We start from the raw sequence: 57,671 nt of genomic DNA, 5'->3' as shown, positions 1-57,671 counted from the left end.
CCGTGAAGAAAAAAGAGCTCGCCAGTTTTCTGGGCATCACGCCAGAAACGTTGAGTCGCCAGCTGGGGCAGTTGGTGGCGGACGGCCTGTTGGAGATTGTCGGGAAGCGTGTGACTTTGTTGGCAGAGTGAAGATGACTGGGGGACCATGTTGGCTGAGCGTATATGTTCGGCTGGCGTGGTCCTTTTGCGTTATACTGGGGATGATTGTTCTAAGGGTGTAAAGTCATTGGTGATAATTATTTTTATAAAACGTCGTGACTTGACCTAATCAATTTGGCATAGGAAGTGGGAGTCGTGAAGACTGGAATTAAGGGAATTCTGGTTAGTGTTTTAGTGGGAGTCGCTTTGTTGATGGTAGTGGGGAAACCAGTTGTCGTACTGGGCGAAGCCGTCACTGGGGAGGACCCATCGGATCAGCCCCAAGAAACGACATCCGGCAGTCAGGTGGTCGTTGAGGATGCGACTGGCGGGTACGTCACGACGCCAGTGATTGAGATGGGAAATACGACATACGTGACTCATCTTTATAACGATGAAGATGAACTGATTGCGGGACGCGCCTTAGCGCAGGGAACAGATTGGTTCGTGAATTCAGAAAAACTGAATCTCATGGATGGTTCCCAAAGCTGGCGAGTTAGTGCGCATGATTGGGTTAGAGATAGTGATGTTAAATTCCATTTTTCTATGGATCCTAATCAGGTTGTACCCGATATGCAGAAGTTAACCATTAATTTTGTGGATACCGCTGGGAATGTTTTACGGGCGCCAGAGAACGTGACGGTGGCCTTCGATTTTACTTCTGAGCTGAAAAAGGCAGTCTTGCCTATTACTGGTTACGATTTAGCGCGAACGGATGCCACCAAGCCTGGCGAATTCACCTACATTTACCAGAAGAAGGCGCCAGCGGAAAACGGTGGTGGAACGGCGGTTACCACGCCACCAACGACAGTCACACCCACACCATCGATCTCGGAGCCGACTGATCCGGTCAAGGTTGTGCCCAAAGGTCAGGCTGTATCGGCGTTTAAGAGGATTGGCCTTTATCGCACGGTCAACTTTAATCGGCAAACCCGCCTGCACTGGTATGCCAAACGCCCACGGAATCAGTGGCCACAGTTTGTGGTAACGGGGTACCGGCGGAACACTGCTGGTGTCATGCGGTATCGGGTTCGCGATGTGAATCACCAGTCCAAGACGGACGGTCTGACGGGTTACGTGACGGCAAGCGATAATGATGTAACGAGTACCTATTTCCGCGTTACCCCGCGGCACGTTCGGGTGCTGAATCCGTTGGGAATCAACGCGTATCGCCAGGCTGATCTGAGTGGTCGGCGTCTTCAGCATTTCAAACGGGGAACGGTACTGAAGGTAAAAGCCATTCGGCATTATCATTTGACGACGCGGTTGGTCTTAACCGGCGGGCGTTACATGACGGCAAATAAGACGTTAGTTGTTAAAAAATAAATTGTATGCAAAAACGAGATGATTGGTCTGAAGCGACCGGTCATCTCGTTTTTAGTTAATTGATTGTTTTGGTGTAGTGGCGGTTGGCCGTCACATACCCATGCGCCACGCGATAACGTTTAGTCCCATGAGCACTGAAGTCCCAGCCTTTAACGGTGAGGGTAGTGTCTTTGCGGTAATGTTTTTGCCGATGCTGAAAGTTCACATCGCGGTACCGGTTGATAGCGGTCTTAGCTTTGAGCTTCTTTGGCATAGCTACTCGTCCATTCTGCACCAGCTTCTTGTTGGCGGTGATGTAGTGGCCATTGGTGAGCACGTATCGGGTGGTCAGGTTGTGTTTGACCAGCTTCTTCACCCGCAGTGTCTGACCCTGACGGTAGTGCGTCGCCTTACCCGTCAGCGATTTGCTCCGGTAGGCATTCACGCCATTAGGATTGATCACCGTCACCCGCTTAGCCGCCTGTCGGTAGTAGGTCGGCGTCACAAATTTGCGATTGACCGTGATGTAACCGGTCTTGCCCGCCGTTTTCGAGTGGTGGTTGACGTCCTTGACCAGGTACCGCGGCGTGCCGTGGACCGAGCGCGCGTGGCCGGTGACTTTGAACATCGGCCGGTAGACGCGGGGCTGGCGGCGGTAGTAGTGTTGGCGGGTGGTCCGTTTGAAAGCCGTATCCGTGTACAGCCCAATCTTTCGGGTGGCCGTGACCACCGTTCCCTCAGGCACCCCACCGTCGCCATCGCCGCCCGAGCTGAGGGATGGGCGACTGGAACTCGTACTGCCGCCGCTATTGGACCCACCACTGGAACTACTGGACGTCGAGGTGTCGGGCCAGGTCAGGGGAATGGTGTAATCCTGCGTGAAGCCGCGGAACGTTTCGCTGTAGAAGTAACGAAAGGCCGCGCGGACCTGAATGAACGGCGTGCCAGAGGGGATGTTGGTGATCTGCGGGTCGGCGCGAAAACTGTCGGTGGCCGAGTAACCATCAGCTGCCAGACTGCTGAGACGGCTGGCTTGTTCTGCCGGGGACAGCCACTGCCGGTAAGCTAAGGGGGTGGTGTTTTGATAGTCGAGCACGCCAAAATTAGCTAAGCCGCTCACTGTTTTCGTCCCTTCATCAATCGTCAGCTTGGGTTCCGGCTGGGTCATGGGGATGTCGCGGTATTGCAGGACGGGCTGGCCCATTTCCTGAGCCGTCAGCGCATTTGGCACAAACGAATCCGTCGTTAGTGCGTGGAGGCCGTCCGCGTTCAGCTCCGGGTGAACGCGAAACACAGCCATTTGGAATCTAGGATCGTCAAAAGGCTCCGCCGGTGTGTGGTGGTAAAGCCGTAGCGGTAATAGGTCATTGGCTTTTAGTGTGATTTGGTTGTGAACAACGCGTTGTGCCGGGAGTGGGTTCAAGTGGCGGGATTGCCCCCAAGCCACCAGCGTTCGGATGACCCGACCACCGGGGCGCGTGCTGTCGGCGAGGTCGGCTACGGGAGTCAGGTCGTTGATTTGATTTTCGCTCAGGTTGAGTCTGTGAACGGGTAGGGTGTCATCGTCTGAAGGCAGTGTTTTCAAATAGTCAACGAGCACGCTGAGATCCGCGTCCGTCAGCTGGTTGCGATAGAGTAAAAACGAGCCATCGGCCTCAGCTGGCAACTGGTTGAGGGCCGCAATCACCTGACGAAAGCCGGCACCGGCAAGATGTGTTTGGTTAGAAATTCGCAGGGACCGCGGGTAGGCGACGAGGTGGCGGAGGTCCTGATAGTCACGGATGCGGGGATCACTGAGGATTAGGGGTGTGGCGCCGCCAAAGGCTTGGGTCGCGTTCACGGGGGAGTCGGCCGTGACCTCGTAGCCGTATCGTTGGAGGGTGTGGACGATATCTGCCTGGAGGTAGGTGTCATGGCTGAAGGCCTCCCGAATGGTCAGGGTGTCAGCCGCGGGAATCTCACGGGTCTGCGTCGCACTGGAGGTCGATCGGGCGTGAATGGGTGGCAGCACGACTGTGGCGGTGCCGAGCAAACAGCCAGTAAGAATTAAGAGGAGGGGACGGAAGGAATTTGGCATGGGAAACGCCGCCTTTCTGGATAGTAGTGTAAGCGCTTTATTCAGAAATATCATATCATGGCGACCAGCGCTATCGATACCGTTAGGGCTCCAGTGAGACCGATTTTCGTTTTACCCTAGTGGATGGTTAAAAGATAAATTGATTAATCTGGATAACTAATCGCCAAAAAAGCCAGCTCACAGTGTGTGGGCTGACTTGGTCGGCACTATTTGACTTGCATAACCAGGCGCTTATTAGCCGAAACATACCGGCCATTGGGCAACTGGTACCGCGTAGTCAGGTTGTGGGTGACGAGCTTTTTCACGCGGATGACTTGGTGCTTGCGGTAGTGGACTTTCTTGCCGGTGAGAGCTTGAGTCTTATAGCTGTTGAGACCGCGAAGTACCTTGATCTTCTTAGCCTTTGTCTGGTAGTAGGCGTGGCTGACAAAACTGTCCTTGGCTGTGATGTAGCCGGTTTGACCATGTGTTTTGGCGTTCGGGGTCACGTCCTTGACCTTGTAGCGGAGCACACCGTTCTTGGAGCGAGCGTAACCAGTGACCTTGAACATCGGCCGGTTGGTCCGAGTTGCTTTGTTGTACCAGTGGCTGCGGGCCTTATTGGTGAAGGTTGGGGAGGTGTAGAGACCAATTTTCTTGGTGGCGTAGACGATTTTGTTTTCTGGCTTGGCCTTGTCGGCAGCTGGGGTGTCGACTGTTGTAGATTCATTGGATTTGTCGGACTCGACACTGGTGGCAGTATTACTTGTCGTAGGTGATTTCAACGGGATGGTGTAATTCTGAACATAGGTGGTCCACTTCATGTTGGAGTCGGAAATAAGTCTTGCAATCTTAAGGGTGAGTTGACGGCTGCCTGCTGGAATATTATTGATTGTGAGGTGAGTCGTATCGGCTGGCAAAGTATATTCCTGTATATCGCCATCAGTCAGCATGCCCTGTAGTGATGATTGACTTAACATTGCTGTGTAGGTATCTGGACTTAAGGCAATAGTGTACATATCTGAAAAGTCTGTTTTAGGAGGATCTAGGTACAGATAAAAATTGATTGCGGGGTTGTTTATATCGTTTAGATAGGGGACTGACTCAGGAGAAAGTCTGTCTTGATCATCAAAATTATCAGTCTTATCAAAGTAGTCTTTATTAGACGTGAGCGATGCGCGAACTAGAGTGTATGCACTATCATAAAAATCATTGGATGTCAGTTCTGGAAGATTTGTGAAGGGAATCTTAATGCTGGTGCCAGTTAAGTCCTGTGCAGGTAGGGTAGTCGTGGATTCGGGATCTTGCATGGGTGCGTTTAACCCGCTGATGACTTGACTGGCGTCTGAATTTTTGAAATCTGACCAGGAAGTAAAATTACTAATTTTGTTATGGCTTAGGTCAAGCAAGAAAATGAAATGACTCGTTTGGGTGGGGGCCTGCTTCTTTGCAAGACTTAGAAGTAGCTCTAGGTCCGCGCTAGTTAGGTCGTCATTGGGAAGTTCCAAGTTGCCAATACCATTTTGATGATTACGATCAGTCATGAAGGCCTGAGCGATGGAGGAGAGGTTTTTTGACAACTGTGGCTGGTTGGCTAGGTGCAGAGAGCGAGCAAGGCCGACCACTTTAATAAGGGGCGCATAGTCTGTCATTGGTTCGGTGATGATGACACGGGGAACGCATTTTTGTACATCCTCCAAGGTACTGGTTCTGTCGATTTGACCCGTATATGGGTACGGATATTCCGCTTTAAGTAGAGCTTCTCGGACGATAGCTTCATTTGGATCTGTTAGGTAGTTGGGAAAGGCTTGGTCAATAGTCTGGTTCAAATCAAGGCTAGTGGCGGCATCGGTCGGGGGTGTGGCGGCATGTGCCGAGGCAGGGCTAACCAATACCAGGCTGGTTAACAGGACGATAGTGCTAAGTATACTGAAGCAAAGCGTTCTAAACAGTTTTCCTTTCATTGGAATTCACTCCTTATCATGTGCAGTTAACTACAAGCTAAGCATACCAGGTAAGTGTGAGGGATAGTGAGACTAGTGAATGGATTGTGGACATGAAAAATCACCCACCAAAATGATGCGTGGTAAGTGATTATGAAAGCTTGATGTCATAAGGACTTGTTGATGTTCAGACAAAGCAAATTAGGCAACTCGGTTAGTTAGGTGAAATGACTATTTAACCTGCATGACCAATCGCTTGTTAGCTGAAACATAGCGGTCATTGGGCAACTGGTACCGCGTGGTCAGGTTGTGAGTGACCAGCTTCTTCACCCGAATGACTTGGTTCTTGCGGTAGTGGAGTTTCTTGCCGGTGAGGGCTTTGGTTTTATAGCTGTTGAGGCCGCGGAGAACCTTGATCTTCTTTGTCTGAGTTTGGTAGTAGGCGTGGCTGACAAAACTGTCCTTGGCTGTGATGTAGCCGGTTTGACCGTTCGTCTTGGCGTTCGGCGTCACGTCCTTGACCTTGTAGCGGAGTAGGCCGTTCTTGGAGCGAGCGTAACCAGTGACCTTGAACATCGGCCGGTTGGTCCGTTTAGCCTTGGTGTACCAGTGAATGCGGGCCTTATTGGTAAAGGTTGGGGAGTTGTAGAGACCAATTTTCTTGGTGGCGTAAACGATTTTGTTCTCTGGTTTAGCCTTGTCTGCCTGTGAGACAACGGTATTAGAGCTGCTAGACGTGTTAGACGAAGAGCCTAAATTATTGGTGGGCACAGCGGTTTTCGGAGCCGGATAGAGCTTGATCGTGTAATTTTGAATGTAGGTAACTGTTTTGAATGGACAAACTAGGACGCGGAGGTGAAGGGCGGTGCTATGGGCTGGGACGTTGGTGATGGTCAGGTAATCTGGGTCGTTTGGCGGAAGAATTGTGTAGGTTTGGGCGGGAAAGTATGCGCTAACGGAATCTATTTGTTTCTGCGGCAGGGGCTGATAATAGGTGTTACTTTGCGCATCAATCCGATCAGTCTGTCTGAAATCAAGCGTTGTGGGGAAATCGCGATACTGATCACGGTACGTCGTTAATGGGATAACTTTCCCAGCGCCGAGGGCACCATTTGGGATGAAATTGGTCGGATCATCAAAGAAGTCGGGACTGTTAAACACTTTAAAGGCAATTTGGCCCTGACGTGAAAATGGGTCGCCAATTAGGTCTGGAGAAAAAGGTGTTGTGAGTTCATCAAATTTGGTGAAAGGAATTTTCGCGGTGGTTCCATTGAGCACGACATCTGTGAGCAGGGGAGCGTCCGAAGAGGTTGAACTTGGGGCATATAAGTTGCCAATCGGACTAGTAGCGCCTTGCGCATTTTTGTAGTCCATCCAGGGAGAAAAATCGCTAATATCATTTTGATTGAGATAGAGATTCGAAAGCACCGTGGTTGAGTGAACGTGTTCGGCAGCGCTCAGCAAGGTCGTGAGATCAGCGTTTGTTAACTGATCATTGCTCAAATCTAAAGAGTTCACGTTCTTATATTTGTCGGGACGAGTGGCTAGTAGGGTAGACATGATAGCAGGAAGACTGGCTTCAATTTGACTAGTTTGATGGGTTAGAGATAACTCGTGAAGTACGGGCGTGATTCGGGTGAGGGGTTCATAACTAGTTAGTGGCTGATCAATTGTAATGGCGGGGTACTCGGCTTGGACCTCGGCTAGGGTGCTATCGCCGGAAATGCCGTAACCCTCAGTGTGGTAGTTTTGATGGTCTAGCATGGCAGCCTTGACGACAGCAGCAGCGCTATTTGTGTCGGCGTCAGGAAAGGTTTCATCAATTGTTTTCGATAAATCAGTCGTCACCACCGGCGTCGTTTCCGCGTGAACAGAACGCACATTAACTAGTAATAGGCCAGTCAGCAGGGCAACGAAACTAAGTATACTGAGACAAAATGTTCTAAAGACTTTTCCTTTCATCAGAGTTCACTCCTTATCAAGTGCGATAATCTACAAGCTAAGCATAGCACCTAGTTAGTTGGACAGTAATCGATTGGCGGTATGAAAAATCACCCATCGCAATGACTCGCGGTGGGTGATAATGAAAGCTTGGTAGGATAGGATTTGTCGGCTAAAACGATGGCTAGTTAACTGCACTAAATCGTTAGGTAAACTTGCTTACTTAACGACGTGAATAAAATTAAAAGGGCCAGCCAACTGGCTACCCCTTAGGTTCGTGCAAAATATTTCCCAGTGAAATGCCCAACGAGGCCAGCGTTAACGGCCAGCTCATGGTCAGGGTATACAGCCAGAAATGACTGGCATCACTGGGTTTGAAGAATGACAGAATTGATAAATGGGCGCCCGCACTCACGGCCACCAGTAGGCCAAACATGACCAGCTGGCACAACAGGCCGCCATACGTGGAGAACCGGTATTTGTGAACGATGGCCATATCGTGGTCAATCTCCGGCGCCCCGTACAGCGTGGCGTTGATGGTCGGGTTGTCGTAACCGACGTACAGGGTAATCAGCAGAATCCCCACCACGTAGGACCAGCGCCACGGAATCAGCAGGAGCACATGCCCCGCCAGCAAACTCCCCTGGCTGAGCCGTAGCGCCCGTTTGGTCGACCCGCGTCCCAGTTTATTAAAGAGGGGATAGCCGGTCTCAAACCCGACCAAGTACAGCGCAAAGACCACGTACATCCCCGCATGCCCAAAGTAGAAGTAGGCGAAGAAACCGCTGAACAGCAGGACCAGACTCATCAGGAAGCCCCGGTTTAACAGGCGAATCTTGTAATTAGGTAGCACGTGGCGGTCACCGTACAGCTCGATGGCGAGAATCACCAGCGCCACGCCGATAATGGCGAGCACTAACCCGTTTGGTAGGTTCAGCGCGGCCTTCCGCAACGTCGTCAGTAAGGCGATAGCCGCAAAGCCAATCAGGGACAACGCCCAGCGCCAGCCCTGTTGGAGACCGTGGGGATGCGTTGGTCGATTCTGGTAGAAGTCGTTGGTAAAGTTGTCCAGCAAAATGCCGCCGGGCAGCGCACCCAAGTACAGCAGCGCCAGCACGCTAAAGGTCAGCGTATAGCTCCATCCAGCCGCCAGATCGATGGCCAGCATGACGCCAAGGCCCAGGAAGATGAGCCAGTACAGCCGCTTCATTTTAAATTCGCTCGACTGACTAAGATGTAACTTGAGGGTCAAAAAGTACGGCCAAATCGTGGCGGCACTGTACCCCCACAACAGACTGCCAACAACGAGCCAGCCCACGGCGTTTGTCAGGGCAAAGATAAAGCTCCCCAGCGCGCCCAGCACCAGGCTCACGATGAGGTAGGTGCTCGACCGCAGATTTAAGCGTTTGGTATAAAAAATACTAGCCGCTCGCGAAATGTAGAAGGCCACCAGGGCAATCAAATACGTCTCGCTCTGCGTTTCCTGGTACTTCAACAGCATTAAAATGTAGGGCAACATGAGACCAATATTTGCTAGAAAGTTTAGGGTGCCGACGGAAAAGTCGATACCCGCTTGCCGTAACCGCTCCACCCAATCATCTCCTTGATTTTCTTTTTTTGTGTTTGGTTCTAACTTTGCCGCCTGCGTCAGCTAGGTGCTCTCGTCCCATGAGGCACGCCCGAAGCCTGAGAAGCGGTCTTCGGACTTGTGGTCAAGCCTTACTGAAACCCGTAAGTCTCGACCACAGCCTGTGCTGTAAGGCCGAGAAGACCACTCGCCCTAACAACCACCGACACGGGACTTCGCACCTAGCTGACTCCGGCTAAGAGTTGTGCACCACCCCTAAAAGAAATTCAAGGGGTGATTGGTGGTTTGGCCGGGTGTGATTGTGGTTGTTTGACTTGAGCTAGGTGCTCTGTCCCATGAGGCGCGCCCGAAGCCGAAAGGCGGTCTTCGGACTTGCGGCCAAGCCTTACCAAGCCCGTAAGTCTTGCCCACAGCCCGTGCTGTAAGGCCGAGAAGACCACTCGCCCTAACAACCACCGACACGGGACTTCGCACCTAGCTGACTCCGGCTAAGAGTTGTGCACCAACCCCAAAAGAAATTCAAGGGATGGTTGGTGGTTTTGCCGGTTGTGGTCATGGTGTTTGTTCAGGCGGCATACCTAAAATTCAGTGTCGTAGTAGTTAACGCCTACGAATATTACTTTACACAGTATAACATTAATTATCCGCAAAGGTGGTTGGGGAGCAAGGCCAATTCACGGGCAACAAAAAAGCGTCATCCACCTCGTTCAAACGAAGCAGGTGACGCTTAAATTATCGAAAATTAACAACTAGCGCGACAGCCGTCTAGCCAACCACACTAGCGAGCAAATGGACCACGACCACGGCTGCCGTCTAAGACTTCGCCAAACCAACATCGGATTGGTGTCGCAATCTGAGCCGGAGGAAGCCAGGACGGAGACGGCTGTGTCGATTCTGTTAGTCGGCGTTTTTGAGCCGGCTTACAGAATGGGACAACCTTTGAGACTTGCAGGGTTCTCGCAAGGCTCAAAGTTGAGGTGGGAGCCCGCACCACAGGCGGAAACCGGCCCCACAGCAGGCGTAGTCCTGGAAGCCGCAGGCGGCCAAGTTTACACGCACTTGACCCAAACCAATATTACCGTTCAGAAGAAGTCTTAGGCGTTAGGCGCTTTTCGATGAAGGAGAGGACCAGGTCCGTAATAATCGCCATCAAAGCCGTTGGCAACGCCCCAGCCAGGATAATGGCCCCGCCATCCGTGGCGTTGGTCCCGCGGACGATGATGTCCCCGAGCCCACCGGAACCGATGAACGAGCCGATAACGGTGATCCCGATACCGATGACTAAGGCGTTTCGAATCCCGGCGATAATCACCGATAGCGACAGGGGAATCCGGATGGTCATCATGACCTGAAAGCGGGTCATCCCCATGCCTTTCCCGGCGTCCAGCACGTCGGCGTCGACGCTCAGCATGCCGGTGTAGGTGTTTTTAATGATTGGCAGCAGGGAGTAGAGGAAGACGGTCACGATGACCGTGGTCTGGCCCAAGCCTAATCCCAGCATCAAAATGGACAGCATCGCTAGTGACGGAATCGTTTGGATCACGTTGGCAATGCCAATGATGACGGGCGAGAGGCGCCGGTACTGAGAAATCCAAATGCCCAGCGGGATCCCGACGATGGCGCCCAGTAGCACGCCGTAGATGGAAACGAGGAACGTTTGGTTAAATTGACTGAGGACGTACATCCCGTTGTGGCTAAAGTAGTAAACCAGCTGACTGAATAAACCCATGTCTTTCATAACTAGTCGTTCCCCCCTTCAAAGTAGTGGTGTTCTTTCAAGAAATTGTTGGCAACCGTCTGGGGTTCTTCCAATTGGTCGTCGACTTGGTAATTCAATTGTTGCATGGTCTTCAGTGAAATCTTGCCGACCAAGCGGTTCAACACGCTGCGTAGTTCCGGATGCTGTTTCAAAATGGCATCGGTGGCAACGGCGCTCCCATCGTAGGGTGGGAAGAAATTCTTGTCGTCCTTTAACAATTTTAAATGGTAGCTGTTGACCCGGCCATCGGTGGAGTAGCCCAGAATGGCGTCCATCTTGTCGGCGGATAACGCGTCGTAGAGTAGCCCGGTCTGCATGGGCAGCACCGTGCCGAAGCTGTAGCCGTACATCTTCTGGAAGGCGGGGTAACCGTCGCCTTGACGGTTTTGCCAAATTTGGTCAATCCCGACTTTCATAGTGGGGGCCAGCTTCTTCAGGTCACTGACGGTCTTCAGGTGGTGTTTCTTCGCGAAGGCCGGCTTGACCATCCAGGCGTAGGTATCGGCGAAACCGTATGATTTGAAATAAGTCATCTGGTAACGTTGCTGAAATTCACGGGTGACGGTCGTGTTGACCTTGGCGGGGTCCCGCTCAAATTTTTCATTCAAGATGGTCGTCAGATCGGTCCCGTTGAAGCGGATGGACGAGATGTCCGCCTGCTTGTTCTTCAAGGCATTGAAGCTGACGTTGCCGGACCCCAAGTTATTGATGATCGTGGTGTTTAAATTTGTATAGTGCCCAATCATGCCCGCAATGACGTAGGCCATGATCTGTTGTTCCGTGGTGTTCTGTGACGCGATTCGTACGGTGTTATTGCCCGAGCCAGACAGTCCCGGTAGCGCGCACCCGCCCAAAGGCAGGAGGACGACCGCAACCAGAAAGGCAGCGAGCCATTGACGTAAATGTTTTCGCATAGCGGCCTCCTATCGTAATTGGCGTGGCGTGACGGCCACTTCCACTTTACCCAATAAATAGTCGACGAGAAGCGCCAACAGGATAACGGGAATCGAGCCGCCAAGAATCAGGTCAGAGCGGTACAGGTTCAGTCCGTTGAAAATGAAATCCCCCAGACCACCGGCACCGATGTAGGACGCCAGGGTGGCCCACGCAATCACGTAGGTCGCGGACAGCCGGATACCGGCCATGATGACCGGTGCGGCTAAGGGAATCTCGGCCTGAATCATCATTTGCCACCAGGTCATGCCCATGCCTTTGGCCGCGTCACGCACGGTCGGGGAGACGCCTTGCATGCCCAAATAGGTGTTGCGCAAAATGGGCAGCAGGGAGTAGATGAACAGGGCGACGATGGCGGGCGTTGAACCGATTCCGAAGATGGGAATCATCATGGCTAACAGTGCCATGGCCGGAATCGTTTGGAGCACCCCGGCCAGGGTGATGACAAAGTTGGCGCCGTGTTTCATCCGCGTCAACAGGATGCCCAGTGGCACGGCCACGATGACCCCGAGGGCCAGGGCGGCCGCCGAGATGTACAGGTGTTGGCCGGTCTTGGCAATCAGTTGGGTCCCATAAGTTGCTAGAAAATGCATCATTGTGGGATTTCGCCCCCTTCATCGTGGGTCGCAGCGGCATGGATATCCGCGTTGATCGGGGAAGCGGGTTCTTCATTGGCTTCCGGTGCGCCACGCAGGGCATCGTAGACGATGTCGACCAGCGCCGTCCGGGTAACGATGCCGACCAGGTGCTTGTCCTTGTCGACCACGGGCACGTTTTTAACCCCCTGTTTCAGAATCCGGTCGACGGTATCGCCAATCAGCGAGTCGGCCTTCACGAAGAAGACTTGACGGTTGGTGAAATCGCCCACGGCCGTGTGGGGGTCGGTGATTCGGTTGATGTCTTCCAGGTCAACGTAGCCTTGGAGTACGCCGGCGTCGTCGGTAACCAGCAGCGTATCAACTCGCCGGTCATGCATCAGCTCGATGGCATCGTCGACGGTCTTGTCGGGCGTGATGGAAACGGGGTTCTTTAACATGATTTGGCTAACGGATAAAATGTTGGGTTGCGCCCGGATCAATCGTTCCTCACCAATCAGGTTGGTGACGAAGTCGTTGGCCGGGTGGCGTAGAATGTTTTCGGGCGTGTCGACTTGGACCTGCTTGCCTTGACTCATGATGACGACCTTGGTGGCCAGGTGTAGCGCTTCGTCCATGTCGTGGGTCACGAAGATGAAGGTCTTGCCCAGGTCTTCTTGTAAATGCTTGACCAGATCCTGCAGCGATTCCCGCGTGATGGGGTCCAAGGCACCGAAGGGTTCATCCATTAAAATGATCTCTTGGTCGGCGGCCAGGGCCCGCACAACACCGATTCGTTGCTGTTGCCCACCGGAAAGTTCGCCGGGATAGCGTTGCAGCATGTCGTCGGGGAGTTGGGCCAGCTCGATCATCTTGTGCGCTTGTTCGGCCCGCTTCTCCTTGGACCAGCCGAGGAGCTTGGGCACCATTTCGATGTTTTCCTGAATGGTCATGTGGGGCATCAGGCCAATGTTTTGGATGACATAGCCGATGGACCGCCGGAGCTTGACCGGATCCATTTTAGAAATATCCTTGTCGTTGATCTTGATGGTGCCAGATGTTTGTTTCAGCATGCGGTTAATCATCCGCATGGTCGTGGTCTTCCCCGAGCCGGACGTCCCGATGAACGCAATAAATTCACCGCGGCCGACTTGCAAATTGAAGTCGTCGACGGCAATCTTGCCATTGGGATATTCCTTACGTAGATGTTCCATTGAAAGTAGCATAGATTAACCTCCTGTATGATGGTGTCGCGTATTAAATGGTACGTTGTCAGTGCCTCCGGGAGAATGAAAATAGGCCGTGACGCTGTGGGCGCCCGTCTGGAGCCAAAGGGCGGTCTCCAGACTTACTTTGAGCCGCTAAGAACGCGTCTCAAAGATAGCAATTATCTAAGCAGCAAAAACCGCCGCTAAGATAATTCCCACGGCTGAGCCTATTTTCATTCTCCCTGCGGCTCACACTAGTTTAATGCGCCGGCGGAAGTGTCGGTGGTTAAACTAGTGAGGCCATGGTAATGCGGTTGTTCTTGAGAGTGATGATGAACTGTAACGAGTAAGCCAGTGCTGTTGTTCTGCGGTCTAAATCCGTGTTGGCCGCAGGGCGAGGGAAAATGAGCTTAGCCGTGGGAGTTCCCTTGGTGGCTCGGCCACTTAGGGAACTGCTAGTTCGAGACTCGGTTTGTGAGGCTCAAACTAAGCCCGGAGACCGTTCTTTGGCTCCGGGCGGGTGCCCACAGCGGACCGGTCTCGTTTTCCCTCGCCCGGAGGCACTGACAACGCGCAGTTTAGCCCGCGTACAAAAATAACGATCGGTGTGCCGGGAGCACACGTCAAGACGGGCAGCCTGGAGACCGGTCGTATTTGGTTTTTCGTTTCGCAGTTACGTCTATTGTACATGAAAGAGTTACATTTACCAAAAGATAACTATTCCTTCTGTTGATAATCTTCTAGTGTAAACGGATTCGGGACGCAACCGTATCGTTGCTCTGCCAGGCCTGCAGGGTATTTCGTTACGTTAACATATTTATATGAGTTTTTAATAAGTAATTACTTATTTATTTCCTCAGAATTTTTTAAAATAGGGGTTGCCTTCGACCTACTGTAACCCTTTATAATCATTAACATTGGGTTGGGCGGGTCACGTTATTTACTAGTCAAAAGAGACTGATAACGGGCGCCACTGTGGGAGTTTAACCACTGCCCAATCACTTGAAGATGCACATATTCGCTGGTTATCTGATACGCAAAGAAAATAACCAGCGCGCTAACTGATACATGAACGAAAGGAAGTTACGACCTTGAAACGAATCTTACTCGCTGGTGCCCTTGATGCTGCCAGTCAAAATTTTGTCCGTCAATTAAGCCAAAATAGTCAGTTGGACCTGACCGTTTACACCTCCAGCGCGGTGAGTTTGCCCGAATCCGTGATGGCGCTGACCGAAGAAGTGTTGGACGAAGGTGGTCTGAGCGCCGCCATGTTGGATCAAGACCTGGTCGTGGCCTTGGTGCCAACGATTCGCTTGGCCAAGATGGCGAGCACATTGGCAACGGCGGTCCAAGCCGCTGGCAATCCACAATTGATTATCAGCCGCACGGATGACATCGAAGAGTTGCCGCTGGAAGAGCGCCATGCGCGGCAAACGTTAGCCGCGGCCGGTGTGGCTTTCGACATAGTCGATGGCTTCGGCGGCATCAGCAGTTTACTCGGCGTCAGCACGACGTCGGCAACGGTTTTTGGGCCGGGTGAAGAGGTTCCCCTTGAACGTTTTGCCGGGTAAATAGCCGTTGAAGGTCTTTCTGGGCTACCATGAAATTTATCCACAAACTAGCTGATGATTTTCACTAGCGCCTTCTAAGTTGTTTTAAAAGCGCAATGTGATTTGCCATGTAAATTAAAATGTCAAAAATCGACAACCTACAAGCTGAGAATTGCTTGAAGGCTGTCGATTTTTTATATGTCTAAAGATTAGGGAATTTTTCGTGAATGCTAGGTAAGACACCGTCTTCGAAGCTTTCCATAATTAGTGAAATGAGCTCATCTTTACGTAACAGTGGTTTTTCAGTATGTTGCCACCTAATTGTGGTTAAGATATTGCCAGCAATTAAGCGGGCATAAAAAGACATAATCTGAACCTGCTTCTCAGAAGCATCAGGTTCTTTGACGTTAAACGCGGTCAGCAGAACTGACTGAAAAACGGTGAGCATGTCATCAAATAAGGTGATGGGCAATGGTCGGTGGAGCAAGATGAGCAGGGTTTCTTGATTTTGTTCAAAGTAATCAATAATGGGTATCAAGTAGGAAGGGTCGCCAGTCAAAATCGTTGGCTCACGGTCAACTACCTGGATGTAATGCCCAAGCAGATCCGTTGAAACTTTGTTTAGTAAATCGTACTTATCAGCATAATTTCTGTAAAAGGTTGTCTTATTAATTTGGCAAGTTGTTGTCAGCAACTTTATGGTGATGTCATTAAAATCGAATTGACTGAGTAGCTGAATAAAGTGGGATTCAATATTACGTCTAGTTTTAACGATTCGAATGTCCGTAGCCATGACTTCTCCTCCTTTAAGCAACCTTCTCTATTTTTTCGTTGCTTAAGCAACTTTTTAGGTAGTTCTTGTGATTGTGGCAACAAGTGAATTATAGCACAATGAAAGCGTATTCAAATAAACGATTTAAGGAGATCTGACTGATGAAAAGTAGCCATTATCCAAAATTATTTACAAAAGGCAAAATTGGTAATGTCGTTATCAAAAATAGAATTGTGCGTAACTCAATGGGAACTTACTTAGGAAATCCTAATGGGACAGTCACGGATAGACAAATTAAAGCCTATGCCGAAGCAGCAGATGGGGGTGCGGGGTTAATTTTCATGGATAATGCGACACCAGTTCCAATGAAATCCTGTGGTTTGCGAGCAGACAAAGATGAATTTATTGCTGGGCTATCATTGTTGGCAGATGCCTTGAAAGAGCATGGCGCTGTGCCTGCCATGCAACTAGCCCACCCAGGCCGTGATGCAGGTTTCGTAGGAAGTGCAGATGTGATTGGTGCTTCACCAATCACTTACGAACCATGGTATCAAGCTGGAGCAAAATTACCACGGGCTTTGAGTGTTGATGAAATTCATGATTTGGTACATAAGTTTGGTGATGCTGCATTGCGATGCAAGCGTGCGGGATTTGAAGTTCTCGAGATTCATGGGGCAGCGGGTTGCATTCCAACAAATTTTTTGTCGCCACACGATAATCAACGAACAGACATGTATGGTGGCTCACTTGAAAATCGGATGCGTCTTCTGCTAGAGATTATTAGAGACGTTAAGCAAAAGTGTGGACCTGACTTTCCGGTCGGCGTGAAATTGTCAACGGACGATTGGGAGCCAGATGGCATTCGATTGTCAGAAACGATTAAGGTTTGCCAGGCGCTTGAACGGGAAGGGGTTTCCCATTTGAATTTGATGGGTGGCACCCACGCTACGGCTTCAATGGAAATGTTAAAGCCTAATGCCTTCAATGCAGGAGATACACAGAAAATTAAGGAAGCCGTTCACATTCCCGTATTTGCGGGTCATAATGTTTTTACGCCAGAGATTGCTGAGCAGCTTTTAGAGGAAAATGCCGGAGATTTTGTTGCTCTGGGTCGAGCATTCTTAGCAGATCCTGCATGGGCAAAAAAGGCTCAGAGAAATCAGGCACAAGATATTAATCCTTGTATCAATTGCCTAATTGGCTGTATGGATCGCGGCTTGTTGGCAAATACGCCGATTCATTGTACGGTTAATCCAACACTTTATAAATATGAATCAAATCCTTATGAACCAGCAAGCGTTAGCAAAAATATTGCAGTGATTGGTGCTGGACCTGCTGGATGTGAGGCCGCCTTGGTTGCGGCAAGTCGTGGTCATCAGGTCACACTCTATGAGCGACGTTCATTTGGTGGAGCCATGGTTGAAGCCGCAGCGCCAGAGAGCAAAGCCAATATTCGTAGACTGACAACTTACTATGAAGAGCATGTGACGCGGAGTAAAAATATTAAATTAGAAAAGAAAACAGCAACTTATGCGGATTTAGTGAATCAAGGTTATCAAGCCGTGATTGTCGCAGTAGGGGGTGCCGAACGTAAACTTGACGTGCCAGGAATTAATCAAGATAAAGTGATTTCCGCAATGGATTACTTAGGCGGTCGTCAGGATGTATCTGGGGATGATATTGTCGTTATTGGTGGCGGCGTGACGGGAGCTGAAACAGCTTTGGAATTGAAAGCTGCTGGCAAACAAGTCACAATTGTTGAAATGATGGATGAGTTTTTAGCAAGTCCCGCACAGTCCTCCCTAGTTTATAAAATTGCAATCAAACAAGCACAGGTCAAAGTACTGACAGGTCTGAGATTGCAAGAAGTAACGACCAAAGGGGTTAAATTAGTGGATCGGTTTGGCAATATAACGACTTTGTCAGCGACAGCAGTTGTGACGGCGGCTGGTTTCGTCCCACAAACTTCATTGGCAGATAAACTTGAAGAGCAAACGGATATGGATGTTTATAATATTGGGGACTCCGAACGTGTTCGTCAGATTTACGATGCAGTTCATGAAGGATTTGTTGTAGCTCGACAATTGTAAATATGGTGAATAGAAAAAACGGACACGACATTAAAAAATTGTCGTGTCCGTTTAATTTATTTTAACCTAAGCCGTTTTGACTCGTGCCTTACGAATCTCTGGGACTAACCACCAGATTAATGCGAGGTTGACCAGCATCAACAGGGCCGTGGAGAAGAAGACCGCGTTGTAATCGAAGACCCCGGCAATCCAGCCGCCGAGGAGCGAGCCCATCATGTTGCCGATGGCTTGGAAGGATTGGTTCCAGCTGAAGACGGTGGAGGTTAATTCGACCGGCGAGTTTTTCGTCAAGAGGGTTTGAATCTCTGGGAATAGGGCCCCGTCGGAAATACCGATCATGAACCGTAAGATTCCGAGCATCCAGACGCTGGTGACGAATCCCTGTGGGAGGTACATGAGAAAGGCAAACACGTAACCGAAGATCAAGACCTTACCAGAGCCGTGCTCATCCCCGTAACGCCCGAGGCGCGGGGAAGCAAAGATGTTTGAAATCCCTGGTAAAGCCGCGATGATTCCGGCGACCACGGTGATTGGGCCGACGTTGTGCATTAACTCTTTCACATACAAACTAATGATTGGTGAAATTGAAATGTTCCCGAATTGAACAATCATGGTTGAGGATAACAGAACCAGAATCAATTTGGGATTGGGGAAGGCGGCCAATGGATTGTGGCTCTTGGGCGCATCCGGTTGCTTGGTGACCGGCTTGAATTTTTCTTCAACCAGCACCCAACTCATGATGAACGTGAGGAACAACAAGGCGGCCGTGATGAAGAAGGTCAGCCGAATCGAGAAGACCTGCGCCAGTATCCCACCAATGACGGGCCCCAGCAACATGCCGCTGGTCACCCCGGTCATCAGGGTGCTGAGTGAAGCGCCACTGTGTTTCCGCGGCGTCTGTGAGGCGACTAAGGCCTGTGCGTTGGAAATGAATCCGGCGAAGACCCCTTGTAAAGCTCGCAAGGCCACTAACTGCCAAACGCTGGTGGCAAATCCCATCAACGCCATGGCGCCGGCCGTTCCGAGTGAGGCCCGCATCAGCATTAATTTCCGACCCTTCCGATCGGCGACCATGCCCCAAAGTGGGGAAGCAATCGCACTCACGAAGAAGTCCGCGGCGTAGACCAAACCACTATACATGGTCACCTGTGATTTGGTGTAATCGCCTAAACTACTAATATATAACGATAAAAATGGCATGATTTCACTAAAAGCCATGCCGGCAACGAACGTACAGAACCAGAGAACCCGCAAATTACGCCGCCATGGGCCGGATTCTCTTTCAGACTCGTCCAAAATAGTTCAACTCCCTATTGATTGAATTGATTGGTGAGATTACCCAAAGTAACGCAAACCAATCGTGAATTATCCGTAATGGTAACTCTACTAAGATACGCCCATAATGCCGGAACGTCAACGTTAGCGACTTGATTGTATGCGCTCGCAATTGGTTTGAAATAAGGGATTACGGCAATTGAAAAGTTTCGATTTGGGCCAGTTGATGTGATGAAAGAAAACCGGTCCCCGGTCACGTGAAGGTAGAACACGTGATTGGGAACCGGTTTGTAGTTATGACAGAATAGAATCAAGTTAGTAAATAGTTAGCACGGCCACACGGGGTTAAACCGGTGTCAGCCGTGAGGGAGAAGAAAATAGCTTCAGCTGGGGGATTTTATGAGTGGGCTGCTCATAAAATGGTGACTTTGAAACGCGGTTTTAAGCGGTTCAAAGCAAGGACGAAGACCGCATTTTGGCTTCGGCCGTCCTGCCCCAGCGTTCCAAGCTATTTTCTTCTCCCGGTAAGGCGAATCGGAGGCAAGTTTAAGCCCCGTAGTTGCCGTTCGCGATGGTTTCGAGGAGGCGGCGGGATGGGATAAAGAATGCCGCACCTGTAATCGGCGTACTAAAGTCTAACAGCCGGTCGCTCTGGCTAAACATGTTGTTCAACATCCGTTGGGTCACGGTAAAGTGACGGGCATAGCCGATGAAGTAGGTGCCGACGATGCCTTGACCGGGTAGCGCATAGGGCACGTTCATCCGCACAATTTTGTGTTCAATGCCGCCCTCGTTGTCTTGCGAGGCAATGTTGTGGGCGTTGGGGAGCTTTTCGTCGTCCTCAAGTTCGCGGTCGCTAAATTTGTGCCGACCAATGGATTTTTCCTGGCCTTCAGTCTTCAAGGCGTTCCAAGCATCCATGTTATGCTCGTATTTCTGAGCGAAGGCGTAGGAGCCATTAACAAATTCCGGGTCTTCATCGCCAATCAACGCGTACTGGGTGGCGTCTGGGCCGGCTGGATTTTCGGTGCCATCGATAAAGCCGATGATGGCACGGCCTTCGAAGTAGCGGAAGCCAGGAGTCTCATCCACGACAGTCGTCCAGTCGCGCAGAAATTCGCGGGCTTGGTCCATGACTTCGTAGACCACCGCCGTATCCTTGGCGCGGACGTGCATGAACAGGTCGCCAGGGGTTGCGGGCGCCGTGTACTTGGGCCCTTTGACTTCCTGAAAATCGACGAGTTCCTTGGGTACGTTGGCGTTCGGGAAGAGGTCTTTCCAAGCGCTGGCACCAAAGCCAAAGGCCACGCGGAGATTGGCATCGGGATAACGAATGTCCATGCTCCGTTCGATAGCGGCTAGGCGGTCGGCAAATTCGGCGATGGCTTCGCGGTCAGCCTCGAGGTGATCACGGTCGATGACGTAGGTGGTAAACATAATATTGTCGCCGGCGTCACGGTAAACATCTTGGGCATCAGCTGGGTTGATTGGCATAATAAGCATCCTCCTTTAAGGTCGTGAAAACGATATCAAATTCAGTATAGCACGGGACTCACTGGGACTCACTTATTAAGTTATCAAATGATAACCTGTCGGCAAAGAAAAAACGCCCGGACGTTAGGCTAGCTAACATTCAGACGCTGGAATTATTTTTGTTCAAAGGTGTGAATGCCTTGGGCTAAGCGGTTCAAGCCATCTTGCAGGCGTTCGGCGGGGCAAGCTACGTTGATTCGCACAAAGTCGTGACCATCGCCACCGTAAACGGCACCGGCGGTAATGAACAGTCCGGTCGTTTGGCGAATGACATCGCATAACGCTTGGGTATCATGGGTCACATCGCGGCAGTCAATCCAGACCAGGTAAGTAGCATGGCCCTTGATGACGTGCAGGTCCGGCAAGTTCTTTTCAATGAAGGCCGTGAGGGTTTGCTTGTTCGCAGTAATCGTTGCGTTTAACTCGTGGACCCATTCGGCACCTTGCGTGTAGGCCGCAATGGTCCCAGGAATGGCAAAGGCGTTGGGTTCGGCCAGCTCTTCGCTGTTAATGCCACGGTCAACACTATCGCGTAAGAATTTGTTCGGGATGATCAGTGTTGCGGCATGCAGGGCAGCCACGTTAAAGGTCTTGCTGGGGGAAACGGCGGTGATGCTGTTGTTGGCAGCGGCATCACTAACGGAGGCAAACGGGTAATAGCCGTGACCGGCATCCGTAATGTCGCCGTGAATTTCGTCGGAGAAGACCGTGACGTGATTGGCCAAGGCGAGATCGGCTAAGCGCCGTAACTCGTCTGGTTGCCAAACCTTACCCACGGGATTGTGAGGGTTACAGAGAATCATCAGCGTGGTCAGTGGGTCGGCCAGCTTGGCTTCAAGGTCAGCCCAATCTACCTCATAGTTGCCGTCGTGAAAATGCAAGTCGTTGGCTAAAATGTGCCGACCATTGTTGACGATGGAATTATAGAAGATGTTGTAAACGGGCGCCTGAACCAACACGTTGTCGCCTAGGTGACTCACGCGCCGAACGGCAGAGGAGATGGCGGGAACGACACCAGTCACGAAGCGCATCCAATCAGTGTTGGGTGCCCAGTTGTGTTCCGTGGCGTACCAGTGTTGAACGGCTTCAAAATAAGCTTCGGGGACTTCTTCGTAACCGAAGATGCCGGCGTCCGCCTTGTTCTTGATGGCATCGACAATCGCTGGTGCCGTCCGAAAGTCCATATCGGCTACCCACATAGGGAGCTCGTTGTCCTTAACATCCCACTTGACGGAGTTGGTGTGCCGTCGGTCAATCATTTCTGAAAAGTCATAACTCATTGATTCAAGGCCTCCTTGGTCGTGATAATGGTCGTTTTCTGCGGGTCAATGGCGGGATCATCAAAGATGACTTGGCCAATGGCCGGTGCTGTAATTTTACCATTAATGGGGTTCTTCACGCTATCGATGGCCGTGTTGATAGTGGCGTCGATGTCCGTGCAGTACTCAAATGAGAGGTCGGTGTTGATCAAGGAACAGTTCTTCAGCGTCAGGTGGTCCACGTAACAGAGGCCTTGATCGCTTTCGAGCCAACAGTTGACGAAGGTAATGTTCTTGGTGTTCCAGGCCAGGTATTCGCCGATGATGGTGGAGTCGTACACGGTCACGTTATCACAGTTCCAGAAGGCATCATGCGTGATAAACGTGGAGTTGTGGACTTCAACATTTTTACTGCCATCAAAGGCATAGTTTCCAGTGATCTTGAGGTTATGGGCAACGACGTTCTCGCTGTTCATGCCAAAGTAATCACCGGTCGCCGTGACGTTGTCGAGCTGAACATCTTGGCACCACCAAAGGGTTTCTCCGGCGTCGGCGAAGGTCACGTCATCTAGCTTGATGTTGCTGGCATGACGGAATGTCTTGGTGGCCCGAACGAGACTGTGATGCATGGTCAGGTCGTCTGTGTACCAAATACCAGCGTGGGCATCCGGCTGCCAGGTGGTGTGATCAAGTTGGGCGTGATTTGTGTACCACAGGGGGTACTTCCACTTGAAAATAGTGTGGTCAATGGCCACGTTTTGGCTGTGCTTTAATGGCGATTCGCCATCAACGAAGGTGCTATTTGTAATGTGGAGGTCGTGTCCTTGAAAAAGGGCCCGTTCTCCCGTTAAGGTTTGTTGATTAATTTCTGTTGTCAATTGTTGTTTCGACTCCTTTTTTACCGATGAGGGACTAGAATTCGGGGTCAGTCTGCGACCCTATGAAGATTATTCTAGTACCTTCGAGTGGCCTTAAGGCAAGTGATTTTAACAAAAAAGTTAAATTCGCCGACGATACCAGTAGAAACGGTCGATAACTAGGAGACCACTTAACCACATGGCGCCAAAGAGCAGCCAGAATTTTCCGTTAGAGAGCACGGGGGCCACACTTTGCTGGGTCACGGCAAATCGCAAGTACTGGTCGGGATGGGCGCTGAGGGGTTCCAGTAGGAGTCGGTACGTGGCTGGGGCCGTGGTCAGCGTGATGTCCTTAGGACTGCGATTGGTGACGGTCAGGCGGTAGCGGCCGGCGGGCTGTAAAGGCAGCGCTTGGTTGAGCCGGAGTTGGCGGCCATGAGACTGCCAGACCGTCTTACCTAGGGCGTTCTTTAAGGTCAGCCGTCCAGTCAGTCGTTCACCATTGTTGACCGTAATCTGGTCAAAGGGGAGAGACGCCGTGAAGGGCTGGGTCAGGGAACGATTTGATTTGAGCGTTAGCTGATGATTTTGAAAGTATTGTCCCTCGTTTTGACTGATAACGCTGACTGGGTCGCTGTTAGAGCGGACCATCAGGTTGGTATTTTGCCAAGCAGCGAAGCCCAGTAACGTGGTGAAGGCTAGGGCCATCCCCAAGGGCAGCCAACGTGAACGCTGTGAATAGCGCAAAATATTGAGGGGTTGGCGATAACCCGCGGCCGTGCCTGCAATCAATAGGAAGAGAACTGGCAGGGCGTAACGTTCTTCCGTTTCCCAGAAGATGACGTGAAAACAGATCAAGCCCATGAAGAAGAGACCGCCCAATAAATAAGCTGAGGTCAGATGGTACCGACGAATCTGTTGGACGCCCCAGCCTAAATTGACCAAGATCAGTGCTAGATAGCTGATCTGACACCAGTTGGCGAGGAACCAATCACTGGTGGCGCGGTGCTGGCGATACCAGTTAGGTGCGCGGTCAAAGGCGGGATTGATTTGAAAACTGTCGAAGGTCCCGCTGGAAAGAAACAGGCGGGCTTTGCGGAAGAGGTGTTGGAGAATTCCTTGCCAGCCCAGGTCGTGGAGCCGCGTCGTGAGCGTTTGGCTAGCCAATTTTTGCTTGGCCGCCTTGGTTGGTTGTTGGCGAATGGCGTTGACGTCCGCCCGTTTGTATTGGCCATAGGAATGGGGATTCCAACTCATCGCTACCCAACTCGTTGCTGGCAGTGATTGATTGGCGTCAACGGTATAGCCGTTGGCCTTTTGCCATTTGGTCGTGAGACCACCACCGACAACCAGCGTGGCTAGGAGGACTAGCGTCAACAAACAACGGGTAAAGCTTTGGTGCGGGGATTGGTTGGGACGTAGCCAGATAGCCACGAGGACCGCAATCACTAGCACAATAAAGTTGGCTTTTAATAGGTAGGCCGCAACCAGTAAGCAGCTTAACAGAATGCTCCGCCAGGTAATTTGTTCCCAGCTCTGCGCCCGTTGTAGATGACGAAAGGCTACAAGGGCTAGGAGACCTAGCGGAAGGACATAGGTATCGCTGTAAGTGTTTAGCGCGTAGGCGTAGAGCGGTACCGTGGTCATGATGAGAACCAGAAATAGATTAGCGCGCGCTGGATTGTGGCGCCGCAACTGCTGCCAGATGGCTAGGAGACCGACATCCAGCCAGGCAAATTGGACCATGTTTAGCCAGACGCCAGAATAACTGCCGGTTAGAAGGTGGCCCACCCGCATGATGCCACTGAGTAGGAGCGTAAAGGTCACGTTATTTGGGTACACGTAGAAGTAGGATGACCAGTCCAAATGACCGTTCAAGAGGTTTAGGGCCTGCTGATGGACAAAGTACAGGTCGGCACGGGGGGCCGCTACCCAGGTGGTTGCGACCCATAGCTGAATCACTAAGAAGGCCAGCCAGAGGCCCCCACTCAGCCACTTGCCCGTTCGGGGCTTGATCCGGTGTAGGTAGCGAAAGAGCAGGCCAACACCGCCTAAGTACAGGGCACTAGCCATCAACAAAGCCAGTGGTTTGAGCCAATCGTGGTCCACCCGAATCGTGACGGGCCAGAGGGCCAATAGAAAAGTTACTAAGAGCAGGCAGCTGATTAGGCCGCCCAGGGTTACGGTGAGATAATGACGGATTTTCATGAGCGTTCTCCTGATTTAGTTCTGAGTTGACTTAAGTGTAACGTAACGGCCGCAGAATTGCTCGGTTCCCGGTAAGCCGCTGTGAAACTCGGGGTATAGGTGTCCGTTTGAATAATGAACCGCGGCCGGTGCTTGACTTCCGTGAAGGTGCGGCCAACGTATTCGCCAATGATGCTGATGGCGACCAATTGAAAGCCACCTAAGAACCAAAGTGAAGCCATAATGGAGCTCCAACCGGTAACCACGGTTCCTCGGAAATGCTGGATGAGGATCCAAAGAATCATGAGGAGGGCACCGCCACAGATGGTTAGGCCGGCGACCAGTAATGCTCGAATCGGGGCGACGGAGAAGGAAAGAATGCCGTCTAAGGCGAAACGCAACATTTTTCGCAGTGGGTACTTGGAGACCCCCGCCTGGCGGGGTTGCCGCTTGTAGTAGAGCTTAGTGGCTGGAAATCCTAACTGGGGAATGATGCCGCGAATGAACGGCCGGGTCTCGTGGCAACGCATGAGGGCAACCAGGACGGGATGAGTCAGTAGGCGGAAGTCAGAATGATTGGGAATCAGATTGACGCCGAGTTTACCCATGACCCAGTAAAAGCCGTTGGCAGTCGTCCGTTTGAACCAGGAATCTGTGGACCGGTCGTTACGGACCCCGTAGATGACATCGTAGCCAGCGTGGGCTTGCGTCACCATGGCGGGGATGAGCGTGGGGTCATCCTGGAGGTCGGCGTCAATGGTAATGACGTAGTCGGCTTGCCGGGCGGCGGTTTCCATGCCGGCCATGAGGGCAGCCTCCTGACCGTAGTTGCGACTGAGTTTCAGTCCGGTGAAATGGGAGTTTTGGGTGCGCAACTGGTCAATCAGTTGCCAGGTCCGGTCACGACTGCCGTCATCGACAAATAAAATGCGGCTGTCCGCGGTTACCAAACGGTCATGAATCAATTGGGTCAAAATATCTGCGAGAATGGGTGCCGTGGTTGGTAAAACGGGTTCTTCGTTATAACATGGGACCACTATAGCCAGTCGTGGCAGTTGCTTCAATGTCATTTTAAATCGTCTCCCCCGAAAAAATCTAAGCATGTAATCCCCTACGTGTCCCAATGATAAGCTAAGCACAGTGTTTTGGGGTGTCAGGGACTTAGAATTGGGCGATTTTTAAGGGTGATTAACTTTGCGTGTTGCATTTGATTAGCGGTTGATAAGTAAATCCGGTATAATTATATTTGTACATAAAATCACAAAATGGAGGTTTTCCAAGATGGGTAAATTAGATGGCAAGGTTGCAATCATTACGGGTGCTGCTCAAGGAATGGGCGCCGCACACGCGAAGCTATTTGTTCGTGAAGGGGCCAAGGTCGTCATCACTGATATTAAAGAAGCTGAAGGTGAAGAACTGGCTAAGTCACTCGGCGAGAATACCCTCTTCATCAAGCACAACGTGGCGAGTGCTGCCGACTGGGATAACGTGGTTGCCCAGACCAAAGCGAAGTTTGGCCGCATTGATATCTTAGTCAATAACGCCGGCATTACGTTTGCGAAGCGCCTGCAAGATATCAGCGAAGATGACTACCTGAAGATTTTCCAGATCAACCAATTGGGCACCTTCTTGGGCCTGAAGGCTGTCGCCAAGGAAATGGTGGCGCAGCATTCCGGTTCCATTGTGAATATTTCGTCGCTGAACGGGTTAGTCGGTGGTGCCGTGGGTTATACGGACACGAAATTTGCTGTCCGGGGGATGACCAAGGCGGCCGCCCTGGAACTGGCCCCATCTGGCGTCCGGGTCAACTCTGTTCATCCAGGAGTCATTGAAACGCCAATGATATCGCAACCCGGAACGGAAGAAGCCGTTAAGCAATTTGCTAAGGCTATTCCGTTACGTCGAATCGCTAAGCCAGAAGAAGTCTCTAAGTTAGTGCTGTTCGTGGCTTCAGATGACGCTAGCTACGCAACGGGCTCAGAGTTCGTTGTCGACGGTGGGATGTCTGCCCAATAATTATTGGTGGTTTCATTCGCCTTACCGGGCGAGAAAAATAGGCTGGAACGCGGTGGGCAGGACGCCTAAAGCCTGGAGAACGGTCTTTAGGCTCGCTTTAAGCCACTGAAAGGCTCGCTTTAAGCCGCTGAAAGGCGCGTCTTAAAGTCGCCATTTTTTGAGAAATTCACTCAAAAAATCCCACGGCTGAGCCTATTTTTCTCACCCTCACGGCTGATATGGTGGTGACCGGAAATTATTGCGGAGTCCCTTGGTATTTCTGCTTTTTTGAGTTACTGACTACCTTAACCCTTTAGTGTGAAGTTGATACATTTAATTAAAATTCAAATGTTCTGGTCACAAAAGGCCGTCGCGTAACCTTTAATTGGGTCGCGACGGCCTTTTCTTGTGGCGTCAATTTAGTGGCGGAAGTGACGGTTGCCCGTGAAGACTAGGGCGATACCGAGTTTATCTGCCATGGCAATGGAATCTTGATCACGGATACTCCCACCGGGTTCGGCAATGACCGTGATACCGTGTTGGGCGGCGTATTCGACGCAGTCTTCCATGGGGAAGAAGGCGTCGGATACCAAGACGGCTTGGTCGTAGTTCGGTTTCACTTCGGCTTTACCGACCGCAATCTTTACCGCATCGATTCGGTTCATTTGGCCGGGACCAACGCCTAAGGTTTGATCAGCCGTGTTGATCAGGATGGCGTTACTCTTGACGAACTTGATGGCCTTGAGACCAAAGGTAATGGCAGCCAATTGATCAGCGGTTGGTTGCGCGTGGCTGACAACTTGGAATTTAGCTGGGTCGTCGTAGACGTTGTCGCGTTCTTGACGAAGGAGTCCACCACGGACACTGACCAGTTCATCTTCTTCTGGATCCTTGGCTGTGCTGAAATCAACCGTTAATAAGCGCAGATTTTTCTTCTTAGCCAGCACGTCGTAGGCATCGTCGTCAAAAGCTGGGGCAATGATGATTTCCAAGAAGAGTTTGTGCATCTTGGTCGCAGTTGCTAAATCTACGGGCCGGTTTAAGACAATGATGCCCCCAAAAATAGACATTGAATCAGCTTCATAGCACTTATCCCAGGCCGTTGAGAGATCAACGGCAGAGCCAATGCCACAAGGATTCATGTGTTTTAAGGCGACAACGGTCGGGTCATCGAATTCGCGAATCAAGCCCAACGCAGCGTCGGCGTCCTTGATGTTGTTGAAGGACAGCGGCTTACCGTGTAACTGAACGGCGGCTGCGATGGAGAAAGGAATCGGTTCACAGTTTTGGTAGAAGGTCGCTGTTTGTTGTGGATTTTCCCCGTAACGCAGGGCTTGTTTGCGTTCGTAGGTCAGGGTTAAGGTATCAGGCTTGGCTTCATCCGTTAAGTAATTGGCAATTAGGGCGTCATAGTGCGCAGTGTGGTGGAATACCTTGGCTGCCAAGTGTTTACGCAAGCGAAGGTCAACGTGTTCTTCGGCAAGGGCGTGGCCAACCTGATCGTAATCGGCAGGGTCACAAACAACCAGCACATCCGCGTAGTTCTTTGCGGCGGCCCGAATCAAAGAAGGTCCACCAATGTCAATTTGTTCAACGGCTGCGGCCAGGGCGACACCAGGTTGGGCAATGGTTGCGGCAAAGGGGTAAAGGTTCACACAGACCAAGTCGATGGGCGTGATGTCATGCTCACGCAATGTTTGTTGGTGTTCGGAGTTATCCCGTTTGGCCAGAATGCCGCCGAATACCAATGGATTCAGGGTCTTAACGCGGCCGTCCAACATTTCTGGAAAATGGGTGACGTCTTCAATAGGTAGAACGGGAATCCCGGCCTGGGCCAGGACGGACTGGGTGCCACCAGTTGAGACAATTTCAAAGTCATGAGCAATCAGCGTTTGCGCAAATTCAACTAATCCAGTTTTATCAGAAACACTTAACAAAGCACGGCGCATAAGGGGCCTCCTAATAGTTTTTTTGAAGTAACCCCATCATACGTGATTTCATCTGAACAATCAACAAGAATAAATTATAAATATTCGTATATTAGGCTATATAAAATTTATAAAGGACAGTTAACAAATATAATTTCATTAATAACGGAACAATACTTGCTTTAATCAACAAAATTGTTTTTATCTCGTGGTCCGCCCGCCTGGCAGTTGAACAACGTTACACAAAATGGGAGAATTCTGCATTTTATCGGGGCAAGGAACGAACCGTTATCTGTCCGGATTATCACGACTATCGTTGATTTAGCGGCCTTCCTGTAATAAATATAATCGTAAAATCTGGTAACTGAACTGCAATCGCCCTGTTACGGAATGCACACTTTAATCGGTTATGGTGGAAAAGGACTGTGAAACGAGGAGGTGGCGCAACGCCAAAAGGGACTCACATTGTGCGAACAGAAAATCATTTTTTAGATAGGGAAGTGTCAACAATATGTCGAGCAAACATCAATGGGCCAAGCGGCTGACGCAAGCCATCGTTGCGGCGAGTGCCCTGGCCGGTATCGCAGTAGCCGGTGGCCAGACCGTTGCCCAAGCGAGCACCTTAGCCATTCCGGATATTTCTGAATGGCAAGGAAAATTAACATCGAGTCAAGTTGCCAATTTGAAGAGTCAGGTCTCCTTTGTCATCAACCGGCGGCAGTATGGGTCCTCGTACACAGACCTGTATGCCACCAATAACACCGCGCTTTACGTGAAGTACGGGATTCCGTTTGGTGAGTACGACTATGCCCGGTTCACTAGCGCGGCGAGTGCTAAGCAGGAGGCCAAGGATTTTTATAACCGGTCGAATAAAAACGCGAAATTTTATGTTTTAGACTTTGAAGAAAATGACGTGACGTCCGGAACCACGAACGCCGCCGTTAAGGCCTGGTATGAGGAAATGAGTGCGTTGACCAATAAAAAACTCGTTTTCTATTCTTACCAATCATTTGCCACAAGTTATGCCAACACTGCCCGCCAAAATTTTGACGCCCAATGGATTGCGAACTACTCCACGACGCCGACAATTTCCTACGCGTTGTGGCAGTACACGGATCATAATTATTTATCCGCGTTGGGTGAATACACCGACAACAGTAAGGCTGTGACGACCGTGCACCCAATTTCATGGTGGACCAATGGGATTGCGACGTCGCTGGCCAATACCGCCACGACCACGAATTATGCTTACAGTAGTTATAAGAAGGGTCAACACATCTACTTACATAATGGGGCGACCAAGTATGCTGACGGCACCGCCATTGCGGCCTCGGACCGGCAGAAATTCTATGCGATTTCTAAGGTGAAGAGCGTGACGACTGACAAATCTAAGCAGGAACTCTACATTGATTCACTGGGTAAATGGGTCTTGTCGCAGGATGCCACGGGCTACTGGGTCGGTCAACACGGCTCGTTTAAGCTGAACCACAAACTGAATATTTATGCTGATTCGAGTTTAAAAACCAAAACTGGCGGCTATTACGTCGCTGGTGACACGGTGGCCGGTCAAGTCGTCAAGGCGCCGAGTGGGAAGTCGTACCGTATCAAGACAAAACTGGGATACTTGTCCGCTAGCACAGAATATTCGGATCACGCTTACTATGAATCACTGGGGTCGAGCACGAGCGTGAAGACCAAGAAGAAAGTTTATGAATACACCAAATCTTCCTTTAAGAAGGCTAACCGATCGACTGCCGTTAAGAAAGGAACCACGCTGAAGGTCACTGGTATCAAGAAGCGCTCGACGGGGTCGCGGTACCTGGTCTTAAGTAATGGCAAATATGTGACGGCCCAAACGGCTTACGTCACCAAAAATTAAATGAAAGAAGTTGAATATATATGCAACGAAAGACGAAAATCATCACGACCGTCACGGCAACCCTCGCGCTGTTAGCATTGGGGTCGGGCACGGCCTTGCAAATTCATGCCGCCAATGACGTTAGTTCTGTGAGTCAAACGACGGCACCAACCACGGCGACGGCTGATGGCACCAAACTGACGGCCAATAGCGCCAGCGGAACGAAACAGAACTATCAGGTCGACTATTCTGCCAGCGATAACCAGTCTGCGACCTATAAGAAAACGACGTACGGGAGCACCAATACGGCTGCGAAACAGATCGACTACGTGGGTGGCAACACAACGGGGACGACCGTTAAACTGAACAAGCAGACGACGGCGGTGGTTCAAGGCACCATGGGCCATACCTACGTTCACTGGAACAAAGGCGATTGGTCGGTCACGGCCGTCACCAGCAATGCTGATGAGAGTGGGACGCCAACGCAATTTGCCAAGCAGGTCAACCAACAGATCACCAAATCCAGCTTGCCAACCAGCGCAGACACGGGCGCCGTGACCGTCTACAGTCAGACCGATGACGACGAGGCCAATGAGGTGACTTGGCAGGATGGCAAGCAGGTGTACGCCGTCACTGGCACTACCGCCGACGCCACCGTCAAAGTCGCCCAAAACGCGGATAACTAAGGTCACTGGTTGTGCTTTGTTTATGCCTTACCGGGCAGTGAAAATGAGCCGGAACGCGGTGGGGAGGACGCCTGGAGCCATAGAGTGGTCTCCAGATTTGCTTTGAGCCTCATAGAGCGAGTCTCAAAGTCACCATTTTCTGAGGTGAACCCTCAGAAAATTCCACGGCTGAACCCATTATCGCCGCCCTCGCAGCTGATACTGGCGTAACTAGCAACTTAGTTAGAGTTGCCTGTTGGGCGATTGGACTGTGACTAATAGTTAATTAGTTTTCCCTGTTTATATGATACTGAAGAGGTGTTTGTCACTAGTATGGATTAGTGACAAACACCTTTTGATATGGGGATACATTGGGATATAGGCTGAAGAAAAGCTGGTGAGCCGCGCTTTTTTGGAAAGCGGAGATAAATAATTTTCCTGCATCGTGAGCGATAGCCGGAAGTAGTTGAATGCCTAGCCTGTGATAGGGCTGTTTGGTCGCCGGACTTGCGGCCTTACAGCCCGGGTCGTGCGGAAGACACGTGGGCTTTGCGGGGCTTCAGTGCGCCTTCGGAGACCGCCCTTTGGCTCCGGAGGGTTGCCCCATAGGCTAGGCGTTCGACTACTGGAGGCGGCAAGCGCCTGGACTCAGGAAAATTATTTTTGCTTTCCGGTAAAAAGAGCTAGTCACCCGGGTTCGTGAGACTTAAACTAGAGCTATGCACATTTACGGGAGGGGTCGCATTGAAAAATTTGCGTCAACCAGAATCGGGATTCTCCTGGTTCTACCAACGATTTTTAAATAATCACATTACAATTCTGCTATTAAATATCTTTTTATTACTCTTGGTGCTCAATGAACTCATGCAAAACGCTTGGATTCTCACGCCGGTTTGGAAGTTTATTGGGATTACCATGCCAGCCATCGTGGTCGCGGGCATTCTGTTTTACGTGCTGGATCCGTTCGTCCACTTCATGGAACGGCGGCTTCACATGCGTACTGGCCTGGCGATTGCCGTGGCCATGCTCCTGACTGCGGGCATCATTGTGCTGATTTTCCTCAACCTGATTCCGTTTCTGACCAAGCAGACCAGCGGCATCATTGGCGCGTTACCCCAATTTGCTAACGACATGCTCCACAACATCAATCACCTGAACCAGGAGCATCACTGGGTGTCCAACAGCAATTTGGCGGACATCAACGAGCGTGTGTCGACCTACTTTTCTAAACGGGGGCTGAACCTGTTGACCGGGACACTGAGTTCGCTGGGCAACGTGGTGACGACCGTGAGCGACTGGGTCATCACGATTATCACGGCGCCACTGGTCTTGTTCTTCATGTTGAAGGATGGGTCACGCTTTCCTCATTACATCAGTCAGGTCGTGCCGACCGCTTACCGGAGCCGATTCATCACGATGCTCGATCAGATGAACGCCAAGGTGAGTTCTTACGTGCGTGGCCAACTGACGGTTGCGCTGTGCGTGATGATTATTTTCACGACCGGTTATTCCGTTATTGGGTTGCGTTATGCCCTACTGATTGGGTTACTGGCCGGGCCACTGAACCTGATTCCATATTTCGGGTCGGCCATCGCGCTGGTGCCCGCCCTGATTATCGGGGTCGTGACCAGTCCGTCCATGCTATTGGGCGTGGTCATCGTTTACCTGATCGAATGGGTCCTGGAAACGCAGGTCCTGTCGCCACTGATCATGGGTAACAGCCTCGCGATGCACCCGATTACGATTGTCTTCGTCCTGTTGGCCGGGGGCAAAATGTTTGGCCTACTGGGCGTCATCTTCGGGGTGCCAGGCTTTGCGGTCCTGAAAGTCCTGGCCACCACCACGTTCCAGTGGTATCAAGAATACTCGGCGCTCTATCCGGATGTCTTGCCACCGGACGAGCTCGAGCCTTAACGCTTTATTAACACACGTATCATGACAGAAAGCTTAACGAAACGGCGGTACCTTAAGGGGTTCCGCCGTTTTTGTGTCTCCGGGTTTTCCAAAATGCAGGCCGGTAATGCCGGAATTTAAGTTTCCACAAAGCCGACTTTGGCATACTCGAAAGCATGATAAGAAATGGAGGCGACCCTAATGAACTTTTTCAAACGGGCCTGGTTAAATGTGTGGGCGAAGAAGGGCCGGTCAGTCTTACTGATTCTGGTCTCGTCCGCCATCTTGATGTTTGTGTTAGCGGGCTTGCTGATTCGAAGCGCCGCGGTTAAGGCAACCGACCAAGCGAAAGCCGATGTTGGTGCGACCGTGACGTTGTCTGCGAACCGGCAGGCGGCGTTTAAGAAGATGCAGAGCAGTAGCAGTTCCACCAGCAAGAGCAGTCGGCCGAAGATGACGCTGACACCGGTGAAGCTGAGCGATGCGACCAAGATTTCTCAGCTCAGCAACGTCAAGAGCACCAACGTGACCAGCAGTACGACCGTCAACGCCAAATCCTACGACGTGGTTTCGACCAGCACGGGGATGGGCAGCAGTAACGGCGGCGGTCCCGGGGGCATGAAATCCAGTGCCAGCACCGGTGACACGCAGATTGACGGGGTCACGGCCACGAGTCTGACAACGGCCTTTAGCAACAGTCAAAGTAAGATCACCAAAGGTCGCGGCATCACCGCAGCCGACAAGAACACCAACAACGTGGTCATCGAAAAGGACCTGGCGAGCCAGAATGACCTGACCGTTGGCGACACGATTACCGTCAAAGAGACCGCGGGTGACAAGGCTAAGGTCAAGCTGAAGATTGTCGGGATTTATAAGGCTAGTTCGACCAGCACCAGTGCTAGCCCCATGAGTGCCGACCCGGCTAATACGATGTACACGTCGTACACGCTGGCCAACACCTTTAAGGGCAGCAAGTATGCGAATACCGCGGATTCCGTGACCTTCAATATTAGTAACCCTGCCAAGGTCAGCAGCGTGAAGAAGGCCGGCAAACAGCTGATCAACACCAGCAAGTATGCGCTGAGCACGGACGATGCCAGTTACCAAACGGTGAAGGCCTCAATGGCGAACGTGAAGAGTTTTGCCAATAAAATTGTCTGGCTGGTCGCCATTGCCGGCACGATTATCTTGGCGTTGATCGTCATCTTGATGATTCGCGAACGGCGCTTTGAAATCGGCGTTCTACTTTCCCTAGGGGAAGCACGCTGGAAAATTATGGCACAGTTCTTTACTGAGATGCTGATGGTCATTGTCGTCGCCGTGGCGATTGCAGGGGCCGGTGGTAAATTTGTCGGCGACCAACTGGGCTCACAACTCGTCTCGCAAAGCACGACCACACAGACGACCGCGACCAGTTCAACCGGACAACCCGGGGGCAGCGGTCAACCCGGTGGTACCCGTGGCGGTGCCGGGGGTCCTGGTTCAACTAACGCGACCACGAGCGCCAAGGCGGCCGATACCGACCTGGATATTAGTGTGAGTGCGGTAGACCTGGCGGAACTCGGTGGCTTTGGTTTAGCCATCACGTTCCTGTCGATCATGATTGCCTCCGGTGGCATCCTGCGACTGGAGCCGAAGAAAGTCTTAATTTCCTAAGGAGGAACGCGCATGTTGAAAACAGAAGGCCTGGGGTATTGGTACCAGGATAAAAGTGAACCGTTGTTTCAAGATATTAATCTGACGTTTGAGGTCGGCCAGTCGTACGCGATTCTAGGCCATTCCGGGACCGGGAAGACAACGTTTCTGTCATTGATTGCCGGCCTGGATAAGCCGAAAGCAGGCGATATTTTGCTGGATGACCGATTACTGAAAAAGATTGGCCTAACGACGTATCGGCGGCATGATGTGTCCATCGTGTTTCAAGCCTACAACCTGTTTACCTACATGTCCCCGTTGAACAATTTGTTAACGGCCATGGCGATTACGGAGGCGGAACATGCGGGTGATAAACATTTTGCCTTACGGACGCTAAATGACCTAGGGATCAACGAGGACCTGGCGACCCGTAACGTCCAACACCTGTCTGGGGGCCAACAACAACGCGTGGCGATTGCCCGGACGATGGCTTGCGACGCCCAGTTGGTGGTGGCCGACGAACCGACCGGGAACCTCGATGAGGACAACACCAAAGAGGTCATCGCGCAGTTTCAAAAGATTGCGCACGACCGGCAGAAATGCGTGATCATTGTGACGCATGAGCCAGACGTGGCGGCGCAATGCGACCACCAGTACCGCCTCGAAAACAAGCAATTCACCCAGCTCGCCTAAATGGGCGAACCGCGGTGCGGCACCTGCGGCGGTCTAGATAGCTCCGCCTGTGGGGGTGACCTCTGAAGCCTGAGAAGCGGTCTTCAGAGGCGGTTGAAAGCCGTGAAAGTGCCACGTCTTCCAACCGACCCGTAGCGTAAGTCGACAAAAAACGCTAACTAACGCTACCGACACAGGTCTGCGCCATCTAGCCGCCTCCGGTACCGCACCGCTGCTGATTAGACGAGCGGGGTGACTGGCATTTCCCAATAGTATTTTTCGGGAATATTTGTCAGCGTAACTGGCCAGTTTGCTTCAACAAAAGTAGAGAATTATTTTTCCATGAAAAAGGATGTCGACCGCAGCCATTTGGCTGGGGTTTGGCATCCTTTTTTGGCAGTAGATGAGTTATTTGCCGATTGTTAGGCAATTCAAGTCGTTAAACCTGTACTTTTATTAATTACGTGTTAGAATGATCACTGATAATGAACCCGTGCTGGTGGCCCTTGTGGCCATTTTTTCAGTGTTATTGACGGTTGGGGCTAGCCGGCACGCGAAACTAATTCTAGTAAAGAAGGTCTTCAGTGTGACAGTTTTTAGTGCTTATTCTGATGAAGAAATTTCGACCTACCTCCAAGACCAAGTCAAGGATGGGACGATCTACACGGATGAAAAGACGTTAAAGAAACAGTCATTCAATCCCAACGCTTCTGGCGGTGAGACCGGCTTGGCACGGGCATTCGTTGAGGCTGCCAGTGTCGAGGATATTCAAGGTGTTTTGCGGACAGCGCGGAAATTTCATATTGCCGTCGTTCCCCAAACCACCTTTAGCAGTACCGTGATTGGGTCCGATGGTATCGATGGCGCCATTATTATTTCGATGCGGAAAATGAATCAAATTTTGGAAATTAGTAAAGAAGATTCCGTGGCCGTTGTTCAACCCGGGGTCGTCAACGGGGACTTGGACCAAGCTGCCCGCAAACAAGGGTTATTCTACGCGCCAGATCCTGGTTCCAAGCCATTTTCATCCGTTGGTGGGAACGTGTCGACCAACGCTGGTGGGATGAGTACCGTCCGTTTCGGTGCGACCAAGGACAACGTCTTGGGCTTGAAGGCCGTGTTGGCTGATGGCCGCGTGGTCAAGCTTGGTGGCCGGACGCTGAAGCAGGCGTTTGGCTATGACCTGACGCAACTCTTCGTGGGTTCCGAGGGGACGTTAGGGATTATCTTTGAAATTACGGTGAAATTGATGCCGATTCCGCTAGGCAAGTCCGTCATGGGTGTGGCCTTCTTCAAGGATATGAGTGCGTTGGCAGCTGGCGTCACGGCGGTCCGCATGTCAGGCGTTTACCCAACCATGTTGGAAGCGCTGGACGGTAACACGGTCAAGGCGTTGGACCGGTTTGAAGGGACACACTACGCGGACAACAGTGGGTCCATGCTGATTTTCCGGTTGGACGGGAGCAGTGACGAAAGCGTGGGCGTTTTGAACGACCTATTGGCTAAGCATGATGCTCAAAACGTCCAGGTCACCACGGACCCCGACGAACAAAAGGCCTTGGAAAAGTTGCGGCAGGACATGTTGCCAGCCGTTTTCTCCGGAAATAACCATTTGATGGAAGACATGGCGATGCCGCTGTCTAAGTTAGCACCAATGATGGACTTCCTGCAGGATCTGGGTAAGGAACTGGGCATTAAGATTTACACGGCCGGCCATGCTGGTGACGGCAACGTGCACCCAACTTACACGTGGTCCGAAGACGAGAATGAGGTCCCAGAAGTCATCATCGAAGCCTTACGGAAGACCTTCTGGAAAACGCTGGAACTCGGTGGCACTATCTCCGGGGAACACGCCGTGGGCATGATGAAGAATCAATGGAACAACCCAGAATTAGGCGAAACAGTGGACCAATTACAACACCAAATCAAAACGCTGTTCGATCCAATGAACCTGTTGAATCCTAAGCGGAAGATTGATTAAACCTAAAAATTAAGTAGCAAACGAGCAGCTTCGCCATCAGCTATTCTGGTGGTGGAGCTGCTTTTGGATTTAGATAGGCAGGACCAACTGCATAAATATGCAGAGAAATGGTCAGCCGGAAAACAAGAAACGAAAAGATAATCAGGAGTCACGGAGAAGGTCAATTATGGTGGGCTGAACCAGTGTAAGCCGCAGGGTGGGTGAAAATGAGCTCAGCCGTGGGAGTTCCCTTGGTGGCGAAGCCACTTAGGGAACTGATATCTTTGAGACGCGTACCTTAGCGGCTCAAAGTAAGCGCGGAGACCGCTTTTTGGCTCCGGGCGTTCGCCCACAGCGACCCGGCTCATTTTCACCCGCCCGGAGGCCCGGACACTCGTTCAACCCGCAAAAATTAACGACTGAGCATAAAGTTTGCTAAATCAGCCGACAAATTAGATAATTATTGTTACAATTGGAGGCGAATACAATCCCCGGAATACAACAATTACAACCGGTTGCAGTTTAGCAACGAAAGGAAGACAGCAATGGCTGACGCACAGTGGTGGCAACACGCGGTCGGGTATGAGATTTACCCGAAGAGTTTCTTTGATACGAACCATGACGGTGTGGGCGACTTGCCCGGCATCCAAGCGAAAATCTCTTACTTACAATCCCTCGGCATCGACTTCGTTTGGTTGTCGGCCTTTTACCCCTCCAGTCAAGTGGACAGTGGGTATGACGTGATCGATTACCGCAACGTGGACCCGCAATATGGGACCCTTGACGACTTTATGCAGTTGGTTGCGGCGTTCCACGCAGCCGATATTAAAGTTGTTATCGACTTGGCGTTGAACCATACGTCCGACCAACATCCGTGGTTCCAAGCGGCACTGGCTGATGCCACCAGTCCCTACCACGATTACTATGTTTGGCGGTCAGCCACAGCGGATCAAGTGCCCAATAATTGGGAATCCATCTTTGGCGGGTCGGCGTGGACCTATGTGCCAGAGCTGGATTCAGCCTACCTACACACCTTTGCGGAAGCCCAACCGGATCTGAACTGGGAAAACCCAGCCGTTCGTCAGGCGATGGCCGAGACGATTCAGTGGTGGGCTGACCGTGGGGTGGATGGCTTCCGCCTCGATGGCGTGACCCACCTCAAGAAGCGTCAGGACTTTGCGAACGTTGCCCATCCGCGGACGGATTACTACCAGGACGTGACTGGAACGGATGCGTTTCTGGCTGATTTGAAGCCCGTGCTGCAACGCAATCAGCTCTTTGTGATTGGCGAAGCGGGGACCATTGACCAACAGACCGCTCAGCGTTGGTTGGACCCGGAACGGGGATTCTTTAACCTCCTTTTGGAATTTGACCACGTACATTTTTGGGAAAGAGCCGAACCTAAACTCCCGGTTGCCGCGTTGCGGGCCACGCTTTCGAAATGGCAACTGGGCTTGGAAAAGGTCGGTTGGAACGCCTTGTTCATTGAAAATCATGATTTGCCTCGTGCCGTTTCGTATTACGGGAACGCTAGCGATTATCGCCGACGTTCCGCGAAGGCCTTGGGGCTGTGGTACCTGTTGATGAAGGGGACGCCGTTTGTCTATCAAGGGCAGGAATTGGGGTTACCAAACGCCAATTTTACTCAGATCAGCGAGTACCGCGACCTAGATAGCCGCCTGTATTACCAACAACAGCGGGCAGCCGGTGTGCCGGAGTCGCAGGTTCTTGGCCAATTAGCCATGAAGAGTCGCGACAATGCCCGGACACCGATGCCGTGGACCCATCAGCAGTTTGGCGGTTTCTCAGACCAGCAGCCCTGGATCAACATGACACCTGGAACAGAGCAGATCAATGTGGAACGGGAAAGTCACGATCCGCACTCCGTTTTAACGTTTTACCAGCAACTCATTCGTCTGAAAAAATCCGTTCCAGCCTTGGAACGTGGGCGGTATGAGTTGATTGATACGCGGGATGACCAACTGTTTGTTTATCGCCGGACGCTAAACGGGGACAACTGGCTGGTCGTGGTGAACATGAGCAATCAGGTTGCGACCACGCAAGAATTTGATTTAAATACAAGTGAGTTAATTTTTACCAACACGGAAGTCGATGCAGACTCCGACGACCCACAGATTCAACCGTGGGAAGCCCGACTGTATCATTTACGGAAACTAGAATGAAATGGCGGGAGCCGAAAAACGAATCTTCGGTTCCTTTTTTATACCGTAAACTTTTTTAATAAATTGTGGTCGAATGCTTGCAATTCGGTAGCTTGTTCTTTATTATTAAATATATAGATATTTCTATGGGGTCAACCATTTTGCGTATTGCTAGTCGTGTTAACTATATCACGGGTTAGCAAAGTGAAGATAAGGATATGATAATACTATGAAGAGTAAGGTCGTTCATGCGGAGAGTTTCTTTGAATCTTTCATGGAGCTGAAGCGAGAACTAGAGAAAGCAGCAACCCGATTCCAACGAACCATGGGGATTTCAGTGGATCAATATGCGATTCTGCACCATATTTTAGAGAATCCAGGGAAGCTAACGTCGGCAACGGTTGCCGATAGTCGCGGCATTTCTCGGGCCGCTGTTTCTCGCGGAATTTCGCAATTGATTCGGCGCGGCTATGTCGTGCAAAGTTATCAAAGTTCAGACCGCCGGGTACGGCCACTTTCTTTAACTGCTAGTGGGGAGCAATTAGAAATTACTTGTCACGAAGCACTTAAGGTGGCAGCCGATACCATGAGTCAAGTCGATTTGGATGACAGTGGCAGCCAATTTACTGTGGGCCAATTGACCAAGATGTTGGGTGCGCTGACCGCCAAGGAAGACGTCGAAGAATCAGAAAAATAACCCCAAAATATGTTAATAGAAGGGATTAGTCGAACGCGACTAATCCCTTTTCTTATCCACTCGGCCAAATGTGTGCGAATAAAGTCGGATAACCAAAACGTTCACAACATTTGGATATTTCGGTCTCGCCAATTTTTAACAAAATTTGTTAGGGGACGTGGTACACTTAAGTTAACGACGGCAGAGAAGAGGAATTCCCATGATTGTTGAGCGAAAGATTGGGACGGGGGAGCAGAACCTCGTCTGGGTGATGGCCATGATCGAAGACGATTCTGACAAGGATTCGTTGCAGGTAACGTATGGTCTGACCGATGAAATTTTAACCTACGTGACCGACGTGAACGAACGCTCTCACTATGACCGTGACGAATACTTGAATACGCAATTATTTGTCCTGCACGTGCCGGTGGTGGTCGACCAAGTTTCCCAACGCTATATCACCCGGCCCGTGACTTTTTTATTGAAGGGTAATCAAGTTTTTTCCATCACAACGAAGCGCACGCAATGGGTAAATCAGACCCTGAGTGAGCGAATGAAGTTGGACCAAATTTCAGATACCAATGAGTTCATGTTAATTGGCCTGTTCATTTTGTTCGACCAATTCATTCCACCCATTCGTAAAATTAACGCGGAACAAAACCGACTGGACAAGCAGCTGAATCAGGCGCCGGACAACAAAGATTTAATCGCGCTGTCCAACCTGCAACAGAGTCTGGCCTATTTCGTCAGTGCCACCCGCAACAATGCCATGATGGTGGTCAACCTGAATAGCACCCCGTTTGGCAAACAGTTGTCGGACAAGAACAACGAACATCTGATGGATGCCGTTATTGAAGCCCGACAAACGTCTGAAATGACCGCGATTGAGGCGGACGTTGTCGATCGGATCTCGAATACATTTAACAATGTGCTGAACAATAACCTGAACGACACGATGAAATTCTTAACGATTTGGTCGTTGGTCTTGACCATTCCGACAATCATCACCGGATTTTATGGGATGAATGTGAAATTGCCATTCGCTAACGACGCCATTTCTTGGATCTTTACGGTGCTGATGATGGTCGGCATCATGGGCGTGGTGGCGCTCATGCTCCGCCACCGGCATTTCTGGTAAAATTGGTCGATGCGTGGACTGGTGAAAAGTGCCCGGTCCTTCCGTTCCCGGCGGCGAGCTCAAGGTGCCCTGCTGTGGGGTCGGTTCCAGCCTGTAGGGCGGGCTTCCACCTCAACTTTGAGCCTGAGGAGCGGTCTCAAAGGTTGCCCCGTGGGCTAGGCTGAGAAAGAACCTCAGCCAAGGCCACCGACACAGCTGGTCACCTTGGCTCGCCTCTGGTCACTAACACAATCGGTTTATTTTCTCCAGTCCTACGGTTGACGCAGGTTTACCTTATTTGTGAGCGGAAACTTGATATTAGTTAGTCGATTGTCAGTTGAGTGGCTGACATTATCGTATAAATATACAGTAACTGAGGCTTGGGAGTCTGTTCCGAGCCTTTTTATGTGGAGTTACTTACTGAAGAAAATCGTGTTCCAGCCAAATTTACCCTTGCAGTTTTGGAAATAACACGTTAAAATTGTTAGCTGACTAACAAAAAGGAGCGATTAACTGTGACTGAACGACGATTAGGGGCTTGGTTGCGTGATGCTGAGCACCAAATGAACCTAGAAATGAACGACTTTGCGCGGTCCTATGGCGTAACGGGGATGCAACTATCTGTGATTGATTTCTTAAGCCGGGAACAGACATCCGATGTGTTCCAAGTTGATCTGGAACGTGAATTTCATGTGCAACGTTCCACGGCGTCCTTATTAGTGAAACGCATGGTGGAACGGGATTTGGTGACGCGCGTCGTGGCGGCCAGTGACAGTCGCAAGCGGCAACTACAATTGACCGCGAAGGGCCAGCGCCTGGTGCCGATTGTCCATGAACACTTGGAACAACAAGATGCCAAGATGGTGGCTGATTTGACGCCCACCGAAGCGGCTGCGTTCCGGCGCGCATTAGCGAATGTGAGTCACTGGCAAACAACGAAGGAGTAGATTATGAGTAAAGAAAAAATTGACCCACGGGTCGTTGGTGCGGTCCTGGCGACCGGCCTGATGTCTTTGAGTGGGGTTATCGTTGAAACAGCGATGAACATTACGTTCCCCACGTTGATGAAACAGTTTAACGTGACCACTGGAACGGTGCAGTGGATGACCACCCTGTACCTCTTAATCGTGGCCTGCATCGTACCAATTTCATCGTATTTGAAACGCCGCTTCAAGTTGAAACAGTTATTTATTGTGGCCAACCTGCTCTTTATTACGGGGCTCGTCATCGATGCCTGTGCGGGTAGTTTTACCTGGTTGTTGCTGGGCCGGGCCATTCAAGGCTTTGGAACGGGTATTGCCTTACCGTTGATGTTTAACATCATCTTGGAACAGGTACCACTCAGTCGTATCGGCATGATGACCGGGGTGGGAACACTGGTCACAGCAATCGGACCAGCGATTGGCCCCACGTATGGCGGTATCCTTGTCACTAGTCTAAACTGGCGGTATATTTTCTGGATTCTTTTGCCGTTCCTGATTGTCTCATTCTTCGTGGGAATCAAGACTATCAAGCAAGTGTCCACCACGCAGTCGGAAGGCTTTGATTTTCTGAGTATGTTGGGCGTTATCGTGACATTTGGCGGATTGATCTTTGGGTTTAGTTCGCTGAGTGACCAGCCGTTCTTGAGCTGGTCCGTTGGCGGTGCCATTCTGTTAGGAATTTTAGGATTGGTCTACTTTGTCCAACGGACGCGCCACAGTGCGCACCCGTTGATCCATCTTCAGGCAGTGACTAATCCGGCGTTTGCTTGGCATTTACTGGCGTTTTTCCTGGTTCAGATTACGGCGCTAGGACTCTCCTTCGTCCTGCCAAATTATCTCCAGTTGGTCGACCAACAATCCGCCTTTGTGGCTGGGTTAGTGGTCTTGCCAGGGGCCGTGATTGGGGCGGCGTTTTCGCCAATTGGGGGAAATATTCTGGACCGGTTTGGAGCTAAGCGGCCAATCCTACTGGGCTTGGGATTAGTCGTCATCATGTTAGTGGTGATGACTGGAACAGCTCGCGGATTATCTGCTTGGGCCATTCTGGGCCTCTACGTGGGCTACATGGTCGGCATCGGATCGGCCTTTGGGAACATTATGACGGATGGGTTGAAACAGTTGCCGGCTGAACTGAAGGCAGACGGCAACGCCTTAATGAATGCGATGCAACAATTTGCTGGGGCGATGGGAACAGCGATTGTTTCGGCCTTGATTGCGGCCAGTCAGGCTGGGAACGTTGGTAGCACGGCGGTTAAAACGGCTGCCGGATCACAGCTGGCATTGCTGATTCTGGTGATTGCTGGAACAGGGGCATTTCTCAGTATGGTGGTTGCATTTAAAAAGAATAGAATCTAGTGCCTTTACGAAAAATTAACGGTCGCTAGAGACTCACGTTGGTAGCGCTACTTTCCTAACTATGGGAGGTGGCGTTATGTTTATTTAAGCTACCAGGTGCTACAATTCACTTCCAATAAAGCCCAAGCTGGCTACGGAAAGTGAGGCGATTGGCATGAAATTTGATTGGCGATATGCATTTCATTCCTTCTGGTTTCTGATGACCCTAATGGTGTTCCTGAGCTTAACGACAGCGGTTGATAACTTCCACGGCGTTCGGATTGCATTAGGCGTTATTTTAGGATTCTTGATTGTGGATGCGCTCTTAACGTGGCAGTATCCTTACTTTAATCGGTTAGGGCGCCAAGGCGTGACGGCGTTGATTAATTTAGGATTATTCGCAATTATTGCGGCGTTCACGCTAGCCTTTAAGCAAGAATGGTCGGCAAACATCTGGGGGTTCATCAGTTTCTGGCTCGCGGGTTTCGGTGGCATCATCGATGGGTATTTAGCTCAGCCAACCAAGATTTTAGCGGATCAAACGCGGGGCGACCTGCGCAAGAAAGCAGAAATTTTGAAGAACTCTTCCCGATTGTAGAAAAAATGAATTGAATTGATTAGAAGGCGGCTGGGAGGCCGTCTTTTTGTAAGCACCAAATAACTGACCGTCTATGATTGGCGGTAAATTCACTGTAAACATACTAAAATTAGCTCTGTAAAGCCAATTCAGGAGGCTTTGCAGAGCTAATTTTTTGAGCTTGTATATCGATACGGTCGGCTGTTAGATGCTTACTTTCAACCGTCAATTCTTAGTATTTTAGAGAAGAGAAGTGCTTTACTTTACTTTTGAAAAAGACTGAGTCCCGGCTACTGTCTGCGACCAGACACTTTTTGTACTTCCCTTTAACCTTTGCTTTTCCCAGCTGGTAAAAAGATGAGGCAGAAGTGCTTTTACGCTGTTTAAAGTTGTAAGCCATCTTTCCGCCAACCTTAAATTTTTGGACTTCCAATTTTTTGATTTTTTGGCCAGCGTAGGTGAAAGTGTGCTTGGTGATCTTTATCTTTGTGAATTTTTTGGAGTAAGTATCATAGCTATACCAAGTCCCACGCATTTTTGCGGGAGTAGTATGACCGATAGAGGCGTTTGCTGGTGTAGCTCCAGTCAGTGCCGAGGCTCCTGCGACTGAAAGTAGCGCGACTGCCATCATGGAAAATATTTTTTTATTCATGAAATTCTCTCCTTAAGGTTTTCTTAAGATAAAGTATAATCTTTTTTCTACCCCTGCTCAACACGAAAAGAGGCCGAATGTCATTAGGTAGACAAGTAAATAATCAAAGTTTTAGGCGGCTGTGAGGCCGTCTTTTGTGTTCCAAATGGCATGGGTGAAATTTTCTGGAACACAGAAAAGCCTCAACTGCCGAAATGGCAACTGAGGCTGAGTTAGCATTTTAGTTTTAAACTGGCACAGAGTTGGCAACGGTGGTTAACACCGTGTAAGCCGCAAGGTTGGTGAAAATAGACTCAGCCGTCCGCCCACCGCGTTCCGGTCTATTTTCACCAGCCTGGAGGCACGGGGCAAAACCACCGTTGTTTACTCGGCGGCGTAAGTCCAGTCGTACGACAGCAGCTGGTGGAACCGCTCGCCAACTGGCACCCAAAGCTTGGCCTTGGCGATGTTAGTAATGGATTCCCAGAACAGCGGGTCCTGACGCTCCTGGTCGCTTAAGTTAATGTTGACATAACTTCCAGCTTCCGTTTTAGCAATCACGAATGGGTAGAACACCTTCGTAATCTGCGCGGGCGTAATGGTTTTAATTTGCGGGTTGTCATCAATCAGCATATGAACGCTTCCTTTCACTTGTTGAAATCAGTATACCAAGCAAAGGTTACGGCAACCACCAAGTTTGATTAAGGATTGTCTGAGAATTTCTTAGTTTTTCTTTGGGGGTGCTGGCTGAAGGGTGACGGTGAAACGAGCACCGTGGGGGTTATTATCCGTCACGGCAATGTGGCCCTCGTTGAGTTGCACTAGCCGGGAAACGATGGACAGGCCGAGGCCGCTCCCTTCAATTTTAGTGGAACGGGAGGCATCGACGCGGTAAAACCGTTCAAAGATGTGTTCGCGGTCCGCCGCTGGAATGCCGGCACCATGGTCGGCCACGGTCAGTGTGACGGCGTCCTTGGTTTGGGCGATGGTCACGTTGATGGGTTGATCTTCAGGTGAATATTTATGCGCGTTATCCAGGAGTGCCGTCAAAATTTGGTGCAGCATGTCCGTATCGGCAAGCGCCATGACGGAGGTGTCGGGACTGTCAAAGGTCACGGGCTGACTGACCAACGGTTGGTAATGGTTAACCACGGCCTGAGCCAGTTCACGCAAGTTTAGCGGTTGCAGGCTGACGTCGGCGCGGTCGGCACGGGACAGGTGGAGTAAGTTTTCAATTAAGTGTTGCATCCGCAGAGATTCCTGGTCGATAAAGCCGAGGGATTCGGGGATGACCTCGGGATGCTGTTCGCCGCGGCGTTCGATTAATTTCAGATTGCCGCGAATCGTGGCGATGGGGGTCCGTAATTCATGGGAGGCGTCGGAAATAAATTGCCGTTCGCGTTCCAGGCGGCCGTTCTGGGCGGCCAGCAACTGGTTAAAGTCGCGCGCTAATTGCGCAACTTCCACGGGTTCCTCGGGTTGTGGCAGTTCGGCCTGGGTATTTTCTGGGTTTGCCGCGGCTTGTTGGGCCGCATTTGCTAGGGCCAGCGTCGGGGCGCTTAGGCTCTTAGCCAGTCGCCGGACGTAAAGCAACCCAATCAGGAGACTCAGGCCGATGGCGATGATCAGAACGGCAATCAGAACGTGTAAATTTCCAACCAGGACGTGCATGCCAATATAAAGATAGTAAGTTCGCGTGCCGGTTCGTAGCGTTTCCGAGAAGTACAGCCCGCTTTTTTTAATGTAGACCAAGTGTGTGAACGGGACAGAGACTGTGCTGGCACTAGCAAGCTGACTGGTGTGTGGCAAGAGTGAGGTGGTCGTGCCATCCGACTGTTTAATCAGGACAAACGTGTTGTGAGAGTTCAAACCACTCCCTTGATTGACCGCGAGCCAGTCCTTAAAATTACTGACCTGTGTGGTTTGCAGACTGGTGCTGAGTTTTTCCGCCTGATCCTGGGCCCGAAAGAGTTGGTCGACCGTTAGCGTGATACTGACGGTGAGCACGATAATGAGGCCAATGGTCAGCAGCAGGCTGGTGACCGAGTGACGAATGATATCCGTGTAGGTTCGTGGGGCGCGTTTAGTGCTCATCGGCGTCATCTTCCTTCAAGCTGTAGCCGACGCCCCGAATCGTGTGGAACAAATGGGGGGCACCGGCGACGTCAATTTTGTTTCGAAGGTAGCCGATGTACACGTCGACCACGTTCTGTTGGCCGAGAAAGTCCACGCCCCAGACGTTGTCGAGCAGTTCGTCACGGGTGAAGACTTGGCCGGGATGTTGCAGGAGAAAGAGGAGTAAATCGTATTCGCGTTGGGTCAGCTGAATGGTCTCACCGGCCCGGTCGACTTGGCGGGTCTTGGTGACCAGCGTCAGGTCGCCCAGTGTATAGGTTTGATCCAGGCCACTTTGATGGGCCGTGCGGCGTTGGATGACCCGGATGCGGGCGAGGAGTTCTTCAATTTCAAAGGGTTTCGTGATGTAGTCGTCGGCCCCGTTGTCCAGGCCAGTGACCTTGTCGCCCAGGTAATCGCGGGCGGTCATCATAATGACGGGGAGTTCATCGTGCTTGCGAATTCGCCGCAGGACTTCCATGCCGTCCATCTTGGGTAGCATCCAGTCTAACAGGACCAGCAACAAGTGATCCTTTTCCTGTTGGTAGGTCTCCCAGGCGGCTTCGCCATCGGCGGCGGTCAGGACGTTAAAATCTTCAAAGGTGAGTTCCTTAGCCACGTAACTGGCCAGACCCTCTTCGTCTTCAACGAGTAGAATGGTATTTTTCATTTGTAGTGGGCTCCTTTACTATCGCAGTGAGTTACGATTAGTGTAGCATGTAAACGCATTTATTGCTCGTGCTTATCTGCGCCTTACCGGGTGGCAAAAATAGGTCGGAACGCGGTGGGCGGACGGCTGAAGCCAAAAGGCGGTCTTCAGCCTTACTTTGAGCCTCGAAAGGCGAGTCTCAAAGATACCAATGGACTAACCGGCACGAATCATCGGTAAGTCCATTCCCACTGCTGAGCCTATTTTCGCCACCCTCACGGCTTACAGGGATTTAACCAACAACCGGACTTGCTAGTTTTTTTAGCAGGTCTGTTGGTGCTTAAATAGATGACCAATTGAAAATAACCGGAACCTAAGAAATTCACAGATTAACCTTAGCGTGCCTTCAAGATTTAGCGGGTAAACGCATGGTATAACTAATACATGCTTAATAACGAACGAAAATCAATGGAGGAGTGGTTGTAATGACTAAAGTAAAAGCAATGATGACGAAAGTAATGTTGGGGGCAATGACGGTGGCAACGCTGTTGGGAACGTCTGCTGGGGCTTCCGCGGCGACGACGGCAACTGCTACGGCGACCGCTCCTCGCATTGAACGGACGACGATTCAATTTAACTCCCGGCCCAATACGACAGTCCAAGTCGTTAAAATTAAGTTGCACAAGCCGACGACAACCAAGCAAATTTCAAATCAGGTTCAGACGGCCGTGGATGCTAGTGCGCTCAATCTGGACCGACAACACACGGATAGTCAGCTGAAGTAAGCATACCGGCAGCAGCTTAAAGTTAGCCAAAAAGATCAGCAGCGGCGGGACCGTTGCTGATTTTTTGGTTGAAAACGGGTAGAATCGGACACAAGAAGTGGTTCCTGTTTAGAAACTTGAATGAAGGGGATATCGGCTATGAAAACCGTTAAGTTTCAAGACCTATTGCAGGCACAAATGGCAGATTCTGAATTCAAGATTGGGTTTGAACAAAGCTGTGTGAAACTAGAGGTTGCCGTTGCCCTGATGCAAGCACGCGAAAAGGCGGGGCTAACTCAGCGAGGGCGGCAGAAAAGGCTTCGGTTCCACAATCTACAATTGCCCGAATTGAGCGAGGAGATAACACAAGTGTCGAAATGTTAAATAAACTGGCACTTGCGCTAAACAAACAATTAACGATTTCAATTGATTAGGTGAATTGGTGACGTTCAAAAAAGTAGTAGATAGTCCTTGGTGTACCCAAGGGTTATCTACTACTTTTTGAAAAAATCTAATTTAATGGTGGGATAAAAATCTTACTTAATCGCGTCAGCAACAGCCACATCACCGTTAACGATGGCAATAATCTGCTTGGATTGGGGATGCTTAACGACGGCCACAACGGCTGCCGCCACGTCGCTGCGCGTAATCTTAGAAGAATCGGCGTTAGCGGGATCCACGGAAATCTTGCCCGTTGAGTCGTCGTTCGTTAGAATGCCGGGACGGACAATCGTGTAATCCAGGTTGGTGCGGTTTTGGAGCCACTGGTCAGCGTAGTATTTAGCCACGTAGTAGGGACGAATCCCAGACTTTTCCCAGAAGCTACGGTCGTCGGTACCCAGGGCACTAACGATGATAAACCGCTTGATGCCGGCCTTTTCCGTAGCAATCATCGACTTGATGGCCCCATCTAAATCAATATTCAGGGTCATGTCGTCCCCGGTACTGCCGCCGGAACCAGCGGAGAAGACGACGGTGTCGACCCCGTTCATGGCCGGCACCATGGCATCTGCCGTCCCCATCAGGTCAAACATGCGGGCTTGGCCGCCCAGTTTGGTGATAGTTTCAGCCTGTTCCGCGTTCCGAATGGCCCCATAGACGGTTTCACCGGTTGCAGCGAGCTGTTGGACAATGTGCTGGCCGACCTGGCCGTGAGCACCAATAATTAAGGTTGTCATGAAAATTCCTCCTATACGCAGGTTAATTTACTAACTTCCACTGTAACGGTTTTGGGGGCTAATTTCAGCTATTGTGACTCAGAATCGCGTTGGCAAAGGGTGACATCCTTGGCAGAAATGGGAAAAATAACCCAAATGTTTTGACGATTTTTACGGGATAATTACCCGTGAAGACTGGTCTCACAACGATTCAATTGTGCACGGTTGATTTGTGAAATAGATTACGATAGTTCCGAGCTGGTTTTTCACCTGATAAGCCGTATAATAGAGACAAATATCCCTGACGAGTTAGGTCACCTGCTGGTTCCAAATGGGGGGAGCAGTGAGTGTTAACTAAAATGTAACCGTTTTAGTTGACGTGAACATTGTTAACTGACTGTACTTAGGGAGAACTTATTTAAATAGAAAAGGGGTCGTTTAATTATGGCAACGATTTTAGTTCTAGGTGGCGGGTACGCCGGTATGCGGGCCATCAAGTTCTTACAACGTGAGGTTCCCAGTGAAGACAAGATTGTTTTAGTGGATAAGACGGGGACTCATACCGAGAAAACCAATTTACATGAGGTTGCGGCCGGAACCATTGCGCCTGACCGGATTACTTACGAGATCAACGATGTGATTGGCAGCCGGGTCGAATTCATTCGCGACACGGTCACCAACGTCGATATCGACCAGAAGCAGGTCACGTTGACGGAGCACGAACCTTTGACCTACGATTACCTGGTCTTAGCGTTAGGCTTCCAGTCCGAAACGTTCGGGTTAAAGGGCGCTGCGGAAAATGCCTTACCTATGGATGACCTGGAAACGTCCGAAGCCGTTTACCAACACATTGAAGCCAAAGCCAAGCATTATGCCGAGACGCAGGACCCGAACGACTTGTCAATTGCCGTTTGTGGGGCCGGGTTTACCGGGATCGAATTGCTGGGTGAACTGAGCCAGTCGTTGCCAAAACTTCAGACGCGCTACAACACGCCAGCCTTTAAGGTGACCTGTCTAGAAATGGGCAAGAGCATCTTGCCAATGTTTGACAAGTCCCTGGCCGACTACGCGCTGGCCTTCATGGACAAGCACAATATTGAAATGAAACTGGGCGCCGCCATTACCGAAATCAAGCCGGGAGCAGTGGTTTACCAGGATAAAAATACGGACGACGAAACGCCCCACGAAGTCGCTGCCAACACGATTGTTTGGACCGTGGGGGTCAGTGGCTCTCAAGTCATTGCCGACTCTGGCTTTGACCAACGGCGGAACCGGGTCGTGGTAAAGGATGATTTGACCTTGGACGGCCATCCCGAAGTTTACATCATTGGGGATGTCTCCGCGGTCATGGATCCAGAAAGCAACCGGCCATACCCAACGACGGCCCAAATTGCCTTGGCTTGTGGCTCGCACGCGGCCAAGAACATTGGCTTGGCGCTGCGGGGCCATGAGACGCGGCCATTCGTTTACAAGTCCAGCGGGACCGTTGCGTCATTGAGCGACCGCGATGGTATCGGTGAAATCTTCAGCAGCAACAAGAAGATTCACGGCTACATCGCCTCGGCCATGAAGAAGATCATTACCGACCGTTCCTTGATGGAAAGTGCCCACCTGAGTACCACCTTAGCCAAGGGCCGGTTCGACCTCTACCACTAAACGGTTACATGGTCGTTGTTTGCCGCCTTACCGGGCAGTGAAAATAGGCCGTGACGCTGTGGGCGGACGCCGGAAGCTATAGAGCGGTTTTCCAGCTTACTTTGAGCCGAAAAGTGTGTCTCAAAGATACCAGTTGTCTAAGCGGTAAACCGCTAAGACAACTCCCACGGCTGAGCCTATTCTCACTGCCCTCACGGCTGATGTGGATAGAATCAGTAACGATTTGTGGGCTAATTAAAGAGCTTATCAGAGGTGTAGGCATTGTCTGGCAATCAGATGATACCTACACTTTTTGTGTTACGCTGGATGTTTATATGAGTTGGCTAGCCAGAACGGAGAGCTAAGGTCTCGGCCAGCACTTATGTCAGCCGATAGGGCAACGTCAATGGCGTCAGCCGCGGGAATTCCCTAAGTGGCACGGTTCGGGTGCCACTTAGGGAATTGGTATCTTTGAAACGCGGGTCTTAGCGGTTCAAAGTAAGTCTGAAGACCGCTCTTTGGCTTCAGACGGCCGCCCACCGCGTTCCGCCCGGCAAGGCACAAGAGTGATACAAGTGGACAGAGGGCGCTTTTGTCTAAATCTCTGATGGCATGGACGGCTAATTTTAGCCGGAGGAGGCCAGGACGGAGCCAGCTGTGTCGGCGGTGTTGGTCGGGGTTCTTTCCCGGCCTACAGCGCGGGGCGAACTTTGAGACGCGGGTTTTGTGGCTCAAAGTCGAGGTGGAAGCCCGCTTCTTAGGCTGGAACCGACCCCACAGCAGGCGGAGCTCCTGGCAGCCGCAGGCGACAATTTACGTCAATCTATCGGAGAAATGTGACAAATTGGTAACAGATTGGCCTAGACGAGTGGGCAAGTTAGCCGACGCGCTTTTTTAATGGTAAAATTAAAACAAAAAGGGGAATGACAATGCTACAAAAACGCTTGGAGACGCCCTTGGGACCGGTTACGGTGATGTCGGATGGCCTGTCCTTAACCGGGTTATGGTTTACGGACCAAAAGTATTATGGGAGTACATTACCTAAACTGACTTTAGTTGCGGAACGCCCTATCTTTGCGAAAGTTGAGACGTGGCTGACGGCTTATTTTGCTGGGAAACAGCCACCCGTTAATTTCCCGGTTCGGCCGCAGGGAACTCCCTTCCGTCAAGCCGTCTGGCAACAATTACAACGGATTCCCTATGGTCAGGTACGCACGTACGGTGAACTAGCTGCCGAAGTGGGCGAACAGTTGGGCCATTTCGTTGGCGCCCAAGCGATTGGTGGCGCGGTGGGGCACAATCCGATTAGTCTGGTTGTCCCGTGTCATCGGGTCGTCGCAGGTGATGGTGATTTGACCGGTTACGCTGGTGGCTTGCCACGGAAACAGACCTTGCTTCGGCTAGAAGGGTCGTTAAAATCAAACGAAATTAAGGTGAATTTCGAAGAAAACTGACCATTTTTCCCGAAATCTACGGAATTATTACCTATTGCGCGCAAATCTATCGCACAATAGGCCCCTAGTTATGCTATAATCAATCGTGTTCAAATACTGAAGAGTACGATTATTAATAGACATAATCGGTTGATAAAATTACGCGAAAGGGGTTTCTTCTCACCGAAGAACGCGTATAATTTTAATCAGCTTAGGACGTTAGTTAAAGTTGCTGACTGCCGGGGGGATAAATCAGCGACGATTAATACTTAAACTTAAATGGTGTGTAAATGATTGGAGGTATCACGATGGCTGCATCGGAAACTAAGGAGCGCATTGCGGAGGCCTTGGCTTCGTTGTTGAACCACAACACGTTCGATAAGATTACGGTCCGTGAAATTGCGGACGAGGCGGAAGTTCACCGGAAGACGTTTTACTATTATTTCGCAGACAAGTACGAGTTATTAGCGTTTGTCTACGAGCACTTCATTGTGGAAGCGCCACGTCGCGAACAACCAATGACGTTGACCTTAGAGAACTGGCGACCAGCAGTAATTCAATTACTGGAACGGATCGCAGACCATTCAAAGATTTTCCTGAACGCTTATCCGTACGACGATGGTGTTTGGCGGCAATCCACGAATGAATTTGTGGCGTCACGACTGTCAATTTTGCTCCACGCAATGCCTGAGTACCGTTACTTAAAAGAAGATGTCATTGACACTTCAGCGGAATTTATCGCTGCCGGGGCGTTAGGCATCATTAACAAATGGGCCAATGATAACTTCACGGCAAGTCCGCGAACGGTTTTGGACCAAATTACGACGGCTAACCGGCTGTTCAACGGGATTTTGGATCGTTGGAAGTTGAGTTAACGCCTATATAAGCGTCACCGCGGGTCACTGTCAGCCAGTGACTCTTTTTTTGCGAAAAATTTACCGACTAATTGTCAAATCAAACGATTGGTTGCGGGCCAAAATAGATAAAAACTTACTAGACCAATTACGAAAAATGCAACCGGTTGAAAGCGGTTTAGCTTGCCCGTTTCACTAATAATTTGCTTAAAACGTCACAAACAAAGCACTGGTATTGCGCTATTTTAAAAGGTATAGTAACTCTCGTAAGGGGTTACATTGTGAATTCAGGATGACCCCATAAGGAGGAAATTAGAATGGCCTACCAAACTACCAATCCCTATACCAATGAAGTTGTTAAAACTTATGAAAACGCAACACCAGAATATGTTGAAGAAAGTTTAGCCAAAGCACAAAAGTTGTACAAAGAGTGGCGGAATGACCCCGTGTTCACGCGGACCCCAGTTTTGCACAAGCTGGCCCAAATCTTCCGGGACGAAACGGATAGTCTTGCCAAAGTTTTGACGACTGAAATGGGGAAGCTCTACACCGAAGCCAAGGGTGAAGTGATTCTCTGTGCTATGATTGCCGATTACTATGCCGACCACGCCGGCGAGTTCCTGGCACCACGGAAGATCGAGTCGATTGCGGGTGAAGCCCAACTGGAAAACCATCCCCTCGGTGTCTTATTAGCCGTTGAACCCTGGAACTTCCCTTACTACCAAATGATGCGGATCTTTGCGCCAAACTTTGCGGCCGGTGATCCAATCGTTTACAAGCACGCGGCGATTACGCCTGCTTCAGCGTTAGCCTTTGAAGACGCTGTTCGCCGCGCTGGTGCACCAGAAGGCGCCTTAACCAACCTGTTCCTGTCCTACGACCAAGTCTCTGACGTGGTTGCGGACAAGCGAATCCAAGGGGTGGCCTTAACTGGGTCCGAACGGGGCGGCACTGCCGTTGCCGAAGTGGCCGGCAAGTATCTCAAGAAGAACACGATGGAATTAGGTGGGGTCGATGCCTTTATCGTCGCTCACGACGCCAACATGGCTGACGTGAAGGCCATCGCACCACGGGCACGGTTATACAACGCCGGGCAGGTCTGCACCTCATCCAAGCGGTTCATCGTGACGGCGAACCACTATGATGAATTTCTGGAATCTTTGAAGGCCGCGTTCTCATCCGTTAAAATGGGCGATCCCATGGACCCTGAGACGACGCTGGCCCCAATGAACTCCAAGAAGGCCAAGGAAAAACTCCAAGCCCAAGTGGCAGAAGCCATTGCGGGTGGGGCTACACCTTACTACGTGCACGAACCTATCGACGATGAAGGCCAATTCTTCATGCCAACGATTTTAACCGACATCGATAAGAGCAATCCGGCTTACGGCAAGGAAATGTTTGGTCCCGTTGCCCAGGTCTACAAGGTTGCCGATGACGACGCAGCCGTTGCCTTGGCTAACGATGCGGACTACGGTTTAGGCGGTATCGTCTTTGCTGGGAGCCAAGAGGCCGGTGCCAAATTGGCTTCTCGTATCGAAACGGGCATGGTCTTCGTCAACACCTTCTTCAGCTCCTTACCAGAGCTTGAATTCGGTGGGGTTAAGGGTTCCGGCTTCGGTCGTGAGTTAGGTCAAAACGGGATTTCTAGCTTCATTAACCAAGAGTTAGTGGTTAAGCGTGATCGTCCAAACGACGATGAAACTGGTGGTTTGATTCTGCCACACAAATTTTAAAAATTAAGTGAGCTTAAGGTGCGTACCAGCTGGTACGCGCCTTTTTGCGTACGCCCGTTTTACCCAGTAAGGGTGGTTATCGACAACTGGTTTGTAAGAATAACTAATTATCGATTTACTGTTTCAAATAGCATGCTATATAAATGGTGAATATTCCGCTTGTGACGCATATTAAACCGTCTAACGGGTAACTACGCCGGAAATTGGCTAAGACGGCTTAGATGGCCGGATATGTCCATATGGTAGTAGAAAGTGAAAAGGTTCAGTTCGGATTAAACTGATTTTTCTTTCTATATTGATTAAGCGATTGGCAGATGTCGGTCTCTTATTGTAGATAGTCAGCTGATCCCCCACACGATTTGAGTGAATTATTTTTTACGGGCAACATTATGTGATATTATGAACGAGAACTAAAAATCAAAAGGGGTGCGTATTTATGTCAGATCGTTTAAAAGGAAAAGTTGCTATTATCACTGGTGGGGTCGCCGGAATCGGCCTGGGCGTTGCGGAATGCTACGTTCGTGAAGGGGCGAAAGTTGTCCTGACTGCCAACCATAACGTGGACGGCGGGCATGCGGCCGTTGCCAAATTTGGTGATGCGGTGAGCTTGTTTGTCCAACAAGATGTTTCTAAAGAAGCCGACTGGCAAAAGGTGATTGATGCCACGGTTGAAAAATTTGGCCGCGTGGATATCTTAGTCAACAATGCCGGTATCGGTGGCGTTAACGGCGCTATCGAAGACTTATCCTTAGAAGATTGGCAAAAGGTGATCGACGTCAACTTGACCGCTAACTTCTTGGGTGAAAAGGCTGCCATCAACGCCATGAAGGAAACGGCTGATGCCAAGGGGTCCATCATTAACGTGTCCTCCGTTGCCGGCTTGGTCGGTTTGCCATTTGCCCCAGCCTATTCCGCAAGTAAGGGTGGCTCACGCCTGTTGACTCATGCCACGGCTTTGAACTTGGCACAACGGAAGATCGACATTCGCGTTAACTCTGTTCACCCTGGCTGGATCGACACGGCCATCGTCCCAGAAGCTGCTAAGCAACAAATTATTGCTGGGATTCCTGTGGGCCACATGGGTAAGCCCGAAGACATTGGTGAAGTTTGTGTTTACCTGGGTAGCGACGAATCTAAGTTCGCTAACGGGGCCGAATTCACCGTCGACGGTGGTCAACGCGCTTAATTTGGTTTAAGGCAGTTGCCGTTCCCGACGGCGGATTCAAGGTGCCCTGCTGTGGGGCCGGTTCCAGCCTGAGGAGCGGGCTTCCACCTCGACTTTTAGCCAAAGGTCGGTCTCAAAGGTCGTCCCATGAGCTAAGCTGAGTGAAAAACCTCAGCTAAGGTCATCGACACAGCTGGTCACCTTGATCCGCCTCTGGTCACTGATACTGGCCATGGTGGGGACCATTTTCACCAGCTCCTCGGCTGACACAGGCTTAACCCGATTTAGCGATTTTCACTTAAATAAACTGTAAACGGGCGTCCTTTCTAACATTCGATGGTTAGTGGGGACGCCCTTAGTTTAGTATCGGTTAACGTGATTATGGCCGAAGCAACTTCAAGCCACAAGAAAGGCGTTACCCATTCTGCTAATTCACAGAGTAGGTAACGTCTTTTAACTTGGCTGAAATTCAGATTTGAGTTTGGAGTAAACAACTGCATCGCTGTACCCATCACGGGTGGGAATGTGTTGACGCAGAATTCCGTCTTGGTGGTAGTGGTTACGCTCGGCGACGTGACGGCTGGGCTGGTTGTCTGTTGCCGCTAGGAGCTCCAGTTTGTGGCATTTTAGGCGGGTGAAGCCAATGTTTTCGGCCATGGCGAGGCTGCGCGAAACGATGCCCTGACCACGAAAGTCGCGGCCAAGCCAGTAGCCGATATCGGCGTGGTCATCCTTGAATTCGTGGAGGTCGATCATACCAGCGGGGTGCTGGTCGACCCAGATAACCGCGAGCCACAGCTGTTTGTCGGCGATTCGTCCCTGACAGTAGCGTAGGAAAATGCGCTCATCCGCTGTCGAAGTGGTTGTGGCGGCCCAGGGTAACCAGCGGGAAAGATTGTCGCGGTCCTGGTCAATCAAAGCATATAACGCTGCGGCGTCCGCAATTTTGGGGTCCTTTAACTGAATATTTGGCGTACACATTTAACCACCTCGTTAACTTTTTTCTTTAGGTATACGCGTGTCTTCGGCGAATGTCAAAGCCTAAAAAAATCCCCGTTCGTTGACAACGACTGCCAGCGAACGGGGA

Annotated in this window: 45 protein-coding genes and 1 pseudogene (1 of these 46 only partly in view); 24 read left to right on the top strand and 22 right to left on the bottom strand. The window is 50.8% G+C overall.

Annotated elements, in window-relative coordinates; all coding sequences use genetic code 11:
- Together JUF22_RS00710 and JUF22_RS00705 are read left to right on the top strand one after the other, a co-directional pair.
- Positions 1 to 131, top strand: partial view of a Crp/Fnr family transcriptional regulator gene (locus JUF22_RS00710; protein WP_203642413.1) — the 3' end only. It extends 520 nt beyond the left edge of the window; only the last 131 of its 651 coding nucleotides appear in the window; its start codon lies off the left edge, out of view; the stop codon is at positions 129 to 131.
- A 165-nt stretch (positions 132 to 296) separates the two neighbouring features.
- Positions 297 to 1,466 carry a DUF5776 domain-containing protein gene (locus tag JUF22_RS00705; RefSeq protein WP_203642411.1) on the top strand — a complete coding sequence of 390 codons (1,170 nt, stop codon included), beginning with the start codon at positions 297 to 299 and terminating at the stop codon, positions 1,464 to 1,466.
- A gap of 55 nt (positions 1,467 to 1,521) precedes the next feature.
- Here the strand turns inward: JUF22_RS00705 and JUF22_RS00700 are convergent, their stop codons facing one another.
- From JUF22_RS00700 to JUF22_RS00665, 8 genes are all read right to left on the bottom strand, one after another.
- Positions 1,522 to 3,522 (bottom strand): DUF5776 domain-containing protein, encoded by a 2,001-nt coding sequence (locus tag JUF22_RS00700; protein WP_203642409.1) that lies wholly within the window; start codon positions 3,520 to 3,522, stop codon positions 1,522 to 1,524.
- 206 nt (positions 3,523 to 3,728) lie between these two features.
- Entirely contained in the window at positions 3,729 to 5,465 is a 1,737-nt protein-coding gene (locus JUF22_RS00695; RefSeq protein WP_203642407.1) for a DUF5776 domain-containing protein, read from the bottom strand.
- Positions 5,466 to 5,675: 210 nt separating this feature from the next.
- Positions 5,676 to 7,406: a DUF5776 domain-containing protein gene (locus JUF22_RS00690; protein ID WP_203642405.1), complete on the bottom strand. Its 1,731-nt coding sequence runs from the start codon at positions 7,404 to 7,406 to the stop codon at positions 5,676 to 5,678.
- Positions 7,407 to 7,647: 241 nt separating this feature from the next.
- The gene (locus JUF22_RS00685; RefSeq protein WP_203642403.1) at positions 7,648 to 8,976 is read right to left on the bottom strand and encodes a hypothetical protein; all 1,329 of its coding nucleotides are present in this window, start codon (positions 8,974 to 8,976) and stop codon (positions 7,648 to 7,650) included.
- A gap of 1,072 nt (positions 8,977 to 10,048) precedes the next feature.
- Positions 10,049 to 10,711 carry an ABC transporter permease gene (locus JUF22_RS00680; protein ID WP_275404338.1) on the bottom strand — a complete coding sequence of 221 codons (663 nt, stop codon included), beginning with the start codon at positions 10,709 to 10,711 and terminating at the stop codon, positions 10,049 to 10,051.
- A 2-nt stretch (positions 10,712 to 10,713) separates the two neighbouring features.
- Positions 10,714 to 11,646: an osmoprotectant ABC transporter substrate-binding protein gene (locus JUF22_RS00675; protein WP_203642402.1), complete on the bottom strand. Its 933-nt coding sequence runs from the start codon at positions 11,644 to 11,646 to the stop codon at positions 10,714 to 10,716.
- A 9-nt stretch (positions 11,647 to 11,655) separates the two neighbouring features.
- Positions 11,656 to 12,282 carry an ABC transporter permease gene (locus tag JUF22_RS00670; RefSeq protein WP_203642401.1) on the bottom strand — a complete coding sequence of 209 codons (627 nt, stop codon included), beginning with the start codon at positions 12,280 to 12,282 and terminating at the stop codon, positions 11,656 to 11,658.
- A complete protein-coding gene (locus tag JUF22_RS00665; RefSeq protein ID WP_203642400.1) occupies positions 12,279 to 13,487 on the bottom strand; it encodes a betaine/proline/choline family ABC transporter ATP-binding protein in 1,209 nt (402 codons plus the stop codon). The genes JUF22_RS00670 and JUF22_RS00665 overlap by 4 nt, the downstream gene beginning before the upstream one ends.
- Positions 13,488 to 14,560: 1,073 nt before the next feature.
- Between JUF22_RS00665 and JUF22_RS00660 the strand changes: the two genes are divergently transcribed.
- On the top strand, positions 14,561 to 15,040 hold the full coding sequence (locus JUF22_RS00660; protein WP_203642399.1) for a Rossmann-fold NAD(P)-binding domain-containing protein: 480 nt from the start codon (positions 14,561 to 14,563) through the stop codon (positions 15,038 to 15,040).
- Positions 15,041 to 15,221: 181 nt separating this feature from the next.
- On the opposite strand, the gene JUF22_RS00655 is transcribed toward JUF22_RS00660, so the two are convergent.
- Positions 15,222 to 15,812 carry a TetR/AcrR family transcriptional regulator gene (locus JUF22_RS00655; protein ID WP_203642398.1) on the bottom strand — a complete coding sequence of 197 codons (591 nt, stop codon included), beginning with the start codon at positions 15,810 to 15,812 and terminating at the stop codon, positions 15,222 to 15,224.
- Positions 15,813 to 15,952: 140 nt separating this feature from the next.
- Here JUF22_RS00655 and JUF22_RS00650 point away from each other — a divergent pair, with 140 nt between their 5' ends.
- Positions 15,953 to 17,881, top strand: a complete 1,929-nt coding sequence (locus JUF22_RS00650) for an NAD(P)/FAD-dependent oxidoreductase (protein WP_203642397.1) — start codon at positions 15,953 to 15,955, stop codon at positions 17,879 to 17,881.
- A gap of 66 nt (positions 17,882 to 17,947) precedes the next feature.
- On the opposite strand, the gene JUF22_RS00645 is transcribed toward JUF22_RS00650, so the two are convergent.
- The 6 genes from JUF22_RS00645 to JUF22_RS00620 form a co-directional block, all read right to left on the bottom strand.
- Positions 17,948 to 19,177 (bottom strand): MFS transporter, encoded by a 1,230-nt coding sequence (locus JUF22_RS00645; RefSeq protein WP_203637583.1) that lies wholly within the window; start codon positions 19,175 to 19,177, stop codon positions 17,948 to 17,950.
- 525 nt (positions 19,178 to 19,702) lie between these two features.
- Positions 19,703 to 20,650, bottom strand: coding sequence for a Dyp-type peroxidase (locus JUF22_RS00640; RefSeq protein ID WP_203642396.1), 948 nt, complete (start codon positions 20,648 to 20,650; stop codon positions 19,703 to 19,705).
- A 152-nt stretch (positions 20,651 to 20,802) separates the two neighbouring features.
- Positions 20,803 to 21,969 (bottom strand): MalY/PatB family protein, encoded by a 1,167-nt coding sequence (locus JUF22_RS00635; protein WP_203642395.1) that lies wholly within the window; start codon positions 21,967 to 21,969, stop codon positions 20,803 to 20,805.
- Positions 21,966 to 22,826: a DUF3737 family protein gene (locus tag JUF22_RS00630; protein WP_203642393.1), complete on the bottom strand. Its 861-nt coding sequence runs from the start codon at positions 22,824 to 22,826 to the stop codon at positions 21,966 to 21,968. Before JUF22_RS00630 ends, JUF22_RS00635 begins: the two co-directional genes overlap by 4 nt.
- A gap of 120 nt (positions 22,827 to 22,946) precedes the next feature.
- Complete coding sequence (locus tag JUF22_RS00625) at positions 22,947 to 25,013, bottom strand: glycosyltransferase-like membrane protein (RefSeq protein ID WP_203642391.1); 2,067 nt, start codon at positions 25,011 to 25,013, stop codon at positions 22,947 to 22,949.
- The gene (locus JUF22_RS00620) at positions 25,010 to 26,062 is read right to left on the bottom strand and encodes a glycosyltransferase family 2 protein (protein ID WP_203642389.1); all 1,053 of its coding nucleotides are present in this window, start codon (positions 26,060 to 26,062) and stop codon (positions 25,010 to 25,012) included. Before JUF22_RS00620 ends, JUF22_RS00625 begins: the two co-directional genes overlap by 4 nt.
- 211 nt (positions 26,063 to 26,273) lie before the next feature.
- On the opposite strand from JUF22_RS00620, the gene JUF22_RS00615 reads away from it, so the two are divergent.
- Positions 26,274 to 27,008 (top strand): SDR family NAD(P)-dependent oxidoreductase, encoded by a 735-nt coding sequence (locus JUF22_RS00615; RefSeq protein ID WP_203642387.1) that lies wholly within the window; start codon positions 26,274 to 26,276, stop codon positions 27,006 to 27,008.
- Between the two features lie 398 nt (positions 27,009 to 27,406).
- On the opposite strand, the gene purH is transcribed toward JUF22_RS00615, so the two are convergent.
- Positions 27,407 to 28,936, bottom strand: coding sequence for a bifunctional phosphoribosylaminoimidazolecarboxamide formyltransferase/IMP cyclohydrolase (gene purH / locus JUF22_RS00610; protein ID WP_203642385.1), 1,530 nt, complete (start codon positions 28,934 to 28,936; stop codon positions 27,407 to 27,409).
- Between the two features lie 490 nt (positions 28,937 to 29,426).
- Between purH and JUF22_RS00605 the strand changes: the two genes are divergently transcribed.
- The 12 genes from JUF22_RS00605 to JUF22_RS00550 all read left to right on the top strand — a co-directional run bounded on the left by JUF22_RS00605 (position 29,427) and on the right by JUF22_RS00550 (position 44,469).
- Positions 29,427 to 30,794: a GH25 family lysozyme gene (locus tag JUF22_RS00605; RefSeq protein ID WP_203642383.1), complete on the top strand. Its 1,368-nt coding sequence runs from the start codon at positions 29,427 to 29,429 to the stop codon at positions 30,792 to 30,794.
- Positions 30,795 to 30,814: 20 nt separating this feature from the next.
- Positions 30,815 to 31,459, top strand: coding sequence for a hypothetical protein (locus JUF22_RS00600; RefSeq protein WP_203642380.1), 645 nt, complete (start codon positions 30,815 to 30,817; stop codon positions 31,457 to 31,459).
- 723 nt (positions 31,460 to 32,182) lie between these two features.
- A complete protein-coding gene (locus JUF22_RS00595) occupies positions 32,183 to 33,352 on the top strand; it encodes an AI-2E family transporter (RefSeq protein ID WP_203642378.1) in 1,170 nt (389 codons plus the stop codon).
- A 180-nt stretch (positions 33,353 to 33,532) separates the two neighbouring features.
- Complete coding sequence (locus JUF22_RS00590) at positions 33,533 to 34,987, top strand: ABC transporter permease (RefSeq protein WP_203642376.1); 1,455 nt, start codon at positions 33,533 to 33,535, stop codon at positions 34,985 to 34,987.
- A gap of 12 nt (positions 34,988 to 34,999) precedes the next feature.
- Complete coding sequence (locus JUF22_RS00585; RefSeq protein ID WP_203642373.1) at positions 35,000 to 35,659, top strand: ATP-binding cassette domain-containing protein; 660 nt, start codon at positions 35,000 to 35,002, stop codon at positions 35,657 to 35,659.
- 565 nt (positions 35,660 to 36,224) lie between these two features.
- Positions 36,225 to 37,619, top strand: a complete 1,395-nt coding sequence (locus JUF22_RS00580) for an FAD-binding oxidoreductase (RefSeq protein ID WP_203642808.1) — start codon at positions 36,225 to 36,227, stop codon at positions 37,617 to 37,619.
- 524 nt (positions 37,620 to 38,143) lie between these two features.
- Complete coding sequence (locus JUF22_RS00575; protein WP_203642372.1) at positions 38,144 to 39,781, top strand: alpha-glucosidase; 1,638 nt, start codon at positions 38,144 to 38,146, stop codon at positions 39,779 to 39,781.
- A gap of 208 nt (positions 39,782 to 39,989) precedes the next feature.
- A complete protein-coding gene (locus JUF22_RS00570; RefSeq protein ID WP_236000672.1) occupies positions 39,990 to 40,457 on the top strand; it encodes a MarR family winged helix-turn-helix transcriptional regulator in 468 nt (155 codons plus the stop codon).
- Between the two features lie 199 nt (positions 40,458 to 40,656).
- Entirely contained in the window at positions 40,657 to 41,574 is a 918-nt protein-coding gene (locus JUF22_RS00565) for a magnesium transporter CorA family protein (RefSeq protein WP_125764510.1), read from the top strand.
- Positions 41,575 to 42,068: 494 nt separating this feature from the next.
- Positions 42,069 to 42,500 carry a MarR family winged helix-turn-helix transcriptional regulator gene (locus tag JUF22_RS00560; protein ID WP_203642371.1) on the top strand — a complete coding sequence of 144 codons (432 nt, stop codon included), beginning with the start codon at positions 42,069 to 42,071 and terminating at the stop codon, positions 42,498 to 42,500.
- Between the two features lie 3 nt (positions 42,501 to 42,503).
- Positions 42,504 to 43,892 carry an MFS transporter gene (locus tag JUF22_RS00555; RefSeq protein ID WP_203642369.1) on the top strand — a complete coding sequence of 463 codons (1,389 nt, stop codon included), beginning with the start codon at positions 42,504 to 42,506 and terminating at the stop codon, positions 43,890 to 43,892.
- Positions 43,893 to 44,046: 154 nt separating this feature from the next.
- Positions 44,047 to 44,469: a hypothetical protein gene (locus JUF22_RS00550; RefSeq protein ID WP_125764516.1), complete on the top strand. Its 423-nt coding sequence runs from the start codon at positions 44,047 to 44,049 to the stop codon at positions 44,467 to 44,469.
- Between the two features lie 211 nt (positions 44,470 to 44,680).
- On the opposite strand, the gene JUF22_RS00545 is transcribed toward JUF22_RS00550, so the two are convergent.
- The 4 genes from JUF22_RS00545 to JUF22_RS00530 form a co-directional block, all read right to left on the bottom strand.
- Positions 44,681 to 45,100 carry a hypothetical protein gene (locus tag JUF22_RS00545; protein WP_203642367.1) on the bottom strand — a complete coding sequence of 140 codons (420 nt, stop codon included), beginning with the start codon at positions 45,098 to 45,100 and terminating at the stop codon, positions 44,681 to 44,683.
- A gap of 363 nt (positions 45,101 to 45,463) precedes the next feature.
- A complete protein-coding gene (locus JUF22_RS00540) occupies positions 45,464 to 45,712 on the bottom strand; it encodes a hypothetical protein (RefSeq protein WP_125764518.1) in 249 nt (82 codons plus the stop codon).
- Between the two features lie 90 nt (positions 45,713 to 45,802).
- Positions 45,803 to 47,173 carry a sensor histidine kinase gene (locus tag JUF22_RS00535; RefSeq protein ID WP_203642365.1) on the bottom strand — a complete coding sequence of 457 codons (1,371 nt, stop codon included), beginning with the start codon at positions 47,171 to 47,173 and terminating at the stop codon, positions 45,803 to 45,805.
- Complete coding sequence (locus JUF22_RS00530) at positions 47,163 to 47,864, bottom strand: response regulator transcription factor (RefSeq protein ID WP_203642363.1); 702 nt, start codon at positions 47,862 to 47,864, stop codon at positions 47,163 to 47,165. Before JUF22_RS00530 ends, JUF22_RS00535 begins: the two co-directional genes overlap by 11 nt.
- A gap of 464 nt (positions 47,865 to 48,328) precedes the next feature.
- Between JUF22_RS00530 and JUF22_RS00525 the strand changes: the two genes are divergently transcribed.
- Positions 48,329 to 48,628, top strand: coding sequence for a hypothetical protein (locus tag JUF22_RS00525; protein WP_203642361.1), 300 nt, complete (start codon positions 48,329 to 48,331; stop codon positions 48,626 to 48,628).
- Between the two features lie 138 nt (positions 48,629 to 48,766).
- A pseudogene (locus JUF22_RS00520) lies at positions 48,767 to 49,041 on the top strand (helix-turn-helix domain-containing protein).
- A gap of 102 nt (positions 49,042 to 49,143) precedes the next feature.
- Here JUF22_RS00520 and JUF22_RS00515 read toward each other — a convergent pair.
- Complete coding sequence (locus tag JUF22_RS00515) at positions 49,144 to 49,785, bottom strand: SDR family oxidoreductase (RefSeq protein ID WP_203642359.1); 642 nt, start codon at positions 49,783 to 49,785, stop codon at positions 49,144 to 49,146.
- A 423-nt stretch (positions 49,786 to 50,208) separates the two neighbouring features.
- Between JUF22_RS00515 and JUF22_RS00510 the strand changes: the two genes are divergently transcribed.
- The 5 genes from JUF22_RS00510 to JUF22_RS00490 all read left to right on the top strand — a co-directional run bounded on the left by JUF22_RS00510 (position 50,209) and on the right by JUF22_RS00490 (position 56,605).
- Positions 50,209 to 51,420, top strand: a complete 1,212-nt coding sequence (locus JUF22_RS00510; RefSeq protein ID WP_203642357.1) for an NAD(P)/FAD-dependent oxidoreductase — start codon at positions 50,209 to 50,211, stop codon at positions 51,418 to 51,420.
- A gap of 902 nt (positions 51,421 to 52,322) precedes the next feature.
- The gene (locus tag JUF22_RS00505) at positions 52,323 to 52,853 is read left to right on the top strand and encodes a methylated-DNA--[protein]-cysteine S-methyltransferase (RefSeq protein WP_236000671.1); all 531 of its coding nucleotides are present in this window, start codon (positions 52,323 to 52,325) and stop codon (positions 52,851 to 52,853) included.
- A 287-nt stretch (positions 52,854 to 53,140) separates the two neighbouring features.
- Positions 53,141 to 53,707 (top strand): TetR/AcrR family transcriptional regulator, encoded by a 567-nt coding sequence (locus JUF22_RS00500; protein ID WP_125764532.1) that lies wholly within the window; start codon positions 53,141 to 53,143, stop codon positions 53,705 to 53,707.
- Between the two features lie 296 nt (positions 53,708 to 54,003).
- Positions 54,004 to 55,419 (top strand): NAD-dependent succinate-semialdehyde dehydrogenase, encoded by a 1,416-nt coding sequence (locus JUF22_RS00495; protein ID WP_203642355.1) that lies wholly within the window; start codon positions 54,004 to 54,006, stop codon positions 55,417 to 55,419.
- Positions 55,420 to 55,855: 436 nt separating this feature from the next.
- Positions 55,856 to 56,605 carry a glucose 1-dehydrogenase gene (locus JUF22_RS00490; RefSeq protein ID WP_203642353.1) on the top strand — a complete coding sequence of 250 codons (750 nt, stop codon included), beginning with the start codon at positions 55,856 to 55,858 and terminating at the stop codon, positions 56,603 to 56,605.
- 432 nt (positions 56,606 to 57,037) lie between these two features.
- On the opposite strand, the gene JUF22_RS00485 is transcribed toward JUF22_RS00490, so the two are convergent.
- Complete coding sequence (locus tag JUF22_RS00485; protein WP_203642351.1) at positions 57,038 to 57,565, bottom strand: GNAT family N-acetyltransferase; 528 nt, start codon at positions 57,563 to 57,565, stop codon at positions 57,038 to 57,040.
- Positions 57,566 to 57,671: the final 106 nt, after the last annotated feature.

The organism is Levilactobacillus lanxiensis, from assembly GCF_016861655.1.
GTDB lineage: Bacteria > Bacillota > Bacilli > Lactobacillales > Lactobacillaceae > Levilactobacillus > Levilactobacillus lanxiensis.
Note: the sequence above shows the minus strand (reverse complement) of the source record. Positions and strands in the feature narration are given on the sequence as shown.

Bases quoted from the DNA above. Each gene is read 5' to 3' on its own strand.
- JUF22_RS00700 (WP_203642409.1), bottom strand. From the start codon at position 3,522: ATGCCAAATTCCTTCCGTCCCCTCCTCTTAATTCTTACTGGCTGTTTG.
- JUF22_RS00695 (WP_203642407.1), bottom strand. From the start codon at position 5,465: ATGAAAGGAAAACTGTTTAGAACGCTTTGCTTCAGTATACTTAGCACT.
- JUF22_RS00690 (WP_203642405.1), bottom strand. From the start codon at position 7,406: ATGAAAGGAAAAGTCTTTAGAACATTTTGTCTCAGTATACTTAGTTTC.
- JUF22_RS00680 (WP_275404338.1), bottom strand. From the start codon at position 10,711: ATGAAAGACATGGGTTTATTCAGTCAGCTGGTTTACTACTTTAGCCAC.
- JUF22_RS00675 (WP_203642402.1), bottom strand. From the start codon at position 11,646: ATGCGAAAACATTTACGTCAATGGCTCGCTGCCTTTCTGGTTGCGGTC.
- JUF22_RS00670 (WP_203642401.1), bottom strand. From the start codon at position 12,282: ATGATGCATTTTCTAGCAACTTATGGGACCCAACTGATTGCCAAGACC.
- JUF22_RS00665 (WP_203642400.1), bottom strand. From the start codon at position 13,487: ATGCTACTTTCAATGGAACATCTACGTAAGGAATATCCCAATGGCAAG.
- JUF22_RS00655 (WP_203642398.1), bottom strand. From the start codon at position 15,812: ATGGCTACGGACATTCGAATCGTTAAAACTAGACGTAATATTGAATCC.
- JUF22_RS00650 (WP_203642397.1), top strand. From the start codon at position 15,953: ATGAAAAGTAGCCATTATCCAAAATTATTTACAAAAGGCAAAATTGGT.
- JUF22_RS00640 (WP_203642396.1), bottom strand. From the start codon at position 20,650: ATGCCAATCAACCCAGCTGATGCCCAAGATGTTTACCGTGACGCCGGC.
- JUF22_RS00635 (WP_203642395.1), bottom strand. From the start codon at position 21,969: ATGAGTTATGACTTTTCAGAAATGATTGACCGACGGCACACCAACTCC.
- JUF22_RS00625 (WP_203642391.1), bottom strand. From the start codon at position 25,013: ATGAAAATCCGTCATTATCTCACCGTAACCCTGGGCGGCCTAATCAGC.
- JUF22_RS00620 (WP_203642389.1), bottom strand. From the start codon at position 26,062: ATGACATTGAAGCAACTGCCACGACTGGCTATAGTGGTCCCATGTTAT.
- JUF22_RS00615 (WP_203642387.1), top strand. From the start codon at position 26,274: ATGGGTAAATTAGATGGCAAGGTTGCAATCATTACGGGTGCTGCTCAA.
- purH (WP_203642385.1), bottom strand. From the start codon at position 28,936: ATGCGCCGTGCTTTGTTAAGTGTTTCTGATAAAACTGGATTAGTTGAA.
- JUF22_RS00605 (WP_203642383.1), top strand. From the start codon at position 29,427: ATGTCGAGCAAACATCAATGGGCCAAGCGGCTGACGCAAGCCATCGTT.
- JUF22_RS00600 (WP_203642380.1), top strand. From the start codon at position 30,815: ATGCAACGAAAGACGAAAATCATCACGACCGTCACGGCAACCCTCGCG.
- JUF22_RS00590 (WP_203642376.1), top strand. From the start codon at position 33,533: ATGAACTTTTTCAAACGGGCCTGGTTAAATGTGTGGGCGAAGAAGGGC.
- JUF22_RS00585 (WP_203642373.1), top strand. From the start codon at position 35,000: ATGTTGAAAACAGAAGGCCTGGGGTATTGGTACCAGGATAAAAGTGAA.
- JUF22_RS00575 (WP_203642372.1), top strand. From the start codon at position 38,144: ATGGCTGACGCACAGTGGTGGCAACACGCGGTCGGGTATGAGATTTAC.
- JUF22_RS00570 (WP_236000672.1), top strand. From the start codon at position 39,990: ATGAAGAGTAAGGTCGTTCATGCGGAGAGTTTCTTTGAATCTTTCATG.
- JUF22_RS00565 (WP_125764510.1), top strand. From the start codon at position 40,657: ATGATTGTTGAGCGAAAGATTGGGACGGGGGAGCAGAACCTCGTCTGG.
- JUF22_RS00555 (WP_203642369.1), top strand. From the start codon at position 42,504: ATGAGTAAAGAAAAAATTGACCCACGGGTCGTTGGTGCGGTCCTGGCG.
- JUF22_RS00550 (WP_125764516.1), top strand. From the start codon at position 44,047: ATGAAATTTGATTGGCGATATGCATTTCATTCCTTCTGGTTTCTGATG.
- JUF22_RS00545 (WP_203642367.1), bottom strand. From the start codon at position 45,100: ATGAATAAAAAAATATTTTCCATGATGGCAGTCGCGCTACTTTCAGTC.
- JUF22_RS00540 (WP_125764518.1), bottom strand. From the start codon at position 45,712: ATGCTGATTGATGACAACCCGCAAATTAAAACCATTACGCCCGCGCAG.
- JUF22_RS00535 (WP_203642365.1), bottom strand. From the start codon at position 47,173: ATGAGCACTAAACGCGCCCCACGAACCTACACGGATATCATTCGTCAC.
- JUF22_RS00530 (WP_203642363.1), bottom strand. From the start codon at position 47,864: ATGAAAAATACCATTCTACTCGTTGAAGACGAAGAGGGTCTGGCCAGT.
- JUF22_RS00525 (WP_203642361.1), top strand. From the start codon at position 48,329: ATGACTAAAGTAAAAGCAATGATGACGAAAGTAATGTTGGGGGCAATG.
- JUF22_RS00515 (WP_203642359.1), bottom strand. From the start codon at position 49,785: ATGACAACCTTAATTATTGGTGCTCACGGCCAGGTCGGCCAGCACATT.
- JUF22_RS00510 (WP_203642357.1), top strand. From the start codon at position 50,209: ATGGCAACGATTTTAGTTCTAGGTGGCGGGTACGCCGGTATGCGGGCC.
- JUF22_RS00505 (WP_236000671.1), top strand. From the start codon at position 52,323: ATGACAATGCTACAAAAACGCTTGGAGACGCCCTTGGGACCGGTTACG.
- JUF22_RS00500 (WP_125764532.1), top strand. From the start codon at position 53,141: ATGGCTGCATCGGAAACTAAGGAGCGCATTGCGGAGGCCTTGGCTTCG.
- JUF22_RS00495 (WP_203642355.1), top strand. From the start codon at position 54,004: ATGGCCTACCAAACTACCAATCCCTATACCAATGAAGTTGTTAAAACT.
- JUF22_RS00490 (WP_203642353.1), top strand. From the start codon at position 55,856: ATGTCAGATCGTTTAAAAGGAAAAGTTGCTATTATCACTGGTGGGGTC.
- JUF22_RS00485 (WP_203642351.1), bottom strand. From the start codon at position 57,565: ATGTGTACGCCAAATATTCAGTTAAAGGACCCCAAAATTGCGGACGCC.